General features: G+C 72.3%; 55 protein-coding genes, 2 tRNA genes and 1 pseudogene (1 of these 58 cut by a window edge). 23 read left to right on the top strand and 35 right to left on the bottom strand.

Annotated elements, in window-relative coordinates; genetic code table 11:
- Together QCZ28_RS26290 and QCZ28_RS26285 are read left to right on the top strand one after the other, a co-directional pair.
- Positions 1-3, top strand: partial view of an aminoglycoside adenylyltransferase gene (locus QCZ28_RS26290; RefSeq protein WP_279519141.1) — the end only. The gene continues 534 nt to the left of window position 1, outside the view; the window shows 3 of its 537 coding nt (coding positions 535-537); its start codon lies off the left edge, out of view; the stop codon is at positions 1-3.
- Positions 4-78: 75 nt separating this feature from the next.
- The gene (locus QCZ28_RS26285; RefSeq protein WP_279519140.1) at positions 79-1,044 is read left to right on the top strand and encodes a dienelactone hydrolase family protein; all 966 of its coding nucleotides are present in this window, start codon (positions 79-81) and stop codon (positions 1,042-1,044) included.
- 159 nt (positions 1,045-1,203) lie between these two features.
- Here the strand turns inward: QCZ28_RS26285 and QCZ28_RS26280 are convergent, their stop codons facing one another.
- From QCZ28_RS26280 to QCZ28_RS26270, 3 genes are all read right to left on the bottom strand, one after another.
- A complete protein-coding gene (locus QCZ28_RS26280; protein ID WP_279519139.1) occupies positions 1,204-2,166 on the bottom strand; it encodes a zinc-binding dehydrogenase in 963 nt (320 codons plus the stop codon).
- Positions 2,167-2,305: 139 nt separating this feature from the next.
- On the bottom strand, positions 2,306-3,484 hold the full coding sequence (locus tag QCZ28_RS26275; RefSeq protein WP_279519138.1) for an NADP-dependent malic enzyme: 1,179 nt from the start codon (positions 3,482-3,484) through the stop codon (positions 2,306-2,308).
- 145 nt (positions 3,485-3,629) lie between these two features.
- Positions 3,630-3,980 carry a S26 family signal peptidase gene (locus QCZ28_RS26270; RefSeq protein WP_279519137.1) on the bottom strand — a complete coding sequence of 117 codons (351 nt, stop codon included), beginning with the start codon at positions 3,978-3,980 and terminating at the stop codon, positions 3,630-3,632.
- An 83-nt stretch (positions 3,981-4,063) separates the two neighbouring features.
- Between QCZ28_RS26270 and sodN the strand changes: the two genes are divergently transcribed.
- The 3 genes from sodN to QCZ28_RS26255 are packed head-to-tail and all read left to right on the top strand — an operon-like array spanning position 4,064 to position 5,450.
- Positions 4,064-4,468, top strand: a complete 405-nt coding sequence (gene sodN / locus QCZ28_RS26265; RefSeq protein WP_030490383.1) for a superoxide dismutase, Ni — start codon at positions 4,064-4,066, stop codon at positions 4,466-4,468.
- Positions 4,465-5,010: a GNAT family N-acetyltransferase gene (locus QCZ28_RS26260; protein ID WP_279519136.1), complete on the top strand. Its 546-nt coding sequence runs from the start codon at positions 4,465-4,467 to the stop codon at positions 5,008-5,010. The genes sodN and QCZ28_RS26260 overlap by 4 nt, the downstream gene beginning before the upstream one ends.
- 32 nt (positions 5,011-5,042) lie before the next feature.
- Positions 5,043-5,450 (top strand): ATP-binding protein, encoded by a 408-nt coding sequence (locus QCZ28_RS26255; protein ID WP_030336681.1) that lies wholly within the window; start codon positions 5,043-5,045, stop codon positions 5,448-5,450.
- Positions 5,451-5,472: 22 nt separating this feature from the next.
- Here QCZ28_RS26255 and QCZ28_RS26250 read toward each other — a convergent pair whose 3' ends face one another.
- Positions 5,473-5,862 carry a hypothetical protein gene (locus QCZ28_RS26250; RefSeq protein ID WP_210862675.1) on the bottom strand — a complete coding sequence of 130 codons (390 nt, stop codon included), beginning with the start codon at positions 5,860-5,862 and terminating at the stop codon, positions 5,473-5,475.
- 43 nt (positions 5,863-5,905) lie between these two features.
- On the opposite strand from QCZ28_RS26250, the gene QCZ28_RS26245 reads away from it, so the two are divergent.
- Entirely contained in the window at positions 5,906-6,856 is a 951-nt protein-coding gene (locus tag QCZ28_RS26245) for a diacylglycerol kinase family protein (RefSeq protein ID WP_279519135.1), read from the top strand.
- Positions 6,857-7,303: 447 nt separating this feature from the next.
- Entirely contained in the window at positions 7,304-7,561 is a 258-nt protein-coding gene (locus QCZ28_RS26240) for a WhiB family transcriptional regulator (RefSeq protein ID WP_007072794.1), read from the top strand.
- A gap of 93 nt (positions 7,562-7,654) precedes the next feature.
- Here QCZ28_RS26240 and QCZ28_RS26235 read toward each other — a convergent pair whose 3' ends face one another.
- The 5 genes from QCZ28_RS26235 to QCZ28_RS26215 form a co-directional block, all read right to left on the bottom strand.
- On the bottom strand, positions 7,655-8,548 hold the full coding sequence (locus tag QCZ28_RS26235) for a CbiX/SirB N-terminal domain-containing protein (RefSeq protein ID WP_279519134.1): 894 nt from the start codon (positions 8,546-8,548) through the stop codon (positions 7,655-7,657).
- Complete coding sequence (locus tag QCZ28_RS26230) at positions 8,530-9,297, bottom strand: phosphoadenylyl-sulfate reductase (RefSeq protein WP_030336676.1); 768 nt, start codon at positions 9,295-9,297, stop codon at positions 8,530-8,532. The genes QCZ28_RS26235 and QCZ28_RS26230 overlap by 19 nt, the downstream gene beginning before the upstream one ends.
- Complete coding sequence (locus tag QCZ28_RS26225; protein ID WP_279519133.1) at positions 9,294-9,455, bottom strand: hypothetical protein; 162 nt, start codon at positions 9,453-9,455, stop codon at positions 9,294-9,296. Before QCZ28_RS26225 ends, QCZ28_RS26230 begins: the two co-directional genes overlap by 4 nt.
- Positions 9,452-11,164, bottom strand: coding sequence for a nitrite/sulfite reductase (locus tag QCZ28_RS26220; RefSeq protein WP_279519132.1), 1,713 nt, complete (start codon positions 11,162-11,164; stop codon positions 9,452-9,454). Before QCZ28_RS26220 ends, QCZ28_RS26225 begins: the two co-directional genes overlap by 4 nt.
- Positions 11,165-11,455: 291 nt before the next feature.
- A complete protein-coding gene (locus QCZ28_RS26215; RefSeq protein WP_279519131.1) occupies positions 11,456-12,367 on the bottom strand; it encodes an ArsR family transcriptional regulator in 912 nt (303 codons plus the stop codon).
- A 63-nt stretch (positions 12,368-12,430) separates the two neighbouring features.
- Between QCZ28_RS26215 and QCZ28_RS26210 the strand changes: the two genes are divergently transcribed.
- The gene (locus tag QCZ28_RS26210; RefSeq protein ID WP_279519130.1) at positions 12,431-13,456 is read left to right on the top strand and encodes an aldo/keto reductase family protein; all 1,026 of its coding nucleotides are present in this window, start codon (positions 12,431-12,433) and stop codon (positions 13,454-13,456) included.
- Positions 13,457-13,492: 36 nt separating this feature from the next.
- Positions 13,493-15,043: a glycosyltransferase family 39 protein gene (locus tag QCZ28_RS26205; protein WP_279519129.1), complete on the top strand. Its 1,551-nt coding sequence runs from the start codon at positions 13,493-13,495 to the stop codon at positions 15,041-15,043.
- Positions 15,044-15,192: 149 nt separating this feature from the next.
- On the opposite strand, the gene QCZ28_RS26200 is transcribed toward QCZ28_RS26205, so the two are convergent.
- Positions 15,193-16,785: a PAS domain-containing sensor histidine kinase gene (locus QCZ28_RS26200; protein WP_279519128.1), complete on the bottom strand. Its 1,593-nt coding sequence runs from the start codon at positions 16,783-16,785 to the stop codon at positions 15,193-15,195.
- Positions 16,786-16,810: 25 nt separating this feature from the next.
- Positions 16,811-17,842 (bottom strand): SIS domain-containing protein, encoded by a 1,032-nt coding sequence (locus QCZ28_RS26195; RefSeq protein WP_210858365.1) that lies wholly within the window; start codon positions 17,840-17,842, stop codon positions 16,811-16,813.
- 188 nt (positions 17,843-18,030) lie between these two features.
- Between QCZ28_RS26195 and QCZ28_RS26190 the strand changes: the two genes are divergently transcribed.
- The gene (locus tag QCZ28_RS26190; RefSeq protein ID WP_279519127.1) at positions 18,031-19,872 is read left to right on the top strand and encodes a tetratricopeptide repeat protein; all 1,842 of its coding nucleotides are present in this window, start codon (positions 18,031-18,033) and stop codon (positions 19,870-19,872) included.
- Between the two features lie 27 nt (positions 19,873-19,899).
- Here QCZ28_RS26190 and QCZ28_RS26185 read toward each other — a convergent pair whose 3' ends face one another.
- Entirely contained in the window at positions 19,900-21,489 is a 1,590-nt protein-coding gene (locus QCZ28_RS26185; protein ID WP_279519126.1) for an MDR family MFS transporter, read from the bottom strand.
- Positions 21,490-21,600: 111 nt separating this feature from the next.
- On the opposite strand from QCZ28_RS26185, the gene QCZ28_RS26180 reads away from it, so the two are divergent.
- Positions 21,601-22,179: a helix-turn-helix domain containing protein gene (locus QCZ28_RS26180; protein WP_279519125.1), complete on the top strand. Its 579-nt coding sequence runs from the start codon at positions 21,601-21,603 to the stop codon at positions 22,177-22,179.
- A 22-nt stretch (positions 22,180-22,201) separates the two neighbouring features.
- On the opposite strand, the gene QCZ28_RS26175 is transcribed toward QCZ28_RS26180, so the two are convergent.
- The 8 genes from QCZ28_RS26175 to QCZ28_RS26140 form a co-directional block, all read right to left on the bottom strand.
- Positions 22,202-22,711, bottom strand: coding sequence for a GNAT family N-acetyltransferase (locus QCZ28_RS26175; RefSeq protein ID WP_279519124.1), 510 nt, complete (start codon positions 22,709-22,711; stop codon positions 22,202-22,204).
- A complete protein-coding gene (locus QCZ28_RS26170) occupies positions 22,708-22,929 on the bottom strand; it encodes a biotin/lipoyl-binding carrier protein (protein ID WP_208648903.1) in 222 nt (73 codons plus the stop codon). The genes QCZ28_RS26175 and QCZ28_RS26170 overlap by 4 nt, the downstream gene beginning before the upstream one ends.
- Before the next feature lie 205 nt (positions 22,930-23,134).
- A complete protein-coding gene (locus QCZ28_RS26165; protein ID WP_030336659.1) occupies positions 23,135-23,329 on the bottom strand; it encodes a hypothetical protein in 195 nt (64 codons plus the stop codon).
- 8 nt (positions 23,330-23,337) lie between these two features.
- A complete protein-coding gene (gene rsrA / locus QCZ28_RS26160; protein WP_030336658.1) occupies positions 23,338-23,625 on the bottom strand; it encodes a mycothiol system anti-sigma-R factor in 288 nt (95 codons plus the stop codon).
- 1 nt (position 23,626) lies between these two features.
- A complete protein-coding gene (locus QCZ28_RS26155; protein WP_030336656.1) occupies positions 23,627-24,454 on the bottom strand; it encodes a sigma-70 family RNA polymerase sigma factor in 828 nt (275 codons plus the stop codon).
- 235 nt (positions 24,455-24,689) lie between these two features.
- Positions 24,690-25,307, bottom strand: a complete 618-nt coding sequence (locus QCZ28_RS26150) for an alpha/beta family hydrolase (RefSeq protein ID WP_279519123.1) — start codon at positions 25,305-25,307, stop codon at positions 24,690-24,692.
- 51 nt (positions 25,308-25,358) lie between these two features.
- Positions 25,359-25,751, bottom strand: coding sequence for a WhiB family transcriptional regulator (locus QCZ28_RS26145; RefSeq protein WP_030336652.1), 393 nt, complete (start codon positions 25,749-25,751; stop codon positions 25,359-25,361).
- 196 nt (positions 25,752-25,947) lie between these two features.
- A complete protein-coding gene (locus tag QCZ28_RS26140; protein WP_279519122.1) occupies positions 25,948-26,658 on the bottom strand; it encodes an SOS response-associated peptidase in 711 nt (236 codons plus the stop codon).
- Positions 26,659-26,761: 103 nt separating this feature from the next.
- On the opposite strand from QCZ28_RS26140, the gene aroA reads away from it, so the two are divergent.
- From aroA to QCZ28_RS26120, 4 genes are read left to right on the top strand one after another with little or no spacing between them, the layout of a single operon-like run.
- Positions 26,762-28,063 carry a 3-phosphoshikimate 1-carboxyvinyltransferase gene (aroA, locus tag QCZ28_RS26135; protein ID WP_279519121.1) on the top strand — a complete coding sequence of 434 codons (1,302 nt, stop codon included), beginning with the start codon at positions 26,762-26,764 and terminating at the stop codon, positions 28,061-28,063.
- Positions 28,033-29,193, top strand: a complete 1,161-nt coding sequence (gene rsgA / locus QCZ28_RS26130; protein WP_279519120.1) for a ribosome small subunit-dependent GTPase A — start codon at positions 28,033-28,035, stop codon at positions 29,191-29,193. The genes aroA and rsgA overlap by 31 nt, the downstream gene beginning before the upstream one ends.
- Before the next feature lie 28 nt (positions 29,194-29,221).
- A complete protein-coding gene (gene hisN / locus QCZ28_RS26125; protein WP_279519119.1) occupies positions 29,222-30,040 on the top strand; it encodes a histidinol-phosphatase in 819 nt (272 codons plus the stop codon).
- Between the two features lie 59 nt (positions 30,041-30,099).
- A complete protein-coding gene (locus tag QCZ28_RS26120) occupies positions 30,100-30,954 on the top strand; it encodes a hypothetical protein (RefSeq protein WP_279519168.1) in 855 nt (284 codons plus the stop codon).
- Between the two features lie 174 nt (positions 30,955-31,128).
- On the opposite strand, the gene QCZ28_RS26115 is transcribed toward QCZ28_RS26120, so the two are convergent.
- On the bottom strand, positions 31,129-32,328 hold the full coding sequence (locus tag QCZ28_RS26115) for a glycosyltransferase (protein WP_279519118.1): 1,200 nt from the start codon (positions 32,326-32,328) through the stop codon (positions 31,129-31,131).
- 224 nt (positions 32,329-32,552) lie between these two features.
- Here QCZ28_RS26115 and QCZ28_RS26110 point away from each other — a divergent pair, with 224 nt between their 5' ends.
- The 3 genes from QCZ28_RS26110 to QCZ28_RS26100 all read left to right on the top strand — a co-directional run bounded on the left by QCZ28_RS26110 (position 32,553) and on the right by QCZ28_RS26100 (position 35,102).
- Positions 32,553-33,551, top strand: a complete 999-nt coding sequence (locus QCZ28_RS26110) for an SDR family oxidoreductase (protein WP_279519117.1) — start codon at positions 32,553-32,555, stop codon at positions 33,549-33,551.
- Entirely contained in the window at positions 33,551-34,393 is an 843-nt protein-coding gene (locus tag QCZ28_RS26105; RefSeq protein ID WP_279519116.1) for an ATP-binding protein, read from the top strand. The genes QCZ28_RS26110 and QCZ28_RS26105 overlap by 1 nt, the downstream gene beginning before the upstream one ends.
- Positions 34,394-34,529: 136 nt before the next feature.
- Positions 34,530-35,102 (top strand): DUF5709 domain-containing protein, encoded by a 573-nt coding sequence (locus tag QCZ28_RS26100; protein ID WP_030336635.1) that lies wholly within the window; start codon positions 34,530-34,532, stop codon positions 35,100-35,102.
- Positions 35,103-35,161: 59 nt separating this feature from the next.
- Here the strand turns inward: QCZ28_RS26100 and QCZ28_RS26095 are convergent, their stop codons facing one another.
- Positions 35,162-35,809 carry a response regulator transcription factor gene (locus tag QCZ28_RS26095; RefSeq protein ID WP_279519167.1) on the bottom strand — a complete coding sequence of 216 codons (648 nt, stop codon included), beginning with the start codon at positions 35,807-35,809 and terminating at the stop codon, positions 35,162-35,164.
- 14 nt (positions 35,810-35,823) lie between these two features.
- Complete coding sequence (locus tag QCZ28_RS26090; protein ID WP_279519115.1) at positions 35,824-36,957, bottom strand: DUF5931 domain-containing protein; 1,134 nt, start codon at positions 36,955-36,957, stop codon at positions 35,824-35,826.
- Positions 36,958-37,076: 119 nt separating this feature from the next.
- Between QCZ28_RS26090 and QCZ28_RS26085 the strand changes: the two genes are divergently transcribed.
- Positions 37,077-37,532: an ATP-binding protein gene (locus QCZ28_RS26085; protein ID WP_279519114.1), complete on the top strand. Its 456-nt coding sequence runs from the start codon at positions 37,077-37,079 to the stop codon at positions 37,530-37,532.
- Between the two features lie 157 nt (positions 37,533-37,689).
- Here QCZ28_RS26085 and QCZ28_RS26080 read toward each other — a convergent pair whose 3' ends face one another.
- Entirely contained in the window at positions 37,690-38,628 is a 939-nt protein-coding gene (locus tag QCZ28_RS26080; RefSeq protein ID WP_030336628.1) for a ribose-phosphate pyrophosphokinase, read from the bottom strand.
- A gap of 101 nt (positions 38,629-38,729) precedes the next feature.
- On the opposite strand from QCZ28_RS26080, the gene glpK reads away from it, so the two are divergent.
- Positions 38,730-40,214 carry a glycerol kinase GlpK gene (gene glpK / locus QCZ28_RS26075; RefSeq protein WP_279519113.1) on the top strand — a complete coding sequence of 495 codons (1,485 nt, stop codon included), beginning with the start codon at positions 38,730-38,732 and terminating at the stop codon, positions 40,212-40,214.
- 2 nt (positions 40,215-40,216) lie between these two features.
- Here the strand turns inward: glpK and QCZ28_RS26070 are convergent, their stop codons facing one another.
- The 3 genes from QCZ28_RS26070 to QCZ28_RS26060 all read right to left on the bottom strand — a co-directional run bounded on the left by QCZ28_RS26070 (position 40,217) and on the right by QCZ28_RS26060 (position 42,118).
- A complete protein-coding gene (locus tag QCZ28_RS26070) occupies positions 40,217-40,381 on the bottom strand; it encodes a DUF397 domain-containing protein (protein WP_279519112.1) in 165 nt (54 codons plus the stop codon).
- Between the two features lie 26 nt (positions 40,382-40,407).
- Positions 40,408-41,190 carry a helix-turn-helix transcriptional regulator gene (locus QCZ28_RS26065; RefSeq protein ID WP_279519111.1) on the bottom strand — a complete coding sequence of 261 codons (783 nt, stop codon included), beginning with the start codon at positions 41,188-41,190 and terminating at the stop codon, positions 40,408-40,410.
- Positions 41,191-41,284: 94 nt separating this feature from the next.
- Positions 41,285-42,118, bottom strand: a complete 834-nt coding sequence (locus QCZ28_RS26060; RefSeq protein ID WP_279519110.1) for a phosphoribosylaminoimidazolesuccinocarboxamide synthase — start codon at positions 42,116-42,118, stop codon at positions 41,285-41,287.
- A gap of 138 nt (positions 42,119-42,256) precedes the next feature.
- On the opposite strand from QCZ28_RS26060, the gene QCZ28_RS26055 reads away from it, so the two are divergent.
- Positions 42,257-43,576: an extracellular solute-binding protein gene (locus tag QCZ28_RS26055; protein ID WP_279519109.1), complete on the top strand. Its 1,320-nt coding sequence runs from the start codon at positions 42,257-42,259 to the stop codon at positions 43,574-43,576.
- Between the two features lie 56 nt (positions 43,577-43,632).
- Here the strand turns inward: QCZ28_RS26055 and QCZ28_RS26050 are convergent, their stop codons facing one another.
- Positions 43,633-43,881: a hypothetical protein gene (locus QCZ28_RS26050; protein ID WP_030336617.1), complete on the bottom strand. Its 249-nt coding sequence runs from the start codon at positions 43,879-43,881 to the stop codon at positions 43,633-43,635.
- A gap of 163 nt (positions 43,882-44,044) precedes the next feature.
- Between QCZ28_RS26050 and QCZ28_RS26045 the strand changes: the two genes are divergently transcribed.
- A complete protein-coding gene (locus QCZ28_RS26045) occupies positions 44,045-47,827 on the top strand; it encodes a S8 family serine peptidase (RefSeq protein ID WP_279519108.1) in 3,783 nt (1,260 codons plus the stop codon).
- Positions 47,828-47,945: 118 nt separating this feature from the next.
- Here QCZ28_RS26045 and QCZ28_RS26040 read toward each other — a convergent pair.
- The 6 genes from QCZ28_RS26040 to QCZ28_RS26015 form a co-directional block, all read right to left on the bottom strand.
- Positions 47,946-48,022: transfer RNA gene (locus tag QCZ28_RS26040), tRNA-Met, on the bottom strand.
- 137 nt (positions 48,023-48,159) lie between these two features.
- Positions 48,160-48,233 (bottom strand) — tRNA-Met (locus tag QCZ28_RS26035).
- A gap of 83 nt (positions 48,234-48,316) precedes the next feature.
- Positions 48,317-49,246 carry a hypothetical protein gene (locus tag QCZ28_RS26030; RefSeq protein ID WP_279519107.1) on the bottom strand — a complete coding sequence of 310 codons (930 nt, stop codon included), beginning with the start codon at positions 49,244-49,246 and terminating at the stop codon, positions 48,317-48,319.
- On the bottom strand, positions 49,236-49,745 hold the full coding sequence (locus tag QCZ28_RS26025) for a SigE family RNA polymerase sigma factor (RefSeq protein ID WP_279519106.1): 510 nt from the start codon (positions 49,743-49,745) through the stop codon (positions 49,236-49,238). The genes QCZ28_RS26030 and QCZ28_RS26025 overlap by 11 nt, the downstream gene beginning before the upstream one ends.
- Before the next feature lie 186 nt (positions 49,746-49,931).
- The gene (locus QCZ28_RS26020; protein WP_279519105.1) at positions 49,932-52,916 is read right to left on the bottom strand and encodes a UPF0182 family protein; all 2,985 of its coding nucleotides are present in this window, start codon (positions 52,914-52,916) and stop codon (positions 49,932-49,934) included.
- A 96-nt stretch (positions 52,917-53,012) separates the two neighbouring features.
- Positions 53,013-54,026 (bottom strand): PDZ domain-containing protein, encoded by a 1,014-nt coding sequence (locus QCZ28_RS26015; RefSeq protein ID WP_279519104.1) that lies wholly within the window; start codon positions 54,024-54,026, stop codon positions 53,013-53,015.
- Positions 54,027-54,210: 184 nt separating this feature from the next.
- On the opposite strand from QCZ28_RS26015, the pseudogene QCZ28_RS26010 reads away from it, so the two are divergent.
- A pseudogene (locus QCZ28_RS26010) lies at positions 54,211-55,392 on the top strand (zinc-dependent metalloprotease); the annotation flags it as partial.
- Between the two features lie 364 nt (positions 55,393-55,756).
- On the opposite strand, the gene QCZ28_RS26005 reads toward QCZ28_RS26010, so the two are convergent.
- Positions 55,757-56,365, bottom strand: coding sequence for a hypothetical protein (locus QCZ28_RS26005; RefSeq protein WP_279519103.1), 609 nt, complete (start codon positions 56,363-56,365; stop codon positions 55,757-55,759).
- Positions 56,366-56,425 lie beyond the last annotated feature (60 nt).

Below are 56,425 nucleotides of genomic sequence, written 5' to 3'. Positions count from 1 at the left end.
TGAGCTGTGGGTGAGCGGGCGGGCACACCGTGCCGAAGTTCGCCGGGCAGGTCTGCGGGGCGAGGCACAATCGGATTCATGTCGCGTCGTGTCACCCCCGCCCTGCTGGCCAGCGCCGTGCTCCTGGCCGGTCTGGTCGGCTGCTCGGCGGACGCCCGGAAGGCAGAGAGCCAGCAGGCGCCCGTCGAACCACCGCCCGCCGCCACCCCGACACCGCAGGTACCCGCCGGGAAAGCCCCGCAGCGCGCCTTCGCTGTCGGCGTACGCCAGCTGAAGCTGAACCGGGACGGCCGCGCGCTGCCGACGACGCTCTGGTACCCGGCGGCCGGGCAGTCCGGCGGCGCGGCCAAGCGGTCGGCGACGGCGGCGGAGGGCCGGTTCCCGGTGGTGATGTTCAGTCACGGCCTGGGTGGGCGGCCGGACGACTACGCCACGCTGCTGACCCGCTGGGCGGCGGCCGGTTTCGTGGTTGCCGCGCCGGCGTTCCCGCACACCTCCCGGGGCGCCGACAACAACGTCCTCGACGTGCTCAACCAGCCCGCCGACGTGTCGTACGCGTTGGATCAGGTGTTGGCGTTGGACGGCAAGGCCGGCGACGCGTTGCGCGGCCGGTTGGACGGCGAGCGGGTGGCCGCGGCCGGGCACTCGGCGGGCGGGGTGACCACCATCGGCCTGTTCACCGCGAGCCGGGACGAACGGCTGGACGCGGGAGTGGTGTTCGCCGGCACGGCGCTCGGGGTGGGCACCGCGTTCGCCGGTGCCGCCGCCCCGCAGTTGTTCGTGCACGGTGAGCTGGACGAGGTGGTCGAGTACGCGGCCGGCAAGGCCGCCTACGACAAGGTGCCCTGGCCGAAGGCGATGCTGAGCCTGCCGAAGGGCGACCACGGGCGGGCGCTGCTCAGCGACGGCGCGACGCTGCGGGTCGTCTCGGACACCTCGGTCGAGTTCCTGCGCTGGTCGCTCTACGGCGACCCGGACGCCAAGAAGCGCATCTCCACCGACGCGACGCGCGGCGACATCGCCACCTTCGACGACCACCTCTGACCTCTGCCGCGCCCGCGCCCGCGCCCGCGCCCGCGCCCAAGATCTGCGCAACATCGGGGATGTTGCTGCCTCGGCACGCCGGGATGCAGCAGTTTCCCCGATGTTGCGCGGATCTTGGGGCCGCGCGGGGCGCGCGGCGCGAGCGCGGCGCGGCGGGCGTTAGGCCTCGTGGTCGATGACGACCTTGCCGAAGGCGTCGCCGGAGTGCAGTCGGGCGAAGGCGTCCTCGACCCGGCTGAACGGGATGACGCAGTCGACGACCGGGCGCACCTCGTTGTCGGAGCAGAACGCCAGCAGCTCGTACAGCTCACCGGGCGTGCCCATCGAGGTGCCCAGGATCTCCAACTGCATGGCGAAGACCCGGCGCAGGTTGACCGACGGCTCGTGCCCGGCGGTCGCGCCGGAGACCACGATCCGGGCCATCGGCGCGGCCGACTTCAGCGAGTGGTCGAAGGTGGCCGCGCCGACCGTCTCGATCACCACGTCGACCCGCTCCGGCAGCCGGGCGCCGGGCTCCACGGCGGTGGCGCCGAGGGCGGAGATCCGGTCACGCTTCACAGCGTCGCGGCTGGTCGCGTACACCCGCTTGCCCATCGCGACGGCGAGCGCGACGGCCGCGGTGGCCACCCCACCGCCCGCGCCCTGGACCAGCACGCTGTCGGCGTCCGCGACGCGGCCCTTGGTGGTCAGCATCCGCCACGCGGTCAGCCAGGCCGTGGGCAGGCACGCCGCGTCGGTCGCCGCCATGCCGTCGGGCAGCGGGATCAGATTCGACCGGGGTACGACCACCCGCTCGGCGAGCGTCCCGGCGAAGTGCTCGGAGAGGATGGAGACCCCGCGCGGGTCACCCGGGGTGACGACCACCGGGTAGACGACCACCGGACGCCCCTCCGGGTCCACCCCGACCGCGTCGCAGCCGAGGATCATCGGCAGTTGGGCCTCGGTGAGACCCACCCCGCGCAGCGACCACAGGTCGTGGTGGTTGAGCGAGGTGGCCCGCAACTGCACGGTCACCCAGTCGTCCGCCGGAGTGGTCGGCTCGGGCCGCTCGCCGACGGTGAGCGCGGCGAGCGGGTCGGCGTCGTCGAAACGGGAGGCAAAGGCAGCACGCATGATCGGCACGGTAACAAGCTGAGCGCTCGTTAAGAAGGTGTGCCGCGTAGGCCAGCGGCGCATGCTGCGCCGGAGCGCCCCTGGCCCACGCGGCCCGTAGGCCAGCGGCGCATGCTGCGCCGGAGCACCCCTGGCCCAGGCGTGCGTCCTAGCGGCGGGCGACGCCGTCGCGGCGGGCGGCTTCGGCGACCGCCTCGGCCACGGCCGGCGCGACGCGCGGATCGAGCGGGGACGGCACGATCGCGTCGGCGGTCAGCGACTCGGCCACCACACCGGCGATGGCGTCCGCGGCGGCGACCTTCATCGCCTCGGTGATCCTGGTGGCGCCGGCGTCCAGCGCACCGCGGAACACCCCGGGGAAGGCCAGCACGTTGTTGATCTGGTTGGGGTAGTCACTGCGCCCGGTGGCGACCACCGCGACGTGCCGGGCGGCCACCTCGGGGTGCACCTCGGGGGTGGGGTTCGCCAGGGCGAAGACGATTCCGCCGGGTGCCATCTGAGCCACCGCCGCCTCGGGGATCTGCCCGCCGGAGACCCCGACCAGCACGTCCGCGTCGCGCAGCGCCTCGGTGATGTCGCCGCGCCGGCCGTCGGCGTTGGTGCTCGCCGCCAACTCGGCCTTGGTGCCGGTCAGCTCGGTGCGGTGCCGGCCGATGATCCCCTTGGAGTCACAGACCACCACCTGGTCGGGGTTGACGCCCCCGGCGATCAGCATCTTCGTCACCGCCACGCCGGCCGCGCCCGCGCCGCTCACCGCGACCCGCAGGTCACCCAGCTTGCGGTCGAGCAACGTCGCGGCGTTGCGCAGCGCGGCGAGCACCACGATCGCCGTGCCGTGCTGGTCGTCGTGGAAGACCGGGATGTCCAGGGCCTCGTCGAGTCGACGCTCGATCTCGAAGCAGCGCGGGGCGCTGATGTCCTCCAGGTTGATCCCACCGAACGAGGGTGCCAACGCCCGCACCACCGCGACGATCTCGTCCACGTCCTGGGTGTCCAGGCACACCGGCACCGCGTCCACGCCGCCGAACTGCTTGAACAGCACGGCCTTGCCCTCCATCACCGGCAGCGCGGCCCGGGGGCCGATGTTGCCCAGCCCGAGCACCGCCGAGCCGTCGGTGACCACCGCGACCGTGTGCGACACCCAGGTGTAGTCGTCGACCAGGGCCGGGTCGGCGGCGATCGCCTCACACACCCGGGCCACCCCCGGGGTGTACGCCAGGGAGAGGTCCTCCCGGCTGGTGAGCGGCACGGTCGAGGTGACGGCCATCTTGCCGCCCCGGTGCAGTTGGAAGACGGGATCAGCGGGGTCCACGGTGGACGAAGACATGGTGGTGACTCCAGGATCTGTCGAGCAGATGTGAGGCGGCCGGCCCCGCCGCGAGGTGGGCGGCGGGCGGTGGCACGCGGTGCGGGGGGTCACCCGGGCACTTTCCGAGCATAGTGTCGACACCACCCCTCGGATGTGAGCAGGGTCATAACTGCCGACGAGCCACCCGCCCCGGGCGCGGCCAGTAGCGGGCCACCACCCGTCCGCGCACGTCGGCCACCCCGTACGCCCGGGAGTCGTCGGTGATCAGGTCGTTGTCGCCCCGCAGCCACCAGCCGCCGTCCTGCGGCCGGACCGCACGCTTCACCACCAGCAGATCGGGCCGGGTCCGGAAGACCGCGACCACCACGTCACCGGCCCGGATCGGGCGGCCACCGACGCGGACCAGCACCGCGTCGCCGTGCCGCAGCGTCGGGGCCATGGACGGGCCGGTCACCAGAACGGCGGTCAGCGGCCTCCGCAGCCGGGGCGCCTCAACCGGATGATCGGCGGTCACTGGTTTCACCTCAACCGGTTGGGGGAGCATCTCCAGGAGTAATGTCGCCTTTGATCATCGCAAACTTCCCATGGAGGATCCCGATGCGACTTCCGCGCATCCTTGCGCCCCGCGTCACCGCGAGCGCTCACTGCGACCTGCCGTGCGGTGTCTACGACCCGGCCCAGGCCCGGATCGAGGCCGAGTCGGTCAAAATGATCTGCGAGAAGTACCAGTCGAACACCGACCCGGAGTTCCGCACCCGCGCCGTCATCATCAAGGAGCAGCGCGCCGAGCTGGTCAAGCACCACCTCTGGGTGCTCTGGACCGACTACTTCAAGCCGCCGCACTTCGAGAAGTACCCGAACCTGCACAGCCTGTTCAACGAGGCCACCAAGCTCGCCGGCGCCGGTGGCGTCAAGGGCAGCCTCGACCCGGCCACCGCCGACAAGCTGCTCGCGAAGATCGACGAGATCTCGAAGATCTTCTGGGAGACCAAGAAGGCGTGACCTCTCCGGTCATCCCGACGATCCGGCCGGCACGTCCCGAGGACGTGCCGGCCGTCGTCGCCATGGTGCACGAGCTGGCCGAGTACGAACGCGCGCCGGAGCAGTGCCACCTCACCGCCGAGCAGTTGACCTCGGCCCTGTTCGGTCCCGGCCCGACGTCGCAAGAGCCGAGCGCTCCGGCGCTCTTCGGCCACGTCGCGGTGGATGAGCAGGACCAGCCGGTCGGCTTCGCGCTGTGGTTCCTCAACTTCTCCACCTGGGCCGGCGTGCACGGCATCTACCTGGAGGACCTCTACGTCCGGCCGGCCGCCCGGGGCACCGGCGCCGGTCGACTGCTGCTCGCCACGCTGGCCGACATCTGCGTACGACGCGGCTACCGGCGGCTGGAGTGGTGGATGATCGACTGGAACCCGGCCGCCGGTTTCTACGCCTCGATCGGCGCCGAGCATTTGAGCGAGTGGGTTCCCTACCGGCTCAGCGGCGACGCGCTCCGCCAGCTGGCCGATCACGTCACCACCGCCGGCACGCGTACGGGCGACTGACCGGGTAGAGTCCCCGACCGGGGGGATGAGGCGTGACTCAACTGACTGGCCAGCCAGCGACCGACGACGACGTGGTGCACCTCACGGTGCCCGCCGACGGCGGTTACCTCGGCGTCCTTCGCACCGCCACCGCCGGTCTCGCGGCCCGGTTGCAGTTCGCGCTCGACGAGATCGAGGATCTGCGGATCGCTGTCGACGAGGCGTGCGCCATGCTGCTCGCCATCGCCACCCGCGACGCCGAGTTGGAGTGCCGCTTCGCGGTCACCGAGGACGCGCTCACCGTCGAGGTGACGGTGCCGACCGTGCGCGGTGCCACCCTGCCCGCCGAGTCGTCCTTCGCCTGGAAGGTGCTCACCGCGTTGACCACGTCGGCGTCCGCCACGTCGGCCGACGGCCGGGCCACGATCGCGCTGCTCACCCGCCGCTCCGGCGGCTACTGACCGGCCCGGCCCACCCCGGCGGTCACTGGAAGCCGAGGGCGCGGGTCGTCGGAGGGCAGACCAGCAGCCAGCCCACGCCCAGGCCGAGCGCCATCAGCGGCACGCCCAGCCAGCCCAGCCCCGCCTGGATCATGAACCAGCCGATCGGCAGCAGCATCAGCTGAAGCACGATGGCGGGGGCGCGTGCGCCCGCCTGACGGCGCAGCAGCGCGCGTCCCAGCGCCCACAGCACGACGGCCGCGCCGATGGCGAACCCGGTCACCAGCAACGCCGCCAGCAGGTCGGTGCGGGTGGCGGTGAGGTCGGCCCAGATCAGCCAGACGGCGATCAGCCCGACGACTGCTGCCTCTGCCCACAGCAGCCGGACCGCCCAGCGGAGCGTGACGGGGATCGGGTCCGAGTCGATGGTCACGCGCGCCACGATACCCGGGCTGCCGGCAGGTACAGTGCCGCCCATGCGGGCCGTCCTGGTGGTCAATCCGAAGGCCACCACCACCAGCGAACGCAGCCGGGACGTGCTTGTCCGGGCGCTGCGCAGCGAAGTCGATCTGAACGTGCGCTACACCCGTCGGCGCGGGCACGCCGTGGCGCTCGCCCGGGAGGCAGCCGCGGAGGGGGTCGACCTGGTCGTCACCCTGGGTGGCGACGGCACGGTGAACGAGGTAGTGAACGGCCTGATGACGGCCGAGCCGCCGACCCGCGCCGGTGACGCGCCGATGGCGGAGCGACTGCCCGCGCTGGCCACCGTGCCCGGTGGTTCGACGAACGTGTTCGCCCGCGCGGTGGGGCTGCCCCGGGAGTGGCCGGAGGCGACCAGCATGATCCTCGAGGGGTTGCGGCTGGGTCGCAGCCGGACGGTGGGTCTGGGCCGCGCCGACGACCGCTACTTCACCTTCTGCGCCGGGTTCGGTCTGGACGCCGCGGTGATCCACCGGGTGGAGCAGGCCCGGCGCAAGGGGCGGGTGTCCACGCCGTCGCTCTACCTGCGTTCGATCATGAACCAGTACTTCCTCGCCTCGGACCGGCGGCACCCGGCGATCGTTTTGGAGCGCCCGGGCGAGCCGGCGGAGGCCGAGCTGGCCACCGTCATCATCCAGAACACTGCCCCGTGGACGTACCTGGGCGACCGGGAGGTCAACCCGAACCCGGAGGCGTCGTTCGATCTCGGGCTGGATGTGCTGGCGTTGCGTCAGCTCCGGGTGGCTAGCACAACACGGACAGTGACGCAGTTCCTGTCCCGGCAACCGAATCCGCGGGGTCGGCAGGTGTTACGACTCCATGACACGGCGGAGTTCACGCTGGTCTCCAGCCGCCCACAGGCGTTCCAGCTGGACGGGGACTATCTCGGCGAGCGGGAGAAAGTCAGATTCACCTCCGTTCCGGCCGCACTGAGAGTAATCTGCTAGGTCTCGGGTACCACAGTTGGTCGACACGGTGGCCACAGCCGATCGGCCGGGTCGCCGCCACACCGAGGGGCAGGTGCCGGAAATGTCAGCAATGTCACGCGGACTGTACTATATTGATCCTCGACTGTGGCACGCCGGGTAACCAGGAAAGCGCGGAAACCCGGACAAACGGGTTGTGGGCTTGCTCACCGCCCGGAGTTTTTCCGAGCGTCACCCTTGACATCACGACTGTTCGTGAAAGTATTCACAAGCGAACTTGAGTTACCGGGACATTGCCTGGATATGCTCGTCAGGTTGAGCTGTTCCAGCAGGTCCCCGGCACTAACTGCCTGCTCACGCACTGCCGAATGGACGAACGCTAACTGTCACCTCGGCACTGCGGATGCATATAGGGAAAGCACGACAAGCAATATTTGCCACCCATCCAGAATGAGGAGTGTTGCCGCCATGGACTGGCGTCACCATGCTGTCTGCCGCGACGAGGACCCGGAGCTGTTCTTCCCGATTGGGACGTCCGGACCGGCTCTCCTGCAGGTCGAGCAGGCCAAGGCCGTCTGCAGGCGCTGCTCCGTGACCGACCAGTGCCTGCAGTGGGCACTCGAGTCTGGTCAGGACGCCGGCGTCTGGGGCGGAATGAGCGAGGAGGAGCGGCGCGCTGTCAAGCGGCGCGGCGGCCTCCGGGTGCTGCGCGCTCACTCCGCCTGATCCCCAACGACACAGCTGTACGCCCCGGTGGGTCCGCCCACCGGGGCGTTCCGCTGTCCGGCACCGGATCAGCCCGTCGACGCCAGCACAAGCTCAGCCCGTCGACGCCGGCGCGGGCCGATCGTCGACCCGGCGTAGCACCAACTCGACCAACTCCGGCGCATCGGTCAACGGCGCGGCAACCGCCACCGCACCCGCCGCCCCGGCCGCCTCGGCCACCGCGTCGTGGAACAACCCCGGCGCCAGGAAGTACGCGGACACCGCGACCCGGCGCGCGCCGGACGCCCGCAACCGGGACACCGCCACGCCGGCCGCCGGTGGAGCCGCCGACGCGTACGCCACCCGGCAGGGCACCCCGAACTCCACGCCGAGCGCATCGGCCACCCGGCCCACCGAGCGACGCGCCCGCGCGTCCCGGGTGCCCGCCGCAGCCAGCACCAACGCGTCGAACCGACCCCGACGCGACGCGGTCGAGCCGCCCCGACGCGACGCGTCCAAGCCGCCCCGACGCGACGCGTCCAAGCCGCCCCGACGCGACGCGTTCAAACCATCCGGCCACGTCTCACCCAACCGACGGCACAGCCCGGCCAGCAGCGCCGGATCGGGGGTGTCGTCCGCCGGGCCGAGCACGTCGGTCACCCGTACCGCCAGTGGCGGCCCGGACCGGGTCGCCGCGGCGACCGCCGCGGGAATGTCCACCCGATGGTGGTACGCGGCGGTCAGCAGCAGTGGCACCAGCACCGCCCGACGGTGACCGGCCACGGCCAGTTGACGCAGCACCTCGGTCGGCCCCGGCTCGGTGTGGTCCAGCCAGCTCGCCCACACCGGTGTGCCGGGCCGGGCCGCCGACACCGCCCGAGCCAACGCCCGGGTGGCATCGGCCGCTCGCGGATCACGGCTGCCGTGCGCGACGAGCACCACCGGGTCCGCCCCGCCGGCCGCACCGGTCACTGTCGTGCCCGGCGAGGTCAGACGTGCAGCCCGCACTCGGTCTTCTCGAACATCGCCCACCGGCCGGCCCGCGCGTCCTCGCCGGCCTTCGTACGGCGGGTGCACGGCCAGCAGCCGATCGACCCGTACCCCTGCTTGAAGAGCTCGTTGACCGGCACGTTGAACCGGGCGATGTAGGCGTCCACGTCCCGCTGCGACCAGGCCGCGATCGGGTTCACCTTGACCTTGCCGCGGCGCGCGTCGAAGGTCACCACCGGGGTGTTGGCCCGGGTCGGCGACTCGTCCCGACGCAGACCGGCGGCCCAGGCGTCGTACCCGCTCAGCGCCCGCTCCAGCGGCTCGACCTTGCGCAGCTGGCAGCAGTCGTCCGGTGACTTGTTGAACAGTCGCGGACCGTACTGGCCGTCCTGCTGACCGACGGTGAGCCGGGGCCGGATCGACCGGACGTTCACCGGTAGCGTCCGGGCCACCTCGTCACGGACCCGCAGCGTCTCGGGGAAGTGCAGGCCGGTGTCGAGGAAGACCACGTCCACCCCGGGGGCCACCCGGGACACCAGGTGCGCCAGCACGGCGTCGGCCATCGAGCTGGTCACGCAGAACCGCTCGCCGAAGGTCTGCGCCGCCCAGCGGGCGATCTCCAGTGCCGGGGCGCCCTCCAGGTCCCGAGCGGCCTGCTCGGCCAGGGCCCGCAGCTCGTCCGGGCTGCGCCCGCTCGGGTCGGCCGGTGCCGAGGCGCCCGGGCCCACCAGGCGCAGGCTCGTGGCCGAGACGAGACCCGCGCTCACCGGGTCACCGTCCGGCTGAGCAGCCCGATGAACTTCACCGAGAAGACCCGGGTGCAGGCGTGGCACTCCCAGGCGCCATGCCCCGCCTCGTGCGGCCGCAGGTCCTCCTCGCCGCAGTACGGGCAGTGCAGAGGTGCCGCTCGGTTCTCGCTGCTCACCGCAGTTCCTCCTCGTCGACTCTGATCACCCAGTTGGCGAACGTCTCGCCCTCGCTGCGACCGGCCAGGTAGCGCAGGGCCAGCCGTTCCACGTACTCCGGAAGCTCGTCGGCGGTGGTCTTCAGGCCGCGCAGCTTGCGGCCGAACCCGGCGGTCTGCCCCTGCGCCATGCCCAGCCCGCCACCCAGGTGCACCTGGAAACCCTCGACCTGCCGGCCGTCCGGGCCGACCACCAGTTGGCCCTTCAGCCCGATGTCGGCCACCTGGGTGCGGGCACACGCGTTCGGGCAGCCGTTGATGTGGATCGAGATGTCCGCGTCGAAGTCGCGCAGCCGCTGCTCCAGCCGGGCCACCAACTCCTCGCCACGGGCCTTCGTCTCGACGATGGCGAGCTTGCAGTACTCGATGCCGGTGCACGCCATCGTGCCGCGCCGCCAAGCCGACGGCCGGGCCTCCAGACCGATCCCGCGCAGCGCGTCGACGAGCGACTCCGTCCGCTCCGACGGCACGTCGAGCACCAGCAGCTTCTGGTACGGGGTGAGCCGCACCCGGTCGCTGCCGTGCGCCTCGACCACGTCGGCGAGCTGGCTGAGCTGCGCGCCGGAAACCCGCCCGACCACGGGGGCGGCGCCCACGTAGTGCCGCCCGTCGGCCTGCTCGTGCACGCCCACGTGGTCGATCGGCTTCGACGGCAGGACCGGCGCTGGGCCGTCGAGCAGCGTACGACCGAGGTAGTCCTTCTCCAGCACCTCGCGGAAGCGCTCCACGCCCCAGTCGGCCACCAGGAACTTCAGCCGGGCCCGGTTGCGCAGTCGGCGGTAGCCGTAGTCGCGGAAGATCCCGACGACACCTGCCCACACGTCCGGTACCTCGGCCAGCGGCACCCAGACGCCGAGCCGTTGGGCGAGCATCGGGTTGGTGGAGAGGCCACCGCCGACCCAGACGTCGAAGCCGGGGCCGTGCTCGGGGTGGTCGACACCGAGGAACGCGATGTCGTTCGACTCGTACGGGGTGTCCACCAGCCAGGAGATCGACGTCTTGAACTTGCGGGGCAGGTTGGAGAACTGCTTGTCACCGACGTACCGGGAGACGATCTCGTCGATCGCCGGGGTCGGGTCGAGCAGTTCGTCGCGGGCCACCCCGGCGACCGGGCTGCCCAGCACGATCCGCGGGCAGTCGCCGCACGCCTCGGTGGTCTGCAGGCCGACCGACTCCAGCCGGCGCCAGATCTCCGGCATGTCCTCGACCCGGATCCAGTGGTACTGGATGTTCTGCCGGTCGGTGATGTCGGCGGTGTCCCGGGCGAACTCCCGGGAGATGTCCGCGATCACCCGCAGCTGGGCCAGGCTGAGCTGACCGCCGTCGATGCGGACCCGGAGCATGAAGAACTCGTCCTCCAGCTCGTGCGGCTCCAGCACGGCGGTGCGCCCGCCGTCGATGCCCGCCTTGCGCTGGGTGTAGAGGCCCCACCAGCGGAACCGGCCGCGCAGGTCCTGCGGGTCGATGGAGGCGAAGCCGCGGTGCGCGTAGATGGTTTCGATGCGGGCTCGAACGTTGAGTGGGTCGTCGTCCTTCTTGATCCGCTCGTTGGGGTTGAGCGGCTCACGGTGGCCGAGCGCCCACTGACCCTCACCCCGTGGCCGGCGCGGCGCTCGGGTCGGACGAGCCGTCGGGTCCTCGGAACGGGCCGGGATGCTGCTGACCGCCATCGCGGCGTCCTCCGTTGTCTGCTGTGCCTCGGGGCACGCGGGGCGCGGCGGCCGGCCCGGCGAAGCGGGCGGGACAACGGTGTCTTCAGACAGCCGGCGCGAGCGCGCCCGAGACGGATTGGTCGGGCGTCGTCAGTAGGCCGGACAGATCGCGCTGCGCACGCGGCCGTAATCGACGTGGCGACGTGCCACGAAGCGGCGGACGACTGCGGCGGTCATGGGCTCATGCTGCCACACCCCATGGGGGCCGGCCAATGTCCGCGTGCTGGATCCCACATCACGGGCCGGAGGTCAGCCGACCAGTTGGTCACCGAGGACAGTTCGGGCATAACGCACCACCCGTCCCTGGCGTACGCCGACGATCAGGCCGTTGTCCCGCAGCGTGGTGAGGTGGTGCGACGCGGTCGCCGGCGCGAGACCCAGCATCGCGGCCAACTCACCGGTGCTCAGCGGCGCGTCGAGCAGGGCGAGCGCCGCCGCCCGCGTACCGCCGAGCAGGGCGCCCAGCGCGGCGCTGGGCGGCGGCGCGGCCCACAGGTCACCGAGCCCGGCGGGCGGATAGCAGAGGGCCGGCCCGGCGTCACCTTCCCAGATCGCGTGCACCGTCGGCCCGGAGAAGGAGGTGGGCAGCAGCGTCCACGGGCGTCCGTCCAGACCGGCCGGCCTGGTCGTGCCGACGGCGACCCGCAGGGCAGCGCCGTCCCAGCGGATCAACGGGTGCAGCTCGCGGAGCAGGATGCGTCCACCCTGCTCGGCGGCGAGCAGCGTCCGCCGCCGGATGTCGGCCAGTGCGAGGGCCCGCAGTCGGGGCCAGTCCGGTGCGATCAGCAGTGTGAAGTACCGGTGCAGCTGCGCGACCAGCTCGTCAGTGGTCAGCCGGGGTGCGCCGGCCCGGTCCAGTTGCCGGCGTACCAGGGACGGGTCGGTGCCGGCGACCGCCCGCAGCTCGGCGGCCAGGTTCGGTGCCGCCCCGATCGGGGTGAGGAAATCCGGCACGTAACCGTTGGACGACCTGAGCACCGCCAGCAGCGGCTCCAGGCCGGCGTCCGGCAGCAGCCGCTCCGCGCGTTCCCGCCACGGGCGGTGCATCCAGTACTTCGTCGGCTTGCGCAACGCCCAGGAGCTGGCCACCAGCTCGGCCAGCGGCGAGTGCACGAACCGGACCCGGCTCAGGTCGTCGGGCGAGAACCGAACCTCGATCACCCACGGATTCGACCACGGTCGAACGGTTCGGCGACAGCGCGGGGCGGCCCGAGGATCCTCGGTATGGAGCACAGGCAACTGGGCCGCTCGGGCCTGCGCGTCAGCGCGGTCGCGTACGGCAACTGGGTCACCCACGGCAACCAGCTCGACGACGACGCGGCGGCGGCGTGCGTGGCCGCCGCCCTGGACGCGGGCATCACCACGTTCGACACCGCCGACCGGTACGCCAACGGGCGGGCCGAGGAGGCGTTGGGCAAGGCGCTGAGCGGCGTCCGGCGCAGCTCGATCGAGCTGTGCACGAAGGTGTGCCTGCCGGTCGGGCCGGGGGCCAACGACGCCGGGCTGTCCCGCAAACACATCATCGAGGGCTGCCACGCCTCGCTGAACCGGCTGGGCACCGACTACGTCGACCTCTACCAGGCGCACCGGTACGACGACAGCGTGCCGCTGGAGGAGACGATGCTCGCCTTCGCCGACCTGGTCCGCCAGGGCAAGGTGCTCTACGTCGGCGCCTCCGAGTGGACCGCCCCGCAGCTGCGCGAGGGCCTGCGGCTCGCCGCCGAGCTGCGCATCCCGTTCATCGCCAACCAGCCGCAGTACTCGATGCTGTGGCGGGTGGTGGAGGCCGAGGTGTCGCCCGCCTGCGCGGACCTCGGCCTGGGCCAGCTCGCCTGGTCACCACTCGCGATGGGCGTGCTGACCGGTCGGTACGAACCTGGCCGACGTCCGCCCGCCGGCTCCCGGGCCACCGACGGCTTCGGTGGCTCGTTCATCGCCCGCTACTCCTCGGATCTGCTGCTCTCCCGGGTACGCCAGCTCCGACCGGTCGCCGAGGCGGCCGGCTGCACGATGGCCCAGCTGGCGGTGGCGTGGGTGCTGGCCCGTCCGACCGTGGCGAGCGCGATCGTCGGCGCGTCCCGGCCGGAGCAGCTCGCCGAGACGGCCAAGGCGGCCACGGTACGGCTCGACGACGAGCTGATCGCCCGCATCGACGCCGTGCTCGACGAACTCGTGGAGCGTGATCCGGCGAAGACCGCCCGACCGAACGACGTGATGTCCGCCTGGCGCCCGTCCCCTGCCGCTGGGTGACGCCCACGGGGAGGGTGGCCGTGGCAGGCTCGAACCGTGGGGCAATTGTCCGAGAGGTCGGCCGGCACGGCGTGGGAGCGGCTGCGCCGCCTGCCGGTCTGGCTTCCCCCGGCGCTGCTGACCCTGGCGGTGACAGTGACCGGGCTGGGCTCCGCCCAGCTCTGGCGCGACGAGTTGGCGACGTGGAGCGCGGCCACCCGTTCACCCACCGACCTGGCCCGGCTGGCCGGCACCATCGACGCCGCCACCGGGCCGTACTACCTGCTGATGCACGGGTGGACCACCGTCGTCGGCGACGCCACGATCGCCCTGCGGCTACCGGCGGTGCTGGCGATGACGGTGGCGGCCGGGCTGCTCGCCGTGCTCGGCGCGCGGCTCGTCGACCGGCGCGCCGGCCTCTTCGCCGGGCTGCTGTTCGCGGTGCTTCCCGGCACCTCCCGCTACGGGCAGGAGGCCCGGCCGTACGCGCTGGCCACCATGCTCGCCGTGCTCGCCACACTGCTGCTGGTGACCGCGTTGCGCCGGCCGAGCTGGGCCCGTTGGGCCGGTTACGCCACCGCCGTCGCCGCGCTCGGGCTCATCCATCTGATCGCGCTCACCCTGCTCGCCGCCCACGCGCTGGTCGTCCTCATCGCCTGGTGGCGCGGCCCGGCTGCGGCCGGCATCGCCGCCCCAGCCAGCGCCGCCCCAGCCGCAGCCGCAGCCGGCAGCGTCGCCCCGCGCCTCGACGTCGAGCGGGACCGGCGGGTGTGGCGGTGGCTGGTCGCCGTGCTGCCGGCCGCGCTGTTGGTCACCCCGTTGCTGGTGAAGGCCCGGACCCAGCAGTCCCGGCAGTTGAACTGGGTCCACCTGGTCCGGCCGGACGACCTGAGCGCGCTGCCCGGCGGCGCGGCCCAGAGCAGTGTGGTGGGTGGCCTGCTGGTCGGGGTCGCCGCGCTGGGCGCGGCCCGGCTCGGGCGGCGCGCGGTGCTGCCGGTCAGCGCGGTGCTGCTGCCCGTACTGCTGCTCTTCGCCGCCGGCGCGGTCGTGCCGCTGTGGGTGCCCCGGTACCTGGTCTTCGTGGTGCCCTTCGCCTGCCTGTTGGCGGGGGCGGCGCTCGCCGCCGTGACCGCGCCGGGCGCGCTGGTGGTGGTGGTCCTGGCCGGGCTGCTCGGCCTGCCCGACCAGGCGGCGCTGCGACGCACCCACGAGTGGCCGCGCAGCGCCCCGGTGGACTACGCGGGGGCGGCGCGGGTGATCGCGGACGGTCAACGACCGGGGGACGCGGTGGTCTACTCGCCCCGGCACAGCTGGCTCTTCCTCGACCTCGGCATCGAATACCACCTCGCCGACCCACCACGCGACGTGCTGGTCACCGAGGACGAGGCACGCCGCGGCGATCTGTGGGCCGCCGAGTGCCCCCAGCCGGCACAGTGCCTGGCCGGTACGACACGGGTGTGGCTCGTCGTCTCCGGCCGGCACGCCGACCCGCTGGCCACCGTGCCCGACGCCAAGGGCGACGCGCTCCGCGCGGACTTCACCGTCGCGCAGGTCTGGCAGCGCCCCGGCCTGACCGTCGCTCTGCTGACCACCCGCTCCGACCGCTGACCCGACCCCGGGGCGACGGCCGGCGACCGGGCCCACCCACCTCGATGCGCCTGATGCCTCTCAGTCATCCTGATGACTGAGAGGCATCACGCCCATCCCGACATCCGCTCCCGCTGCGGACCCCGCCCCATCGGAGGCGGCAGGGCGGGTCAGGGTTGGGAGCGTCCCTCCGGGGCGCTGCGGGCCAGCGGGATGACCAGCACCGCCTCGGTGCCGCCGTTGGCACCGGCCCGCAGTTCGATGGTGCCGCGCAGCTCCCCGGTGATCAGCGCGCGGACGATCTGGAGGCCGAGCCGGCTGCCGTGTTCGGCGTCGAAGTCCGGCGGTAGACCGCGGCCGTTGTCGGTCACCGAGACGTGCAGCATCTTGCGGAACCGGTGCGCGGAGACCACCACCTCGGGCCGCAGCGACGGGTCGACCTCGGGGGCGGCGACCGGCACCATGCCGGACGCGGCGGGCACCGGGACCTCGTCCGCCTCGTCGGCCGGCGGGAAGCCGTGCTCGACGGCGTTGAGCAGCAGTTCGTTGAGGACCATCACCAGCGAGGTGGCGATCTCCGCCGGCAGCACGCCGAAGCTGCCCCGCCGCCGCATGCCGACGCTCACCTCGGTCGCCGCGACCTCGGTCGCCGCACTGGCCACCCGGTCGACGATGCCGTCGAACTCGACCGCCTCGTCGCTGGACATGGAGAGCGTCTCGTGCACCAGGGCGATCGAGGCGACCCGTCGGACCGATTCCTCAAGCGCGACCCGGGCCTCCGGCATCGCCACCCGGCGGGCCTGCAACCGCAGCAGCGCAGCCACCGTCTGGAGGTTGTTCTTCACCCGATGGTGGATCTCCCGGATGGTGGCGTCCTTGGTGATCAGTGCCCGGTCCCGGCGGCGAACCTCGGTGATGTCCCGGACCAGCACCAGCGCCCCGATCGGCACCCCGGCCGGCATCAGCGGCAGCGCCCTGGTGAGCATCGTGGCACCCCGTGCGTCGATCTCCCGGCGGGGCGGCGCCTCACCGCGCAGCGCGGCCAGGATCCCGTTCGACGCCTCGGTGCCGTCCAGCGGGTCGCCGGCCAGCCGGCGGTGCAGCGCGGCCAGATCCTCGCCCACCAGGTGCGCGGCGTAGCCCAGTCGGCGGTACGCGGACTGCGCGTTCGGGCTGGCGTAGGTGACCTTGCCGCCGGCGTCGAGCCGGACCAGGCCGTCGCCGACCCGGGGCGCCGAGGTGGTCTCGCCCGGATGCCGTGGCGGCGGGAACGTGCCGTCCGCGATCATCTGCGCCAGGTCGTCGGCGGTGGTGAGGTAGTTCAGCTCCAGCTGGCTGGGCGTACGCGCGGTGGAGAGGTTGGTGTCCCGCCCCACCACGGCGATCACCTCGCCGGCCTCCCCCTCGGCGGTACGCAGCCGAACCGGGATCGCCTCGTGTCGGGCCGGCACGTCGCCGTACCAGACCGGGTCGCCCTCCCGCCAGATCCGACCCTGGGAGTACGCCACCCCCAGGTGGGCCACCTCCGGCCCGCCGACGATCCGACCCACCTGGTCGTCCTGGTACGCGGTCGGCGCGGTGGTCGGACGGACCTGGGCGACGCAGAGGAACGTGCCCTCGGTGTCGACAGGCACCCAGAGCAGCAGGTCAGCGAAGGAGAGATCGGAGAGCAGCTGCCAGTCGCCGGCGATCCGGTGCAGGTGGTCGATGTCGGCCGGACGGAGATGGGTGTGCTCCTCGGCGAGGTCGCGCAGCGTGGACACGGTGACCAGGGTGCCACGCCACGCCTCACATCGTCGCGGTGACCTTCTTCAACCCGCGCGGCGCGTCCGGATCCTCACCCCGGGTGAGCGCCAGGGCCAGCGCCAGCCGCTGCATCGGCAGGATGTCCAGCAGTGGGGCGTACCGCTCGTCGACCTCGGGAACGGCCAGCCGGGTGGCGCCCGGCACGTCGGCGGAGCCGACCACCACGACGTCGGCGCGGCGTTCGCCGAGGCGGGGCAGCACCTCCCCCATCGACCGACCGCCGGGGCCGGAGCCGACCACGGCGAGCACCGGGACCTCCGGGTCGGTCATCGCGAGCGGGCCGTGCAGCAGGTCGGCACCGGAGAAGGCGAGCGCCGGCAGGTACGAGGTCTCCATCAGCTTCAGCGCGGCCTCCCGGGCGGTCGGGTAGGCGTAGCCGCGGCCGGTGGTGACCAACTGGCGGGCGAACCGGTAGCGCGGGGCGAGCTGGGCCGGGGTGTCGTCGGCCAGGGTGCGGGCAGCCAGCTCGGGCAGCGCGTCGAGCGCTTCCCGTTCGGCGGTCGGCAGCACCCCGTCGCCGGCCCGGACCCCCTCCACCAGCATCAACAGGGCGAGCAGCTCGGCGGTGTACGTCTTGGTGGCGGCCACCGCCCGCTCGTGCCCGGCGGCGATGTCGACGCTCAGCTCGGCCACGTCGACCAGCGGCGAGTCGGGGGCGTTGGTCACCGCGAGGGTCAGCGCGCCGGAGGCGCGGGCGGCGCGCAGCACCTCGGCCAGGTCGGGTGAGCCACCGCTCTGGCTGACCCCGACGACCAGCGCGTCGGACAGGTCGGGGCGGGCCCCGAACAGGGTGACGACGCTGGGCGAGGCGAGCCCGGCGGGCAGGCCGAGCCGGATCTCGGTCAGGTAGGCCCCGTAGAGCGCCGCGTGGTCGGAGGTGCCCCGCGCGGTGAAGACCACGTGCCGTGGCCGACGTTCGGCGATGACCGCCGCGACCCGGGCGATCTCCGCGGCGTTGGCCGCGGAGAGCAGGCGCGCGTAGCCAGCCGGCTGCTCGTCGATGTCGGCGGCCATTCCAGCCCCTGCACGTGTCACGGAACCCCTCCTCTGCGCGATTGCCGCGCGATTCTTGCTCAGTCTTGCACTTTTAACCGTAACTCAGCAATCGAACGAGCAGGACTGCGCAGCTGATCACCAGTTGATCTCAATATCAACTAAGCTTCACCCCGCCGCACCCGGACTAGCTGCCACGAGAGGACGACGTGCCTGAGGGAACGGACGATCCCGCGCTCTCCGTGACGGAGGAGCTGGCGCTGGCCCGGCTGGCCCTTGACGAGGGCGACCTGCACCACGCCGCCGGCCACCTCGCCGGTGCGTTGGCGCAGGCCCCCACCCTTCCGGAGGTGCACGAGACGCTGGCCCGGCTCGCCGCGACGAGCGGCGGCGGCCTCGACCTCTTCCCGATCAACCACCACACCTTCGTGGGCGCGGTGGTCGCCCGCGCGCACCTCCTGGCCACCGCCGGCCGCCCCGCCGAAGGGCTGGAGCTGCTGGCCGCGGCGACGGCCTACGCACCCGGCACCGAGTGGGCCGGCGTGCCCTGGGTGACCGCGCCCGAACTGGCCGAACGACTGGACCCGGAGCACATCGCCCGCGTCCTCATGCAGATCTGCGCCGCGCTGCCCGACCCCGTCCCCCGCATCGGCCGGGCCCCGCTGTCCCCGTACCTCGCCCTCGCGCGCAACGCGGCCACCGTGCACCCCGAACACGGTCTGCTGCTGGGGGCGGCGTCCGCGCTGGCCCGACGCCTCGGCGAGGCCGAGCTGGCGGTCCGCTGGGCCACCCGAGGGGTACGCGCCCAACCCTCGAAGATGGGCGAGGTGTGGCTCGGGTACGCGTACCGCAGCTCGGGCCGGACCCGCGACGGCCTCGCGGCCCTCGGTCGGGCCGTCGAGCTGGACCCCGACGACCTGGCGATCTACGCGGACATCGCCGGCACCCTGGCCGAGATCGGCCGACTGGACGAGGCGCTGGAGTGGACCGAGCGGGCGCTGGCGCGCGATCCGTCGTTCGACTGCGCGGTGCACACCGCCCACCGCCTGCGGCACCTGCGCGACGGCGACCTCGCCCATCTGGTCGCGCTCGCCGACTTCGTGCGGGACCACCCGGACGACAGCCACGAGCACGGCGACCTGGCCCAGTGCTGCCGGGGCCGGCCCTGGCTCGGCCAGCTCACCCCGGCCGGTGGGCCGCTGGTCGACGCGATGCGCCAGGCGGTCGCCGACGACGACAACGGCCTCGGCGGTGCCGTACGCCTACCCGCCGCCGCCCCGCCCAGCGCGGTCGGAACGGCGATCGCCACCGCCCCCGGGCTGCGGATCGAGGTCGTCGGCGCGCCGGAGCCCGACCCGCGCGAACCCCGACGGGCGTCAGCGCAACGGTTGTGGCACTACGCGGACGCCGTCCCCACGCCCGCGCTGGCGGCGCCCTCGGCGGCTGCTGTCGAACGGATCGGGCAGATCGCCCACCCGGCGTGGGCACACCCACCGGCGGCGTACGACGCGGCGGTGGGCCTGGCCGGCCTTGAGCTGGCCGACCTGCTCGGCCTGCTGGTGCACCCGCCGGCCGCGCCGGCCAACGCGGTGGGTCGGCTGCTCGCCGCTCACGACCCGTCGGTCTGGGTCCGTGGCGTGCAGGTGTGGGCCTGCCTGGGGCTGCTGCACCACCGCACCGACGAGCCGTGGGAGGGCTCGACCCGACGCCGGGTGCTCCTCGACCTGGTCTGGGGCGTCGAGGACTGGGTCACCGAGGCGGCGCTGTTCGCCCTCGTCACCGCGGCCTGGGTCGACCCTTCGGTCCGGCCGGACGTGGCCCGGGTGGTGGCGGAGCGGTTGGCCGACGTGGCCGACGTGGCGCGGACCCGACCGGTCCCGATCGCCGCGTCGCTGGCGCACCTGGCACTGGCCGCCCCACAGCTGGACCCGGCGACCGCTGCGCTGGCCACCGACCTGCTGAACACCCACTCCCCCCGGCTCCCCCGCCCCCGCAACCCCCTACGCCGCCTCTGGCAACGCCTGAGCAGGGGCGCGCCGCGCCGACCGTGAGGTCGACGCGGCGCTTGTCGCGGTTGGTCAGGCGACCGGGGCAGCCTTGCCTAGGGCTACCTCGGCGTTCTCCTCCGGGGTGGCCTGTGGCGGGGCCTCGTTCGCGGTGCGCAGCGGGATCTCCTTGATGAACCAGGCGAGCACCGGGATCACGATGGTGAACAGGACCGCCCAGAGGAAGACGTGCGAGATGGCGTCGGAGAGACCGCCGAGCACCGCCTCGCGGGCCTGGGCGGGCAACTCCCTGAGCTTCGCCAGGTCCATCCCGGCCCCGGCCTCGCCGCCACCGAAGGCCCTACCGCCCTCCGAGCCGGCCAGCCGGCTGGCGAAGATCGCGCCGAACAGCGAGATGCCGAACGAGCCGCCGATCGACCGGAAGAAGGTGGCCGCGCCGCTGGCCGCGCCGAGGTCCTTCTGCTCCACGCTGTTCTGCGCGATCAGCATCGACGTCTGCATGAGGAAGCCCATGCCGACGCCGAGCACGATCATGTACAGCGAGGACATCAGCTTGCTGGTGTCGGTGTCGAGCATGGACAGCAGCGCCATGCCCCCGGTCATCACCACACCACCGATGATCGGGTACGCCCGGTACCTGCCGTTGCGGGTGATCGCCCGGCCGATGACCAGCGAGACGACCAGCATGCCGAACATCAGGGGCAGCAGCAGCAGACCACTGTTGGTCGCCGACGCCCCCTGCACGGTCTGCTGGTACAGCGGCAGGAAGTTCATCGCGCCGAACATCGCGAAGCCGAGCAGGAACCCGATCACCGAGATCAGCGCGAAGTTGCGGTTGGCGAAGAGCGCCAACGGCAGGATCGGCTCCTGGACCCGGCGTTCCACGAGGCCGAACACGACCAGTGCGACGACGGCCAACACGGCCAGGCCGAGGATCTGCGGCGAGGTCCAGTCGTACTCGTTGCCACCCCAGGTGGTGATGAGCACGATCGCGGTGATGCCGACCGAGAGCAGCCCGGCGCCGAGCCAGTCGATCCGGTGCTCGGTGCGGTACTTCGGCAGGTGCATGGTGGTGATCAGCACGAGCAGCGCGACACCGCCCAGCGGCAGGTTCACGTAGAACGCCCAGCGCCAGGAGAGGTGGTCGGTGATGAAGCCGCCGACCAGCGGGCCGGCGACCATGGCGATGGCCATGATGCCGGCGATCATGCCCTGGTAGCGCCCGCGCTCGCGGGGCGGGACCAGGTCACCGATGATCGCCATCACGCCGACCATGAGGCCACCGGCGCCGAGGCCCTGCACGGCCCGGAAGGCGATGAGCTGGACCATGCCGTCCTGCGGGCCGCCGAACATGCCGGAGCCGGCCATGCCGCAGAGGGCGGAGCCGACCAGGAAGATGACGACCGAGGTCAGGAAGACCGACTTGCGGCCGTAGAGGTCACCGAGCTTGCCCCAGATCGGGGTGGAGACGGTGGTGCCCAGGACGTACGCGGTAACCACCCAGGTGAAGTGGTTGAGCCCGCCGAACTCGCCGACGATCCGCGGCAACGCGGTGCTGACGATCATGTTGTCGAGCATCGCGAGCATCATCGCGATCATCAGCCCGAACAGCACGACCCTGATGTTGTTGGGTCGTGTGCCGACCTGGGTTGCCTGAGTCATGGATAAGCTCCCCCCGAGGATTGCCATACTTACTTGCCGCCCGGCTAGTCACCTTACTAGCCGCACGGTAAGTTGGGTACGGGCATCGGTCAAGCACATTAGGGGGCGTGGGTGAGCGAGAGCACAGGCGGCGGAACGCGGGAACGGATCAAGGCCGTCGCGCTCGAACTCTTCACCGAGCAGGGGTACGAGAAGACCTCGCTCCGGGAGATCGCCGAGCGCCTCAACGTCACCAAGGCCGCGCTCTACTACCACTTCAAGAGCAAGGACGACATCGTCGCCAGCTTCGTCGAGGACCGGCTGGAGCGGATGGACGCGCTGACCGCCTGGGCCGCCACCCAGCCCGCGACCCTGGCCACCCGACGCGAGCTGATCTCCCGGTACGCCGACACGATGTTCGACGGCGCCCAGCCGTCGGTGATGCGCTTCTTCGAGCAGAACCAGACCGCGCTCAAGAGCCTCTCCTCCGGTCAGAAGATGCGCGGTCGGATGTTGGAGCTGGCCGACGCGCTCTGCCGGGGCGACGACTCTCCCGCCGCCCAGCTTCGCGCCGCGCTGTCCCTGTTCGCGGTGCACACCAGCTGGTTCGCGGTACGCGCGCCGCACATCAGCGACGACGAACGTCGCAAGCTCGCGCTGGAGGTGGCCGACGAGCTGCTGGCCGCCATCGGCACCCAGCCCGACGCCTGACCCGGGCCCGCCCGGCAGCGGCTCAGCCGCGCGTCAGGCTCAGTCGCAGACCGAGCAGGTCCACGCCCGGCACCGGCGACCAGTCCTTCTCCGGCGCGCGGACGAACCCGCGCCGCGAGTAGAGCCGGTGCGCCGGAGCGGCCATCCCGGCCCGGACGCAGATCACCACCGCCGTGCAACCCAACCCGGTAGCCCGGTCGACACACGCCTCGACCAACACGGCACCGACGCCACGACCCTGCGCGCCCGGGTCGACGGCGAGCATCCGGAACTCCGCCTCGCCCGGCCCGGACAGCTCCGCGAACGGGGTGCCCGGCAGCACGAACGTGACCGAGCCGAGCACCGCCCCGGTCAGCTCGTCGACAGCGACCAGCACCTCGCCGCTGGCGGCCCGGGTCGCCACGTCGGCCAGCACCTCGCCGTACCCGTGCTCGCCCTTGAGCTGACCGTCCGCCTCGTACGCGGCAACGGTCAGCCGGGCCACCGCTGGGAAGTCGGCGGGCTCGGCCGGACGGACCAGCAGCCCGGTCAAGCGATCACCGCGATCAGGTCACCGTCCTGCACGACGTCGCCCTCGTGCACGGCGAGCTGCTGGAGCACACCGTCGGACTCGGCGACGACCGGGATCTCCATCTTCATCGACTCGAGGATCACCAGGGTGTCACCCTCGGCCACCGTGTCACCCGCCGTGGCGACGACCTTCCAGACGTTGGCCACCATCTCGGCGCGGATCTCCTCGGCCATGTCCAGGCCCTCCCTCTTCGCGACGTGCCTGCCGACGTATCCAATCATGCGTCGACCGGTGGTGGGCGCGCAGCGGCACAGCCGGGACGGCACTCCCGCCCTGGGGGAGGCGGCGGGTGCCGACCGCACTACCATCAGCGGGTCGGACCCGACGCCGGACCGCCGGTGGCCGCATCCGCGCCGAGGTCGTGCGCAGGACGGATCCGACCCATCACGAGGAGGTCAGCATGGCGAAGAAGTCCCGGAAGAAGAAGGCTCGTAAGAAGAGCGCCGCGAACCACGGCAAGCGTCCCAACTCCTGAACGGGTCGACGGGCCCACTGCCCGTCGTCGCTCAGCCGGCCGAGGCCGGACACACCGGTGGCCCGGGTCGACATCGACCCGGGCCACCGGTCTTGCCAGCTCATGCCGACGCTCAGTCGGCCAGCTCACGGGAATCGCTGGTCTCGAACACCACCAGCTCGGTGAGCTTGACCCGCAGCCGCTCACGCAGCTCGTCCGGCGCGGTCTCGTTGCCACAGCAACGCGCCACCAGCGCCCGCACCTCCTGCTCCAGCCCGTACTCGCGCAGGCAGGGCCCGCACTCGTCCAGGTGGTGCCGGATCAGCGAGCGGCGCTCGTCGGCGCACTCCAGATCCAGGTAGAGATACACCTCCGCGAGGACTTCGCGGCAGTCCGTCTCGTGCGGCTCCCCACAGCTCACGTCACACCTCCCGGCCGGCAGCGGCGGCGGTCGAACCCTTCGCCGAGCGGGCCGCACTGAAGCCCCGCTCCCCCGCGTAGCGCTCGAGCAGCTTGCGCAGATTACGACGGCCACGGTGCAGACGCGACATCACGGTGCCGATCGGCGTACCCATGATGTCGGCGACCTCCTTGTAGGAGAAGCCCTCGACATCGGTGAGGTAGACGGCCAGGCGGAACTCCTCCGGCAACTGCTGGAGGGCCTCCTTGACGTCACTGTCCGGCAGCCGGTCCAGTGCCTCCGTCTCGGCGGAGCGCAACCCGCTGGAGGTGTGCGACTCGGCCTCGGCGAGCTGCCAGTCGGTGATCTCCTCCGTGGGCGCCTGGATCGGCTGGCGCTGCCGCTTGCGGTAGGAGTTGATGTAGGTGTTGGTCAGGATCCGGTACAGCCAGGCCTTCAGGTTCGTGCCCTGCTCGAACTGGTGGAAGGCCGCGTACGCCTTCAGGTAGGTCTCCTGGACCAGGTCCTCGGCATCCGCCGGGTTGCGCGTCATTCGCAGCCCAGCAGCGTAGAGCTGATCGACGAATGGCATCGCGTCCCGCTCGAATCGGGCCCTGCGCTCGTCCGTCTTCTCGGTGGTCAACCGCACATCCCCTCGCGTCGGATGCTTTCCCGCCGAGGATACGCGCACGGACCTACCCACAGATTCACTTCCGGCTGGTGTGCCCGTGCTCACCGCACCCACCCCGCCCGGTCCCGCCGTGGCGGGCCACTGCGGGCCGTCCAGCAGCCGCTTCAACTGCCGGGCGTCCCGTTCATCCTGTTCCAGGCTTCGTGTCTCGGTTGGCACCGGTCACCCCCCTCGCAGAAAAGTCGTCCGGGGGTAGTAACGCGAGATGACCACTGGGGCATTCCGGCCGGCTCTCCCCGTTCCTGGTCCCGGCCCCGACGGCGGCCGGCGCTGGGACCAGGAAGGGCCTGGGAGGACTGGTGTCACCGGCCCGGATCGGGCCGGCGGCACCATCGGATGCAACGACCCGTGCCCGGCACCGGAAACGGTCGCCCCGGCGAGCCGACGCGACCGGTCAGCCGGCCGCCCAGCCCTGGGCGGACAGCCAGTCGCGCACGGCGGCGGCGGTGCCGGCCGGATCCCGGCGCAGATCGTGCGTCTCACCGGGACGGCTCACCACCTGCACCGCCGGCCCCGGCTCCGGCGTCCCGAACGGGTCCCGGTCACCGTTGACGACAAGCGTCGGCAGACCGGTGTCCAGTTCGGCGGCCCGTGAGCGTTCCGGCCGGCCGGGCGGGTGCAGCGGAAAGGCCAGGGCGACCACGCCCACCGCGCCCACCGCGCGGGCCGTCCGGCAGGCCACCCGCGCGCCACTGGAACGCCCACCGACCACCACCGTCGGCACGTCGGCGTGCCGGTCACGCAGCACGCCGAGCACCGCCACCCAGGCTTCGTCGAGGTGACCGGCCGGCGCCGGCGCCCGTCGACCGGCGACCCGGTACGGCTGGGTCACCCGGACCACCGCCAGGCCGGCCGCGACCGACGCGTCCCGGACCGCGAGCAGGTCGGGCGCGTCGACGCTGCCGCCCGCACCGTGCCCGAGGACGAGCAGGGCGGTGGCCGGTCGGGCCGGCAGGTCGGTGTCGATCCGCGCCGGACCGCGCGGGGTGTCGATGTCGTCGCTGGGTGGCACCGCACCATTCTGCGCCGCCGGACCGGCGACGGGCGCGAACCCGGCCGCCGATCAGCTCAGCGGGACCAGGGCGAGCAGGCGGTCGCGCACCGGCGGGCCGGCGTCGTCGATGGCGTCCGGGTCGGGGTCGACCTCGCCGCGCCAGGCGACGAGCATCGCCCGTCGTTCCCGGGGCGTGGTGCCGCCCCAGACGCCGTGGCAGTCGCCGACGTCGAGGGCCCAGGCCAGGCAGGACCCCTGTACGTCACAACTGCGGCACAGCGCGACGGCGGCGTCCGCCGGTTCGTTCGGTGCCGGAAAGAAGGTCTCCGGATCGACGCTCTGGCAGGTGCCCCTGGTACGCCACGCGTCGTCCTGTCGCCGTTCCCGCACTGCCCGCAGCAGTCGCGGATCTCGCCGCGCCGCCGCCACCTCGTGCGGACGCGGCATACGTGCCCGTGTCATCCGCCCACCTCCCCCGTGGGACCGGCAAGATCGGTGGACGTCGTCCGCCCCGTGCGAATCGATGTCCACTACCGGCGCTGTGTTCTATCGCACTTCGCAACATCGGGACAAGGGTCTGCCGGGAACCTGACTGAACAGTCGGGAGACGAATCACGCGGAACCCTGGCAAATCGGCGGCCGACGATGCGCGACAGCGTCAGAAGAGGGTCAACTCCTGCGGCGTCACCGTCGGCGCCACCGACACCCGGGCGGTCAGGTGCGGCCCGTCGTTGCGGACGTCTCCCACCGCCGCGCCCACCGGGCGGATCTCCAACCCCGCCAACTGCTCCGCCGACGCCGGGCTCAGCAGCCGTTGCGGCTCGTCCGTCGGGGCCAACCACGACGACCAACGCTCCGCCGGCAGCAGCACCGGCATCCGGTCGTGCACCTCGGCCAGGTCGCCGAGCGCCGCGGTCGTCAGCACGCTGAAGGTGAGCCGGGTCTCGGCGTCGGACTCCCAGACCGACCAGATGCCGGCCAGGGCCAGCACCGAACCGTCCCGGGGGGTCATGAAGTACGCCTGGCGGCCACCATCGGGCAGCCGGACCCACTCGTACCAGCCGTCGGCCGGGATCAGGCAGCGGCGACGGGCGAAGGAGCCCGCGTACGCCCGGCTGGTGGCCACCGTCTCCGCCCGCGCGTTGATCATGCGGGCGGCCCCCGAGGCGGACCGGGACCAGTGCGGCAACAGACCCCAGCGGCCGACGCAGAGGCTGCGGTGCCCCTCCGGGCTGAGCCGGACCAGCGGCACCGGGTCGGTGGGCGCGACGTTGTGGTCGGCGCGGACCTGGCCGTCGGAGTCGTCGGACGACTCGAACAGCGCGCTCAGCTCGCCGGCGCTCCGGGTCGTCGCGTACCTGCCGCACATGGGGCACACGCTAACGCGTCGGGGGCGCTGTCGGCTGTCCCGACAACCGGGAGTACGAGCGCCGGGTGCCGCTGACCCCCCGACGACACGGCAGAATGTAACCGTGGGGAACCTGACAGCGACCCGGCCGCCGCAGCCGTGGACCGCACCGACCGCATCCGACCCGGTGGCAGCGACCTTGCGCCTGCCCGGTTCCAAATCGATGACGGCCCGCGCCCTGGTGCTCAGCGCGCTGGCGGCCGGCCCGTCGACGCTGGCCCGGCCGCTGCGGGCCCGGGACACCGAGTTGATGGCCGCCGGCCTGCGGGCGATGGGCGCGCACGTGTCGATCAGCGACGACGAGCGCTGGCTGGTCCGCCCGCACCCGCTGGTCGGCCCCGCCCACGTCGACGTCGGGCTGGCCGGCACCGTGATGCGGTTCGTGCCACCGGTGGCGGGCCTGGCCGACGGGCAGGTCAGCTTCGACGGCGACCCGTACGTCCGCACCCGGCCGCTGGGCCCGCTGGTCGACGCGCTGCGCTCGCTGGGCGTCCGGATCGACGTCACCGGCACCGGCAGCCTCCCGCTGACCGTGCGCGGCACCGGCCGGGTCACCGGGGGCGAGGTGGTGATCGACGCGTCCGCATCCAGCCAGCTCGTCTCCGGGCTGTTGCTGGCCGCCCCGCGCTTCGACCGGGGCGTCGTGGTGCGCCACGTCGGCCCGCCGGTGCCGTCCGCGCCGCACCTGCGGATGACGGTGCAGATGCTGCGGGCCGCCGGCGCGGCCGTCGACGACAGCACCCCCGATGTCTGGACCGTCGAGCCCGGCCCGCTCACCGGGCGCGGCTGGGACATCGAGCCGGATTTGTCCGGCGCCGTGCCGTTCTTCGCCGCCGCCCTGGTCACCGGCGGTGAGGTGACCCTGCAGGGCTGGCCGCACAGCAGCGCCCAGCCGGTCGAGCAGCTCCGCTCGCTGCTGCAACGGATGGGCGGCGAGGTCAGCCTCTCCACCGACGGGCTGACGGTGCGCGGCACCGGCGTGGTGCACGGTCTGACCGCCGACCTGTCCGACGTCGGCGAGCTGACCCTGGTGCTGACCGCGCTGGCCCTGCTGGCCGACTCACCGTCGGTCTTCACCGGTGTCGGCCACATCCGGGGCCACGAGACCGACCGGCTCGCCGCGCTCACGCGGGAGTTCGGCGGGCTCGGCGCGGACATCACCGAGACCCCCGACGGGTTGGAGATCCGGCCCCGTCCGCTGCGCGGCGGGCTCTTCCACACCTACCACGACCACCGGATGGCTCACGCCGCCGCGGTGGCCGGGCTCGCCGTTCCGGGCATCGAGGTCGACGACGTGGGGTGTACCTCCAAGACGATGCCCGAGTTCCCGGCACTATGGTCAGCGATGGTGACCGGCAAGAGCTGACGCGACGGAGGAAGGTCCTGGCGACCAAACGGCGGGAGTACGACGAGGACGACGTACGGGTCCGGCCCGGTAAGTCGTCGCGCCCGCGTACGCGCACCCGCCCGCGGCACGCCGACGCGGTCGACGGGTTCGTCATCGCCGTCGACCGGGGGCGCTACACCTGCGTGCTGTCCGGGGCGGAGCGGGGCGTGGTCGGCGCCGAGCTGCCCACTGTCACCGCGATGCGGGCCCGCGAGCTGGGCCGCAAGTCGGTGGTGGTGGGTGACCGGGTCAGCCTGGTCGGCGACACGTCCGGCGCGGAGGGCGCACTCGCCCGCATCGTCCGGATCGCCGAGCGCCGTTCGGTGCTGCGGCGCACCGCCGACGACGACGAGACCACCGCCGAGGGCCGGCTGGAACGGGTGGTGGTGGCCAACGCCGACCAGTTGGTGATCGTGAGCGCGTTGGCCGACCCGCCGCCGCGTACCGGGTTCATCGACCGTTGCCTGGTGGCCGCGTACGACGCGGACGTCGAGCCGCTGCTCTGCCTCACCAAGGCCGACCTGGCCGGGCCGGAGGAGGTGCTCGGCTACTACACCGAGTTGGAGCTGCCGTACGTGCTCAACCGCCCCGACTCCGACCTCGACGCGCTCCGCGCGCTGTTGAGCGGCAAGGTGTCGGTGCTGGTCGGGCACTCCGGGGTGGGCAAGTCGACGCTGGTCAACCGGCTGGTGCCGGACGCGCTGCGCGCGGTCGGCGTGGTCAGCGCGATCGGCCGGGGCCGGCACACCTCGACCAGCGCGGTGGCGCTGCGGCTGCCACCGGTGCCCGGGGTCGACACCGACCCGGGTTGGATCATCGACACCCCCGGGATCCGCAGCTTCGGGTTGGCGCACGTTTCGGCCGACAGCCTGCTGCACGGCTTTCCGGACCTGGTCGAGGGCACCGTCGACTGCCCACCGAACTGCCCGCACACGGCCGACGAGGCCGAGTGTGGGCTGGACGCCTGGGTGGCCGCCGGTAAGGCCGACCCGCGCCGGCTGGCCTCGTACCGCCGGTTGCTCGCCTCCCGTGCCGGCGAGGGTGACTCGCGTGGCGACAGTGACCAGCGCGGGCCGGGCGAGGGTGACCGGCGCGGGCCCGACGAGTGACCCGACGGGCGTGGGCTAGGTTGCCGGGATGACCGGGTACGCCGACGACCTCGCCCTCGCCCACCTGCTCGCCGACCGGGCCGACGCCATCGCCACGGCCCGGTTCCGCGCGCTCGACCTGCGCGTCGAGGCGAAGCCCGACCTGACGCCGGTCTCCGACGCGGACACCGCCGTGGAGCGGGAGATCCGCGCCGTGCTGGCCGAGCACCGTCCGGCCGACGGGCTGCTCGGTGAGGAGTACGGCGCACAGCCGTCCGCCGACGCGAACGGCCGCCGGTGGATCATCGACCCGATCGACGGCACCAAGAACTTCGTCCGGGGCGTGCCGATCTGGGCCACCCTGATCGCGCTCTACGACGGAGACCGGCCGGCGGTCGGCGTGGTGTCCGCACCGGCGCTCGGACGCCGCTGGTGGGCGAGCGCGGGCGCGGGCACGTACGCCGGGACGAACCTCGCGGCGGGCGAGCGGATCGGTGTGTCCGCGGTGCGCGGGGTCGCGGACGCCAGCTTCTGCTACTCCTCGCTGGACGGGTGGGAGCGGGCCGGCCGGCTCGACGCGGTGCTCGACCTGATGCGGGACAGCTGGCGCAGCCGGGCGTACGGCGACTTCTACGGCTACATGCTGTTGGCCGAGGGGGCACTGGACGTGATGGCCGAGCCGGAGCTGTCGCTGTGGGACGTGGCGGCGCTGGTGCCGATCATCACGGAGGCGGGTGGCACGGTCACTGATCTGGCCGGTCGACCGGCCCCGACGGGCGACCCGGGCACCGACAGCAGCGTGGTGGCCACCAACGGTGTGCTGCACGCCGACATCCTCACCCGCCTCGATCGACCAGCCGCGCGCTGACCCCCGGCAACCTCTATCCTCGCCAGGTGGTCTCCTCCGGCTGGTGCTTCCTCGCGGCGATGATCGTCGCGTACGGCTTCGCCAACCTGCTCCAGTCGGTGGCGGCGGCCCGCACCACGGTCCACCACACCTTCGATCCGGGCCTGCTGCTGCGCCTCGCCGGGCACCGGACGTACCTGGTCGGCCTGGGCTGTCAGATCGGCGGCTTCGTGCTCGCCTTCCTGGCCCGACGGGACCTGCCGCTGTTCCTCGTGCAGGCCAGCGTGGCCGCCGGGCTCGGGGTGACCGCCATCCTCGGGGTGCTGGTGTTGAAGTGGCGGTTGCCGGCGGCGGAGGTGGTGCTGCTGGCGTTGCTCTTCGCGGGGATCACCGCGCTGGTGCTGTCCGCCCGGCCGGCACCGTCGAAGCAGCTCGGCACCGCCGGTTCGATAGCCCTGCTGGTGGCGCTCGGCGTGATCGCGGTGCTCGGGGTCTTCGCCGTACGGCTGCACGGGGCACCGGGTTCGGTGGCCCTCGGCTCCCTGGCCGGGCTGGCGTTCAGCTCGGCCGCTGTCGCCGCCCGACCGCTGGCGTCCACGCCGTCCGCCGAGGCGTTCCTCGTCAACCCGCTGTTCTACCTGCTGATCGCCCACTCGATCGTCGGTCAGCTGCTGCTCGGTCTGGCCATGCAGCGCGGCTCGACGACCGCCGCGGTCGCCGCGATGGACGCCGCCGGGGCGGTGCCGGCCGCGATCGTCGGCCTGCTGCTGCTCAACGACAAGATCTGGCCGGGGCGGGAGTGGCTGGCTGCGGCCGGCTTCCTGGTCACCCTGGCCGCGGTGATCGGCCTGACCCGGTACGCGCAGCCGCAGCAGCACCCCTCGGTGACCCCCGGGCGGGACCGCGCGATGGTCGCCGCGACCCGCCCAGGCTGATACAAGCCCCGCGCCGCACCCCATGCCCCGCCCCGCGCCCTCAGATCCACGCAACTTCCCCGAAGTTGCTGCCTCCGGCGTGTGGGAGGCAGCAACATCCCCGATGTTGCACGGATCATGGCGACGAGCATTCCGGGCGGGACCGCGCGACGGTCGTCGCGATCCGCGGCTGACTCAGGCCTCGACCGGCTTGCGCCGGCTCACCACCCGCTCGTAGAGACGCTCCAACGCACCGGCGGTCCGCTCCCAGGTGTAGCTGCTGCGCACCCGGTCCACCGCGGCGTGTCCGTACGCGAACCGGCCGGCGTTGTCGGCGAGCAGCCGGCGCAGCGACACGCCGAGCGCGCGTACGTCACCGGGAGGCACCAGGCGGCCGGTGACCTCGTCGACGACGGCGTCCGCCAGGCCGCCCATCGCGTAGCCGATCACCGGCACCCCGCAGGCCATCGCCTCCAGCGAGACCCGGCCGGCCGAGGAGTAGTGCGGCGTGCAGGCGACCACGTCCGCCGACCGGTACCAGGTGGCCATCTGGTCGTGCGGCACCGCCCCGACGAGCCGTACCTGGTCGACGACGCCGATCTGTTCGGCCAGCTCGCGCAGCCGGCGCGCCTCGGTGTGGTTGGCCAACTGGTCGGCCGGCGGCCCACCGGCGATCACCAACTCGGCGTCGCCGACCAGCCGCATCGCCCGGATCAGGTCCTCCTGGCCGTGCCCGGCGGCGAGCGAGCCCACCGAGAGGATGCGGGGCCGCTGTTCGCGTGGCGCGGCCTCGCCGTCGGGATGGAACAGGTCGATGTCGACGCCGGCCGGCACCAACGCGACCGAGCTGCGTTGCAGACCCATCCGGGTCAGCTCGTCGACCTCGTCGTTGGACTGGGCCACGGCGATGTCGACGGCCCGGGTCAGCGCGCGTTCCAGCGTGATCCGCTGCCCCGGCCCGTCGTAGTGACCGCCCAGGTGACGCAACTGCTCGACGCCGAGCGAGTGGAACGTCTGCACCACCGGGATGTCGGTCTCCCGAACGGCGTGTGCGGCGGCCAGACCGCCGACCCAGTAGTGCCCGTGCACCACCTCGGGCCGCCAGGCGCCGGACCACTCGTCGGCCAGCCAGCGGCCGACCTCCGTCACGTACGGGATCAGCTCGGCGGTGGGTAGTGCGGTGGGCGGGCCGGCGGGCACGTGGTGCACCTGGTAGCCGTCGACGTCCATCGTCGCCGGCAGCGCCGGGTCGTCCCGGCGGACGTAGAGCCGGACGTCATGGCCCCGCTCGGTCAGTTCCGCGGCGACCCTGGCGATGTGCTGTCGAGTGCCGACCGGTGGGCCGTCGGCGTGGCGGTACGAGCTGGCGTGCGCGCAGACGAGGCCGACGCGCATGGGTCACCTCCCTGCGATCTTTCCTCGGCGGTGGTCCTCCCGGTCAGAGCGTCCCATTAACCCCGCGACGCTGAGTCGAAACCTGGCAGATCAGGAAGAGTCCGCCCGACTGCCACCGACACTTGCGCCACGGCAATCACACGCGGCACACGACCGCACGATTCGACGGTGATCGACAACCTGTCGCTGGTGTGACCAGGTCCGGCCGGGGGTACCGCTCAGGAATGCCGCTGACCCGCAGTCTCGACGATTCGACCGTGGTGATCACCGGCGCGTCCAGCGGGATCGGCACGGCGACCGCCTACGCACTGGCCCGCCGGGGTGCCGCCGTCGTGCTGGCCGCCCGCAGTGAGCCGGCCCTGCGACAGGTCGCGCAGCGCTGCCGGGAGCTGGGCGGTCAGGCGCTCGTCGTACCGACCGACGTGACCGATTTGGAATCGGTGCGGCGGCTGGCCGAACAGGCGGTGGCCGAGTTCGGTCGGATCGACGCCTGGGTGAACAACGCCGCGGTCAGCGCGGTGGGTCTGTTCGACGAGATCCCGGTCGCCGAGTTCCGTCGGGTGCTGGAGGTCAACCTGCTCGGGGCGGTGCACGGCATCAAGGCGGCGCTGCCCTACCTCGGCGCCGCCGGTGGCGGTGTGCTGGTCAACAACGCCTCGGTGCTGGCCGAGGTGGCCATGCCGTACCAGTCGGCGTACAACGCCACCAAGCACGGCATCCGAGGGTTGGCCGACACCGTCCGCCAGGAGCTGCGGGTCACCGGTCGGGGGCACATCTCCGTCTGCACCGTGCTGCCGGCCACCATCGACACCCCGTTCTTCCGGCACACCGGCAACCACAGCGGGCGGGAGCTGGTGCCGCCGCCGCCGATCTACCCGCCGGAGGTGGTCGCCGAGACCATCGTCCGGCTGCTGCGCCGGCCGCGCCGCGAGGCGTACGCCGGTGGCGCGGCCCGGTTGATCGGCCTGCAGTGGCGGCTGGCGCCCGCGCTGGTGGAGCGCACCCTCGGCTGGTACGCGCACCGCACCCAGTTCGGGCCGGGCGCCCGCGTGGACAGCAGCGGCAACGTGTTCCACGCCGACGCTCAGGCGCGCCAGGACGGCGGTTGGAACGGTCGACGCCGGCAGTTGGTGCGGATGACCGCCGCGTTCGGTCTGGCAGCCGCCGGCACCGCCGTCGGCACCCTGGCGGCCATCAACCGCCGCTCCCGGTCGGACCGCTGATGGCGGACGTCGAGCGTCAGAATGCGCCGACCGTCACCGGCGCGCACAATGGGGCGATCATGGCGAGCTGTCTCGTGGAAGTCGACGAGTCGTCGGCGGTGGTCCGGTTGACCGGTGTGCTCGACGCCGCCGGAGCCGAGGCGGTACGCAGCGCCCTGCTCACCCGCCTCGCGGACCGGCCCGGCCCGGTGGTGGCCGACGTGACCGGTCTGCGGTTCGTCGAGCCGGCCGGTCGGGGCGTCTTCGCCGACATCCGCCGGGAGGTCGCCGACTGGCCCGCCGCGGATCTGCTGCTGTGTGACCCGACGGCCGCCGGGCCCGCCCACCCGGGCTCCGCAGCCGCCGGGACCGCCCACCCGGGCTCACCGGCTGCCCACCCGGATTCGGCGCTCGACGGCGTGCCGGCCTGGCCGACGCTCGACGGCGCGCTGGCCGCCATCGCGGCCACCCCACTCGCGGCGGTGCTCACCGCCGAACTCGCCCCGGCGGTGGGAGCCGCCCGGCAGGCCCGCGAGCTGGTCAACACCGGCTGCGAGCGCTGGGGCATGCCGACACTCGCCGACCCGGCGTGCATCGCGGTCACCGAGATGGTCAACAACGTGGTGGCGCACGCAAAGACGCCGATGACGGTTCGGCTGGCACCCCAGGAGACCACCCTGCACCTGGCGGTGCGCGACCACTCCCCGCGTCGGCCGACGTTCGCCGGGATATCCCCGCCGACCCGGGCCGGCGGCCGGGGCCTGCTGCTGATCGACACGGTGACCCGTCGCTGGGGCAGCAGCGCCGTAGGGGACGGCAAGGTCGTCTGGTGCGTGCTGCACCCGGACGACGAGGCCGTCTGACCCAGCTGATCGCGGCGCACCTCGCCGGCCGGTCCGCGCTGCCGGCCCCGGGCTTTCGCCGTCGACGCCCGGTTCGGTGCCGTTTCGCCGAAGGGTCACCCGGTTACGGCGGGAGGGCAGCGGGTAGTGATCAGACATGCGCGACAACGAGTACCCGACCCCCGTGTCCGACACCGAGGCGCAAGGGCTGCCCGACACCGCCGATGACGACTCGACCGCCAACGACGACGTCTTCACCGGGCGCGAGGCGGACGGCCCCGACCCGGCCCAGCTGCCCGGCGACCGGACGCCGGTGGCGGTGGACCGGTTCGGAACGACAGCTGAGGAGCAGCTCGACGGTGAGTCGTTGGACTACAAGCTCGACCGTGAGGTCTACGAGCGCCCGGCGGACGATCCGCTGGCCGGCACGATCGACCCGAAGATCGCCTTCGAGGCGGACAATCTGGAAGCCGCGGCGGAGGCCCAGCTGGACGCCGACGTGATGGATCCGGGGCCCACCTCGGACCCGAACTCGCCGGTCTCGCTCTATGACCACGGTCAGCTCGGCACGGTGGCCGACGCCACGGTGGGCCGACTGGTGGAACCGGACGAGGGGTCGCACACCGACCAGGAGACCGACTCGGTGGCGTACGACGCCGGATCGGCCGGCGGCGGGGCGACCGCCGAGGAGTTGGCCATCCACGAGACGGAGCCACCGCGCTCGGTCTGACGTCCGCCCGGTCTGACGTCCGCCCGGTCTGACGTCCGTCCGTTCAGTCGTCCGTCCGTTCAGTCGTCCAGGCCGCGTTCGATGGCGTACCGGGTCAGCTCGACCCGGTTGTGCAGTTGCAGCTTGCCCAGGGTGTTCTGCACGTGGTTCTGCACGGTGCGGTGCGACAGGCCGAGCCGCTGGGCGATCTGCTTGTACGACATCCCCTTCGCCACCAGCCGCAGCACCTCCGTCTCCCGTTCGGTGAGCTGGGGCGTCGCGGGTTCCGCAGCGCCGGCGCTCCCCCGCCCCGGTCCGGCGGCCAGCCGGCGGTACTCGCCGAGCACCAGTCCGGCCAGGCCGGGGGTGAAAACCGCCTCGCCGGCCGCGGTGCGGTGCACCGCCTCCAGGAACTCGGCGGGCGCTGTCGACTTCACCAGGTAGCCGGTGGCTCCGGCCTTGACCGCGTCCAGCACGCTCTGCTGCTCGCCGCTGGCGCTGAGCATCAGCACCCGTACGGTGGGCAGCGCCGCGCGCAACCCCAGGATCACCTCGACGCCGGAGATGTCCGGCAGTTGCAGGTCGAGGACGACGACGTCGGGCCGGGCGGCGGCGGCCACCCGAACGGCCTGTCGCCCCTCCCCGCTGGTCGCCACCACCAGGAAGCCGGCCTCGGTCAGGTCGCGGGCCACCCCCTCCCGCCACATCGGATGGTCGTCCACCACCATCACCCGGATCTGGTTCACCGCGGGGACCTCGGCACGCTCAGCTCGATCTCGGTGCCCGCCTCGGGTGCGGACACGATCCGCACCGTCCCGCCCAGGTCGGTCACCCGGCCCCGGATCGACTGGGTCACCCCGAGTCGCCCCTGGGCGGCCGCCTCGGCCAGCCGGCCGTCCGGGATGCCCGGCCCCTCGTCACGGATCGACACGGTCACCGTCTCCCCCTCGTCCTCGATCAGCACCCAGGCCCGCCCACCGGCGTGCCGTCCCACGTTGTCCAGGGCCGCACCGGTCGCCGCCGCCAACTCGCCGGCCACCCGCCGGGGCAGCGGCACCGGGGTGGCCGGGGCGGAGAGCGCTACCGCCGCCGAGGCGTACCGGCCGAGCAGGGTCCGCAGGTCCACCGCCTCGCCCCCCTCCGGCAGGCTCGCGGCGGTCGGGCTGGCACCGGTGATCAGCGCCCGCAGGGCGGCCTCCTGCTCACCGGCCAGCCGGGCCAGCTCGCCGGCCTCCCCGGGCAGGTCGGCGCCGCGCCGCTGGACCAGCGCCAGCACCTGCAGGACCGAGTCGTGGATGCCCCGGGCCAGCCGTTCGCGCTCCCGCGTGGCGGCCTCCAGCTCGACCGCGCGTTGCAGCCGCTCCTCGGCGCTCGCCGCCAGCCGGGCCACGTGCCCGACCACCACTCCGGCGAGCAGCATCAGGATCACCCCGGTGAACGAGGACTGACCGATCCGCTCCCGGGTGGCCAGGTCCGCGCCGGCGACGATCAGCGCGGCGACAGTGCCCCGCCGCCGGCCGCCGGAGACGGCCCAGGCCAGCACCGGGCCGGCCATCCAGGCCACCCCGAGGGTGGGTACGCCGTGGGTCAGCGCCATCCGGCCGACCACCCACGGGGTGGCCAGCACGATGGCCACCACCACAGCGAGGTCGGCCAGCAGCAGCGGCCAGCGCCGCCAGGCCGGTCGGGCGTACCCGACAGCGGTCGCCCCGGTCCAGGCGATCATCAGCAGGATCAGGGCGCCGACGGCGTACGGGTGGGCGTACCGGTCGGCGTCGCGCACCGCAAGCGCGCAGACGTACGCCAGGGAGGCCAGCCTGAACACGGTGAGGGCACGCCACAGCGGCACCTCGAATCCACCCGGCGGCGACGGCATGGCGGTCAGGATGCCACAACGGTCCGGCCGCACGGCGAGCAGCGAGTGCGGTTCGGGAAACCCTGACGTACGGTGGAAAAGCCGCGAAATACTTCGAGATGCGCCGCCGGGACGGGCCCATGACGAACGCAGATCCGCACGCACCGCGTACGGTTGTGCCCATCGAACCTGCCCTCCTGATCGCCGATGCCTTTGACCAGGCTCAGGTGACCGAGATTCGACACTCGGTCGCCTCCTGCGCGCATGCCTCCGGCCTGCGCGGCCAGCGGCTGGACGACTTCGTGCTCGCGATCAACGAACTGATCACCAATGCGGTGCGCCACGGCGGCGGGCGCGGCTGGTTGCGGCTCTGGCAGGAGGCGGGGGTGCTGGTCTGCGAGATCGCCGACCACGGGCACGGGATCAGCCCGCAGCGACTGGGCGACCGCACTCGGCCGGCAGCGGACACCGCCGGCGGCTGGGGGCTCTGGTTGGCCCGAGAGCTGACCGACGCGATGGAGGTGGCCACCGGCACCGCCGGCACCACAGTCCGCATCACCACCGGCCTACCAACCCAGAACCCCACCCCGCACTAACCCAGCCCACCCGCCCTCTCTCCACCCCACCCCACCCCGTCGATCATGGAGTTGTGGTGGGTGACAAAGTCCCTGGATGACACGAAAACGGGCACCATAACTCCATGATCGCGCGGCGGCGCAGGCCACGCGGGGGTGCCTCGGGTGCGAGTTGGGGTCAGGCGAAGAGGGCGGAGACGGATTCTCCGTTGTGGATTCGGCGCGTCGCCTCGGCCAGGGCGGGGGCTACCGACAGGACCCGCAACTTGGGGACCCGCTTGGCGTCCGGGATGGGCACCGTGTTGGTGCAGACGATCTCCAGGACGCCGTCCTGGTCGCTGAGCCGCTGCAAGGCGTCGCCGGAGAAGAGACCGTGCGTGCAGGCGAGCCGGATCGACCGGACCTTCAGGCCGCGCAGATGCTCCATCAACTCGACCACCGTGCTGCCCTTGGCGATCTCGTCGTCCAGCACGATGACGTCCCGGTCGGTCACGTCACCGATCACCGCGCTGATCTTGACCAGGTCGTCGCTGAACCGCTGCTTCGCCCCGGCCGCGACCGGTGTGCCGAGCAGCCGGGCGAAGGCCGCGGCCTCCTTGGCGTTGCCCAGGTCGGGCGAGACGACCACGGTGTTGCTGAGGTCGTAGCGCCGGAAGTGGGTGGCCAGCTCGCGCAGCGCGTGCAGATGATCCACCGGGACACTGAAGAAGCCGTGCACCTGCGGCGAGTGCAGGGTCATCGCGAGCACGCGGTCCGCCCCGGCCGAGGTGAGCAGGTCGGCGACGAGCCGCGCGCCGATCGAGATCCGCGGCGCGTCCTTCTTGTCCGAGCGGGCGTACGCGTAGTGCGGCAGCACCACGGTGATCCGACCGGCGGAGGCGCCCCGGGCCGCGTCGATCATCAGCAGCAGCTCGACCAGGTGCTCCTGCACCGGCGGCACCAGCGGCTGGATCAGGAAGACGTCCCGCTCCCGGCAGTTGGCCTGCAACTGGACTTCCAGGCAGTCGTTGGCGAACCGGGAGACCCGCACCGGGTGCAGCGGCACCCCCAGGTGAGCGCAGATCTCGGCAGCCAGGTCGGGATGGGCGGTTCCACTGAAAACGGCGATGTCGCGCACGTTCGCACATCGTAGGGGACGCGGACGGCAGCCGACGGCGGCGGGCCGGAACCCACAGCGACGCCTGTCGCGCCACGCCGCCGTCCGGGTACGGTGCTGCGGTGACCCCCCAGTACGTCGCCGCCATCGACCAGGGCACCACCTCCTCGCGGTGCATCGTCTTCGACCGGGCCGGGGACATCGTCGCCGTGGCCCAGCGCGAGCACCGGCAGGTCTTCCCCCGACCGGGTTGGGTGGAGCACGACGCCGAGGAGATCTGGGACAACGTCCAGCAGGTGGTCGCCGAGGCGCTGCGGGCCGCCGGGACCGACGCGTCCGGCCTGGCCGCCGTCGGCATCACCAACCAGCGGGAGACCACCGTCGTCTGGGACCGGGCCACCGGCCGCCCGGTGGCCAACGCCATCGTCTGGCAGGACACCCGGACCGGGCCGCTGCTGCGCGAGCTCTCTTCGGCGTACGGCGAGGAGCGGTTCCGGACCCGCACCGGCCTGCCGCTGGCCACCTACTTCGCCGGGCCGAAGCTGCGCTGGCTGCTCGACGAGGTCGACTGCCTGCGCGAGCGCGCCGAGCGCGGCGAGGTGCTCTTCGGCACCATGGACAGCTGGCTGATCTGGAAGCTGACCGGCGCGCACGTCACCGACGTGACGAACGCCAGCCGGACCATGCTGATGGACCTCACGACGCTCGACTGGGACCCGGAGCTGCTGGACGCCATGGGCGTGCCGGCGGCGATGCTCCCGGAGATCCGCTGCTCCGCCGAGGTGTACGGCTCGGCGACCGGCGTGCTCGACGGGGTGCCGGTGGCCAGTGCGCTCGGCGACCAGCAGGCCGCCCTGTTCGGGCAGACCTGCTTCCAGCCGGGCGAGGCGAAGTGCACCTACGGCACCGGCAGTTTCCTGCTGCTCAACACCGGTGCCAGCCTGGTTCCGTCGACCCACGGCCTCCTCACCACCGTCGCCTACCGGATCAAGGACCAACCACCGGCGTACGCCCTGGAAGGTGCCATCGCGGTCACCGGCTCACTGGTGCAGTGGCTGCGGGACAACCTGGGGTTGATCTCCGCGGCGGCCGAGGTGGAGGAGCTGGCCCGCACCGTCGACGACAACGGCGGCTGTTACGTGGTGCCGGCGTTCTCCGGGCTGTTCGCCCCGCACTGGCGCAGCGACGCCCGCGGGGTGATCGCCGGCCTGACCGGCTACATCACCAAGGGGCACCTGGCGCGGGCGGTGCTGGAGGCGTCGGCGTGGCAGACCCGCGAGGTGGTCGACGCGATGAACGCCGACTCGGATGTGGCGCTGCGCCGGCTGCGGGTGGACGGCGGCATGACCGCCAACGGGCTGCTCATGCAGTTCCTCGCCGACGTCCTCGACGTGCCGGTGGTCCGGTCCCGGATCACCGAGACCACCTGCCTGGGAGCCGCGTACGCGGCGGGTCTGGCGGTCGGCTTCTGGCCGGACCTGGCCACCCTGCGGGCACAGTGGCGCTCCGACGCGCAGTGGGAGTCGACGATGACGCCGGAGCTGCGCGATCAGGAGCTGCGCCAGTGGCGCAAGGCCGTGCAGCGCACCCTGGACTGGGTGGACTGACCTCAGCGGTCGGTGCGGACCTGTGCCACGAACGCGCGCCAGGCCTCCGGCGCGAAGGTGAGGACGGCGCCGGCGCGGTCGGTGGAGTCACGGACCAGCACCTGCTCTGGCAGGTTGTCGGCCACCTCGACGCAGGTGTCACCGCCGTTGCCGGACCGGGTCGACACGCGCCACCGAGGGGTGGGGGCGGAGTTCACAGCTCGTTCACCAACTTTCCGATCAGCTCGACGGACACGCCCGCCGGCAGGGCCTCGCCCAGCAGCGTGTCCCACATCGTCCTGATGGTATCAACGGTGTCGGTCCGGTCGACGATCTGACCGAAGACCCCGTCGACGTAGGCCACCTCGTCGCCGTCGGGCAAATTGGCCAGCACGAAGCCGCCGGCCAGCCCGGCGTGCGCGCCCACGCCGGCGGGGATCACGTAAAGCCGGATGTGGGGCAGGGCGGCCAGCTCGACCAGCCGTGCCAACTGGGCGAGCTGGACGTCGCGATCACCGACCACGCGGCGCAGCGCGGCCTCGTCCACGATCGCGGTGAACCGCTTCGGGGCCGGGCCGGTCAGCAGCTCCTGCCGGGCCAGCCGGCCGGCGACCAACTGGGCGACCCGCTCCGGGGTGTGGGTGCCCTGGGCGCTGAGCACCGCGTGCGCGTACGCCTCGGTCTGGAGCAGGCCCGGCACCAGCGACGGTTGAACGGTGCGGAGGGCGACCGCCTCGGCCTCGATCGCCGGCCACGGCGCGAACCAGGCCGGCGACTGCTGCCGGGCCGCCACCGCCAGCAACTCGGCCAACAGCCCGCCGGTGTCCAGCGCCGTGTCCGCCGCCTCGGCGAACTGCGGGGTTGGTCGGCGCCGCCCGGTCTCGATCGCCGCGATGGTGGACGGACTCCACCTGATCAGCTCCGCCAGCGCCTCCTGCGAGACGCCCGCACCGGCCCGGGCCGCCTTGAGCGCCCTGATCCACATGTCGCCGTTCATCCGACCGCCCCAGACTCCACGAAGAGTGACGGGTCCATCCTCGACGGTGACGCCGGTCAGGTCCAGCAGGTGCGGCGAAAGCGCGGTGTCCCGGTCACTCCCAGCGGTTGCCGGTGAGCTTCTCGTAGACGTCGACGTAGCGGGCCCGGGTCGCCTCGACCACCTCGGCCGGCACGTCCGGGGCGGGGGGCTGCTTGTCCCAGCCGCTGCCGGTGGCCCAGTCCCGCACGTACTGCTTGTCGTAGGAGAACTGCACCCGGCCCGGCTGGTACGACTCGGCCGGCCAGAACCGCGACGAGTCGGAGGTGAGCAGCTCGTCGGCGAGGACCAGCGTGCCGTCCGGCGCCCAGCCCAGCTCGATCTTGGTGTCGGCGATCAGGATGCCCCGGTCGGCGGCCAGTTCGGCACCGCGCCGGTAGATGTCGAGGGTGATCTGCCGCAGCCGCTCGGCGGTGGCCGCGCCCACCTTGTCCACCACGTCGTCGTACGTGATCGGCTCGTCATGCTCGCCCGCCGGCGCCTTGCTCGACGGCGTGAAGATCGGCTCAGGCAGGATCGACGCCTCGCCGAGCCCTCGCGGCAGTGGTACGCCGGAGACCGCGCCGGTGCGCTCGTACTCCCGCAGGCCGCCACCGGTCAGGTAACCGCGGGCGACGCACTCGACCGGGACCATGTCCAGCCGCTGGCAGCGGATGGCCCGCCCGGCGAACTCGGCGGGCACGTCGGTGGCCGAGATGACGTGGTTCGGCACCAGGTCGGCGAGCTGCTCGAACCACCAGAGCGAGAGCGCGGTGAGTAGGCGACCCTTGTCCGGGATCGGCGTCGGCAGCGCCACGTCGTAGATCGAGATGCGATCCGAGGCCACCAGGATCAGGTCGTCGCCGTCGGCGTAGACGTCCCGGACCTTGCCCGAGTGCAGAAGTTCCACGCGCCCTAGTACACCACGCGACGGTGGCAGGCCCAGATTCGACCACCCGGCCGAGGGTGACCGGACGGACGTTGACACCCTCGTGCGCTGCCTGCGTGAATGGTCCGACCGCCACCCCCGTAGGTCCAGGAGAGCCCCGTGCCCGTTGTTCGACCCCCGCTCGACCGCCTCGGCGCCGACCCGGGCCGGCGCCGACTGCTCAGCGCGCTGCTCGGTGCACCTTTGCTCGCGTCCGGCGGGTTGGCGGGTTGCAGCGACGGAGCCGCCACCTCGACCCAGGACGGGCCCGTCGAGCTGTCGATCTTCTGGTGGGGTGACGCCAACCGGGCCGCGCTCACCGAGAAGGCGCTCCAGCTCTACTCGACCCGCAACCCCCGGGTCACCTTCCGGGTCACCTGGCAGGGCGCCGACGGCTACTACGACAGGTTGGCCACCCAGGCGGGCGGCGGGAACGTACCGGACCTGATCCAGATCGACGACGCCATGCTGACGGAGTACACCCGACGTCAGGTCATCCTCGACCTCACCGACCGGCACCTGGATCTTCGGGGCCTGCCGGAGGGCCTGATCCGCTACGGCACGGTGGAGGGGCGGACGATGGCGGTGGCCGCCGGGCAGACCCACGCCGTCGTGGTGTTCAACCGGGACCTGCTGCGGGAGCTGCAGGTGCCGGAGCCACGCGCCGGGATGTCCTGGGCCGACTACATCTCCTGGGCCACCGAGGTCACCGAGGTCAGCGACCGGCGGGTGGCCGGCACCATGGACGGGTCGGGCGACTACCGGGCGCTCTGGCTCTGGCTGCGGGCGCAGGGCGGCGAGTTCTACCGGGGCAACCAGCTCGGCTTCGGCGCGGACGAGCTGATCGCGTGGTTCGAGCTGTGGCAGCGGGCTCGCCGGGCACGGGCCACGCCGAGCGCGGCGCTGGTCGAGCAGGCCGACAGCGGCGAGCCGGCCCGACAGCTGGTGGTGAGCGGGGCGACCGCCGCGTCCTTCGCCTGGTCGCACCAGCTACCGGAGCTGCAACGACTCACCGAGGCCGAGTTGGGCATCGTCGGCTTCCCCGGCCCGCCGGGCGCCCAGTGGGCACGGGCGTCGATGTACTGGGCGGCGTTCCGGGGCACCCGCCACCCGGACACGGTCGCCGACGTGATCAACTTCTTGACCAACAACGGCGAGGTCGGTGCCGTCCTCGGTCACGAGCGTGGGCTCAACGCCAGTTCCGCGGTGCGCCGCTATGCCGAGGGCAGCATCACCGACGCGGCCCAGCGACGTGCCGCCGCGTTCGGCACCAGCATCGCCGACCTGCTCGGGCCGGCGCCGGCGCCGCCGCCGAAGGGGCACGCCAAGGTGCGCACCCTGCTGGTCACCGCCGCCGAGCGCATCCGGGTCAAGCGCGACGGCACCCGCGAGGCCACCGCCCGCTTCCTGTCCCAGGCCATCGCGGCCCTGGCCGTGTGAACACCGGCGGCCGGCCCGGGACCGGCCGCCGGTGACCGTCGGCGCCGCCGACCCGGTCAGCGCGGCGGGCCACCCCGGCGGTTGCGCATCAGACGCAGCACCAGGAACACGACGATCGCGACCACCACCAGGCAGCAGAGCAGCGGCAGCACCCCGAACCCGCTGCGGCCACGCCGCCGGGCGGCCTCCACCACGAGTTCGCCGGTGCCCGTGGAGGCCCAGGCCGCCACGGGCACGAAGACCGCCAGTACGACCGCACCGAAGACCGCGCTCAGGCGGCCCCACCACTTACCGAATGAAGACATGTGCCCATCCTCGCCGAAGGGCGCAACCTCGGCACGTTGGTCCACACGGAATCCCCGGGAGCGGAATGTCCGGAACGCTCCGGCTGGCGCGCAACGCGTTCGCAACGCCCCGGCAAAGATGATGATCTTTACATGAATGTCTTGAGGTGATCGGATTCGCCTCATGGTCAACTCTGTAGACAGTGCGCGGATCTCTCGCACCCGAAGATCTGCGGCGGCAGCGGTCGGCGTCACCCTCGTCGCCGCTCTCCTCACCCCCACTGCGGCGCACGGCGCCCCGCCGCCCCCACCGTCACCGCCGACGAAACCCGCTCCGAGCGGTGCCGCGGACCGCACCCCCGTCACGGTCACGCTGATCACCGGCGACCGGGTGACGGTGACCCCGGGCCGACCCGGTGCGACCCCCTCGGTGGACGTCAAGCGCGCACCGGGCGCCACCGGCTCCGTACGCATCTCCACCGAGGGCCGGGACACCTACGTCTACCCGGACGAGGCGGTGCCCTACCTCGCCACCGGCCGGCTCGACAAGCAGCTGTTCGACGTCACCCAGCTCATCGCCCAGGGCTACGACGACGCGCGGAGCGCCGAACTCCCCCTGATCGTCACCCGTACGACAGGGTCGGCGAAGCTCAGGACCGCCACCACGCTGCCGGGCACGCAGACCACGCAACAGCTTCCCTCCGTGCGGGGTGAGGCGATCCGCACCCGCCGGTCACAGGCCGCGGACTTCTGGTCGGCCCTCACCGACGGGCAGTCACCGACCGCCCGCAGCGCTGCCACCCCGGCACCCTCCTTCACCGCCGGCATCGACAAGGTGTGGCTCGACGGCAAGGCGACGGCCAGCCTGGCCGACACCACCGCCCAGGTCGGCGCTCCGGCGGCGTGGGCCGCGGGTGGCACCGGCGACGGGGTCCGCGTCGCCGTCCTGGACAGCGGAGTGGACACCACCCACCCGGACCTGGCCGACCGGGTGGTGGCCTCCCGGAGCTTCATCCCCGGCCAGGACGTGATCGACCGGAACGGGCACGGCACCCACACCGCCTCCACAGTGGCCGGGACGGGCGCAGCCTCCGGCGGCCGGGAACGGGGGGTGGCCCCCGACGCCGACCTGGTGATCGGCAAGGTCCTCGACGAGTACGGCAGCGGATCCATCTCGGGGATCATCGCGGGCATGGAGTGGGCGGCGCGGGCCGAGCACGCCAAAGTGATCAACATGAGCCTCGGCGTGAGCGCGTGGCACACCCAGGACGACCCGCTGAGCCAGGCCGTCAACCAGCTGACCGCCGAGACGGGTGCGCTCTTCGTCGTGGCCGCCGGCAACAGCGGACCAGATCCGTACACCCTCGGTGCCCCAGGCACCGCGGACGCCGCGCTGACCATCGGCGCGGTGGACACCTCCGACCACCTGGCGGGCTTCTCCAGCGTCGGGCCCCGGATGAACGACGAGGCGCTCAAGCCCGACATGACCGCTCCCGGTGTCGACGTGCTGGCGGCCCGCTCGCAGCACATCTCCTGGGGTGAGGGCTACTACTACGTCGACAGCGGCACCTCGATGGCGGCGCCCCACGTCGCCGGGGCGGCCGCGCTGCTGGCCCAGAAGCACCCGACCTGGAGTGCGCGGCAGATCAAGGACGCGCTGATGAGCACCAGCGTCCGCACGCCCGACTACGACGCCTACCAGGCCGGCAGCGGTCGGTTGAACGTCGCCGCCGCCTACCACCAGGACCAGGTCATCGCGACCGGGTCGGTGGACGCCGGACTCGTCGGCTGGTCGCCGGGCAGCACCCCACAGCCGATCAGGCGGACCATCACCTACACCAACACCACGGACAGCCCCATCACTCTGGCGCTCTCCGTCGACCAGGGCGCCGCCCCCGCACGGACGTTCACGGCGACCGCCGAGGGCCTCACGGTGCCCGCCCGGGCGAGCGCGACCGCCGACGTCGTGGTGGCCCCGGCCGGCCTCCCCGCCGGCAGGTACTCTGCCCAGGTCACGGCCCGGTTCGCGACCGGCGAGGTGCACACTGCCGTCGGGCTCGCCGTGGAGTCCGAGAAGCACGACCTCACCATCCACCTGAAGGACCGCGCCGGGCGACCCATGAGCGGTGAGGTCGAGGTCGTCAACGCCGACACCGGTTCGGCCTTCATGTGGGTGCCGGACGGAAAGCTCACCGCCCGCCTCGCGCCCGGCTCGTACACCGTCGTCGCGGCGGCGGACGTGGAGGGTCTGCACGGGCCCCGCTCCCTCGGCCTCGCGATGCTGACCGCTCCCGAGGTCGACCTGAGCACCGATCGGGTGGTGGAACTCGACGCCGCGCGGGCCCGCCAGGTGAAGGTGGCGACACCCCAACCGACCGCCGTCGTCAACAACCGCATCGACGTCTACCGGTCCTTCACCGAGAGCGAGCCGACACCCACCGACTGGAACGCCCTGCGCGAGACGTTCTGGCCGGGCGCCGGCTACGACAGCCTGTGGGCCCTGCCGACCGGGAACAAGGTGCGAAAGGGCAGCTTCGTCTTCACCACCCGGATCCGCGCCGAGCAGACGCCGCTGGCCATCAGCTACCCCGGCCAGCAGCTCAACGACCCGCTCGCGCAGCCCGGTTCCCCGCCGCTGCCCGACGGCACCTCACGCCTGGACGCCGTCTTCGCGGGTGCCGGCGGCACCGCCGACTACGCCGGCCTCGCCGCCCGCGGCAAGGCCGTGGTCGTGCGCGGCAACGAATCGGTGACCCCCACGGATCAGGCGGCGGCCGCGCACACCGCCGGCGCGGCCATGCTCGTCGTGGTCAACGACCGCGCGGGCCGCAAGAGCGACTGGTACGGCAACCCCGACGCCGTGACGACCGGACCGATCCCGGTGGCCTCGGTGACCATGGACGAGGGCGAGGCGTTGATCCAGAAGATCGGCGCTGCCGGCCGCAAGCCGCTCCGGCTGGTCGTCGTCGCCCACCCCAGGGCGACCTACCTGTACGACCTGGTGGACTACCACCGTGGCGCGGTGCCGAAGGACCCGTCCGCCAAGACCGACCCGAGCAACCTCGCCCGGATCGATCTCACCTTCTCCCCGCCCCCGGGCAAGCAGTCCAGCGAGACGCGGGTGGACTTCCCACCGTACGAGTACGCCGCGGCACGCCCGTTCCCGTTCGAGCCGGTCGCGCCGGGGCCGCGTACCGACTGGGTCTCCGCGGGTGGCGGCGTCAGGTGGATGCAGTACGCCGACGTCGCCAACTGGGCGCGGTCCAACACGGAGGCCATCGCCTACCGGCCGGGCAGCGTGCAGAAGGACCGCTGGTTCGGGCCCATCACCCGGCCACGGCTGCTCAGCACCGAGATCCCGTTCCGGGGCGAGACCGCCATGAGCGCCTACATCCAGGGGTTCGGCGACGCGGGTGCCGCACACAGCGGCGGGGCCAGCATGTCGCAGATCGCCACGTTCTATCAGGGCGACAAACAGCTGACCCAGTTCAACGGCTGGCCGGAGGTCGGCGCGGGTGACCTGTCGCCGGAGAAGCTGCCGTACCGACTGGTCGTCGAGACCACGGGCAAGCCCGAGTTCAGCCCGTACTCGACCGCCACGCACACCGAGTGGAGCTTCGTCTCCGGCGGCAGCACGCAGGTGCAGGCCATCCCGCTGGTCCAACTGGACTACGGAACGGACGTGGACCTCGCGGGTCGGGCGAAGCGCCGAACGGACCTCACGGTCAGCCCCGTGGTGGTGGGCAGCACCGCGGCCCGGGACGCCGTGTCGTCGCTCCGACTGGAGATCTCGTACGACGACGGGGCGACCTGGCAGCGGCAGGACCTGCGGGAGAAGAAGGGCGCCTGGCAGGCATCCCTGAACGCGCCGCAGCGGGCCGACTTCGTGTCGATCCGGGTCACCGCCACGCAGCGCAACGGTGGCGGCGTCACCCAGACCGTCACCCGGGCCTTCGGCCTGCGGTAACACCCGCCGGGGGCCGGTGCCTGCACGGTGCCGGCCCCTCCCGGGAGCGCTCGGGTCGCAGCGGCACCACACAAGTCCGGCCCCCACACTGTGGGGGCCGGACTCATATCACTTTCAGTGGTAGCGGGGACAGGATTTGAACCTGCGACCTCTGGGTTATGAGCCCAGCGAGCTACCGAGCTGCTCCACCCCGCGTCGACTGGTTAAGACTATCCCATCCGTCCCAGTCATGATCAGTGGGGGTCACCAACCGCCGCGGCCCCGGCACCCCCGCAACGTCGAAGCCCGCCCCCGGTGACCCGGAGGCGGGCTTCGAACTGCTGTTTCTCTCGTAGCGGGGACAGGATTTGAACCTGCGACCTCTGGGTTATGAGCCCAGCGAGCTACCGAGCTGCTCCACCCCGCGTCGGCTCGATAACCGTAGCGCACCACCCCCGGGCCCCGCAAAACGACATCCGAATCCGCCGGCTGGCCGCCGGCCCACCCCGGTCAGCCGAGCCACCTCCGGATGGCGGTGACCGCGCGTCGACTGTCCGCGTCGACCTGCGCCCGCTGGCTGGAGGTGTTCTCCCAGCCCTGCTCCCAGAGGATGGTCACCACGTCGCCGACCCGGATCGCCCGGACCAACCGAACGTCCTGCACACCGGTCGGGTCGCCGTTGACGTCCTGACCCGCACTACGCATCTCGAACAGCACCGACTCGTCGCCGAAACCGCTGTCCGGGAGCAGTCGCTGCCGGCTCCGCACCGCCGTGTCGCCGCCCGGCAGCTTCTGCTCGGGGCAGTCCCGCACGGCCTGCCGCAACTCGTCCAGCACGTCGTCGGCGCGCCCGGCCCGGTAGATCGTGATCGAGTGCGTGTAGGTGCCGTCCGGGACGTACCCCTTGGGGGTCTGCGGCAGCTTGTAGATCAGCAGCCGGGTGCGGCGGTGTACGACCGCCTCGCTCCCGATGTCCGCGCCGCACAGGGCCGGCAGCACGGCCTCGTCGCGGAACTGCGGCGCGATGCCGGTCTGGTTGGCCGACGGGACCGCATAGAACGCCCGATCCGGGATGCTGGTCGGCGGCCTGGGCGGCTGCGTGCCGGTACCACCCGGAGCCGTCGACGTCGTGCCCGGGGAGCGGCCGGGGGTCGTCGGCGAGACGGGCGGCGATGACGGAGCGCCGGTCACGCTCGCAGACGGCGACGCCAACGGCGTCGGCGTGTCGGCCGGTACGGCTACTGACGTCGGCGGCCGGGTGACCACCTGGGCACCGATCACCGCGCCCACCACCATCAGCGCCACGGCCAGGGTTCCCCCGGCCGCACGGAACCGGGCCTGACGGTCCGCGTGGTGCCGCAGCACCTCGGGAACGCCCAGATCGGCAGCGTCAGCGTCGGCGGCGAGGGACCGGTACAGCTCGGACAGTTCACGCGACATCGGTGGCCTCCAGTTCCACGACAGCCAGATCGGGCAACAACGCGGCGAGTCGGGCCCGGCCGCGGGACAACCACGACTTCACAGTGCCGACGGGCACGTCGATCTCGTGGGCGATCTCCTCGACCGGCATGTCGAACAGGTAGTGCAGCGCCAACGCCCGCCGGTGGGTCGCCGGCACCTGACGCAGCGCCCGGACCAGCAGCACGCTGTCCTCGTTGGGCGGCGACACCGTCGGCGGTGGCCCGGCCAACCGCAACGCGCCGCGCAGACTCCGCAGCCGCCGCCAGCGATCAGTCGCCAGCCGGGACACCACCAGCCGCAGCCACGCCTCCGGCGCCGGATGCGACGACAGCCGCCCCCACTGCCGCCAGGCCCGGGCGTACGCCTCCTGCACCAGGTCCTGCGCCTCGGTGTGATCGCCGATCACCGCATAGCCGTACCGCATCATCCGCCGTGCGGTGCTGCGGTAGAAGTCATCGAAGCTCTGCGCATCTCTCACCACTGCTCCCCCTCATCCACCCCGTTGCAAATGAGGACGGCGGACCGGTGCCGCCGGTTGCGGCCCGTCCGCGCCTGTCAGCGAGGTGACAGCCGGGCACAGCTCCGGACGCGGCGGAGCCCCCGCCGTCCGGACCGGTGCGGTCCGACGACGAGGGCTCCGAGACGTACCTGCGGGCGTGCCGGGTCAGCCGCCGGCACTCGGGCTGGCACCAGACCCACCAGCTGCCTGCTGCGCCTGCTGGAACGCGGTGAGCGCCTCGTCGAGGGCCTTCAGCGCCCGCCCGTACCGCTCGAAGTCGCCCGACGCCTGCGCGGCCCGGACCTCGGTGATCGCGGTCTGCACCCGGTCCGCGGCGGCGGCCAGGTCACCGGCCGGCGGTGGGGTGCCGGCGCTCGGGGTCGGCGTCGGCGCCGCCGTCCCCGAAGGAGTCGGCGTCGGAGTCGGTGTCGTCGGGTTGCCCCCGGTCGTCGGCGGCGGCGACGTGCCCTGCCCGGCCTTCTTACCCTGCTCGACCAGCTGCTTGATGCCGTCGTTGATGTTGTCGGCGAGCGCCACGAACGAGCCACCGTCACCGTACGAGAGCAGCACCTTCTGCAACAGCGGGTACGCGTCCTGCTGGTTGCTCTTCACGTAGACCGGCTCGACGTAGAGCATCCCGTCGGCGAAGGGCAGCGAGAGCAGGTTGCCGTACTGCACCTGCGCCTGATTGCTGGAGAGCAGGTTCAGCTGCTGACGGATGTTCGCGTTGTTCGTCATCTGCTGGTGCACCTGCACCGGGCCGGAGATCCGGGTCTGATCCGGCAACTCCAGCACCTCCAGCCGGGGCTGCCCGTCGACGTACGACCCGGAGATCAGCGCGGCGAGGTTCTGCCGGCCGTTCGGGGTGACCGCCGAGGTGAGCTGGAACCGGGGGCTCTCCTGCCCCGGGAACTGGGTGAAGAGGTAGTACGGCGGCTGCTTCTGACCGCTGTCCGGGGCGTCCGGCACGTTGGGCACCTGCCAGAAGTCCTGCGCGGAGTAGAAGTCGCCCGGGTTGGTCACGTGGAACTTGGTGAGCAGGTTGCGCTGCACCTTGAACATGTCCGCCGGGTAGCGCAGGTGCTCACTCAGCTCGACCGGGATCTCCGCCTTCGGCAGCACCAGGTCACCGCCGAACGCCTTGTTCCACGCCTTCAGCACCGGGTCGGTGTCGTCGTACTCGTAGAGCTTCACCGTGCCGTCGTACGCGTCGACAGTGGCCTTCACCGAGTTACGCATGTAGTTGACGTCCTCCCGGGCCAGCTGGAAGGTGCCCCGGTTGGTCAACTCGTCGGTGGTCTCGGTCTGGAGGTTGACCCTCTCCGCGTACGGGTAGGAGGCCGCCGTGGTGTAACCGTCGACGATCCACTGCACCCGACCGTCGACCACCGCCGGGTACGGGTCGCCGTCCAGGGTGAGGAACGGCGCGACCTTCTCCACCCGGTCGCGCGGGTTACGCACGTACAGCAGCTTGGAGTCCTTGTTGACCGCCTCCGAGAGCAGGAAGTTCGACTCCTGCTCCTTGATGGCGTACAGCAGTCGCCGGGTGAAGGAACCGATCTTCACGCCGCCCTCGCCGGTGTAGGTGTAGGACTCGCCGCCGCCCTCACCGACCGGCCGGTCGAACTCGGCCTTCTTGTTCGGGTCGGACTGCCCGACGATGGCGTAGTCGTCCGCCTCCATCCGCTCGCCGTAGTAGATGCGCGGCTGCTTGGCCGGGATCTGCTCGGTCTGCGAGGAACACGCCTCCTGGGTCTTCTCGCCCAGGAAGCCGGAGACGAAGAACGGCTGCCCACCGCAGACCACCTGGTTGGCCGGTGCGGCCACCAGCCCGTACCCGTGGGTGTAGACGGTGTGCCGGTTGATCCAGGTGTTCTGCTGGTCGGTCAGCTCGCCGTAGTTGATCTCCCGGACGCCGACCACGTAATCGGAGACATTCCCGTTCACCCCGTACCGGTCGATGTCCAGCTTCGGACCGAAGTCGTAGAAGCCACGCACCTGCTGGAGCTGGGTGTACGTCTCGCTGACCAGCTGCGGGTCGAGCAGCCGCACGTTCGACACCACCGACGTGTCGGTGGCCAGGTTCCCCGGTGGGGTGAGGTTGTTCGCCGCGTACGGGGTCGTCTCGGTGGCCGCCAACCCGAACGCCGCCCGCGTCGCGTCGATGCTGCGCTGGATGTACGGCGCTTCCTTGTCCTTGGCGCTGGGCTTGACCTCGAACGTCTGCACCGCCCAGGGGTAGATGCCGCCGATGGCCACCGCGGACACGCCGAGCAGCGCCAGCGAGATGCCCGGCCAGACCAGGTTCCGCATCCAGGCGTTGGAGAACACGATGATCGCGATCGCCACCACGATCGAGATGTAGGCGAGGATCTCCTTCGCCGGCAGCAACGCGTTGACGTCGGCGTAGCCCGCGCCGTACAACTTGGCGCCCTCGTTGTACTCCAGCAGCATCGCCCGCCGGTCCAGCACGTACGCGACCGCCTTCAACAGCACGAAGACCGCGACCAGGGAACTCAGGTGGGCGCGGGCCGCGTTGCTCATCCGGTCGCCGACGCCCTGCAGGCGGACGCCGCCGAAGAGGTAGTGCACCGCCAGCGCGCCGATCACGGCCAGCACCACAGCGGTGAAGGCGACCCCGAGCAGGTACCGCCAGAACGGCAACTGGAACACGTAGAAGCCGATGTCGACCCCGAACTCCGGGTCCTTGATGCCGAAGTCACCGCCGTTGCGGAAGAGCAGCCACTGGTTCCACCGGTTCTGCGCCGAGAGGCCGGCGAAGAGCCCGACCACCGCGGCGGTCAGCGAGATCCAGGTGCCCAGCCGTGGGGTGAGCACCATCCGGTAGCGCTCCAGGGTCGCCTGCTCCACCGAGTGCGGACGCAGTCGCGGGCGCAGCCGGTAGGCCAGCCACAGGTTGCCGCCGACGATCACCGCCATGCCGAGGCCGATGGCGAGGAACAGCACCAGCCGGGTGAGCAGGACACCGGTGAAGACCTCGGTGTAGTTGACCTCGTCGAACCAGAGCCAGTCGGTCCACGCCTGCACACCCCAGCCGAGCAGGGTGAAGAGCACGAACACCCCGACCAGGACGGCGATCGTGACGCGCCCGCGCCGGCTCATCCTCGGAAGGGGGCTGCTGCTACGCATGACCACTGTTGGCTCCGCACGCTCGATATGATCGGCTCCGACCAGGCACCCAGAGTACGGGGTGTTCCTGAGCGTGTCGGGGCACGGTCACACCCGTCAGCAACGCGTCGGCTGGCCACCCGCTCGCAACGTCTCCAGAGCGGTCATCGCCTCGTCCAACGAGCCCACCCGCAACAGCGGCAGATCGGGCTGCGGATTGCGGACCGCCTCGGCACAGTTGTCCGCCGGTACCAGGAAGACCTTGGCCCCGGCACGCTTGGCGCCGACCAGCTTCTGGGCGATACCGCCGATCGGGCCGACGGCGCCCTCGTCGTCGATGGTGCCGGTGCCGGCGATGACCTGACCGCCGGTCAGGTCGGCCGGGGTCAGCTTGTCCACGATCCCCAGGGCGAACATCAGACCGGCGCTCGGCCCACCGATGTCGCCCAGGTCGATGCCGAGCGTGAACGGATGCGGCTGCTGCTGATCGATCTCGACACCGATCCGCGGTCGGCCGTCCTGCTCCTGACTGGTCACCGTCGCGGTGGCCGGCACCCCGTCACGGGTGTAGCCGATGGTCAACGCCGTGCCCGCCGGCTTCGCCCGGACCAGCTCGGTGACCTTCGCGGCCACCGGCACCGGCTGGCCGTCGACCGAGGTGATCAGGTCGCCCGCCTTCAACGCCCCGGCCGACGGGCCGTCCCCGGCCACCGTCTTGATCACCACCTGCACCGGGAAGCCCAACTTCCGCAGCGCGGCGGTCTCCGCGCTGGTCTGTGACGCCTTGAAGTCCTCGGCGTTGCGCTGCTCGACCTGCTCCGTCGACTCCCCCGGCGGGTAGACCAGCTCGCGCGGCACCACCGCCTCGTCATCGGAGAACCAGCCCGCGATCGCCCCACGCAACCGCACCGTGGGCTGCACCCCCACCGTGGTCAGCCGCAACTGGCCCGCCGAGGTCGAGGTCTCCCGACCGGAGACCTGGATGACCTCCTTACCGTCGGCCGTCCCGAGGGTGTTGACGGTCGGACCCGGGCCCAGCACCACGTACGGAATCGGCACCCGGAGCACCCCGATGCTCAACAGGGCGGTGAACAGGGCACCGAGCAGGACCGTCAGGCCACGACGTCTCATGCCGCAGAGCGTACCGACCGGGCCCGGGTCACCCGGCGGATGCGCCGCGCGACTTCGCCCTCAGCGCAACGCCAGCGGCGGCGACCTGGGGCGCGGTCCGCGTACCGTAGATGTCGTGCCTGATATTCCGTTCGGTTTCGCGCTCCCGGGTGGGCAGCCACCAGACCCCAACGATCCCGCGCAGATGCAGCAGTTCATGTCGCAGTTGCAGCACCTGCTCTCCGCGCCGGGCAGCGGGCCGGTCAACTGGGACCTGGCCCGGCAGGTTGCGGCCAGCCAGCTCGCGGCCGCCGGCGACCCGGCGGTGTCGATGTACGAACGCAACGCGGTCGAGGAGGCGCTGCGCCTGGCCGACCTGTGGTTGGAGCCCGCCTCGGCGTGGCCCTCCGGCATCCAGAACCCCGTTGCGTGGAACCGCAACGAGTGGATCTTCAAGACGCTGGACGTGTGGCGCAAGCTGTGCGACCCCGTCGCCAGCCGGATGGTCGGCGCGATGGGCGACCTGGTGCCACCGGAGGCGCGCGCCCAGCTCGGCCCGATGCAGTCGATGGTGGCCTCCCTCGGTGGCGCGCTCTTCGGCGGCCAGTTGGGCCAGGCCCTCGGTTCGCTCGCCGCGGAGGTGCTCTCCGCCGGCGACATCGGGCTGCCGCTCGGCCCGGCCGGCACGGCCGCGCTGATCCCGGCCAACATCCGGGCGTACGGCGAGGGCCTGGAGCTGCCCGAGGACGAGGTCCGCCTCTACGTGGCGCTGCGCGAGGCCGCCCACCAGCGGCTGTTCCAGCACGTCCCGTGGCTGCGTGGTCACGTGCTCAGCGCCGTCGAGATGTACGCCTCGGGCATCCGGGTCAACCGGGAGGCGATCGAGGAGGCGATGGGCCGGGTCGACCCGACCGACCCCGAGTCGATGCAGGCGATCGCCCTGGAGGGCATCTTCACCCCGGAGGACACCCCGGCGCAGAAGGCCTCACTGGCTCGCCTGGAAACCGCGCTCGCCCTGGTCGAGGGGTGGGTGTGCCACGTCGTCGACAGCGCCGCCAGCGACCGGCTGCCCAACGTCGTCCGGTTGGGCGAGGCGTTCCGCCGTCGCCGGGCCGCCGGCGGTCCCGCCGAGCAGACCTTCGCCGCGCTGGTCGGCCTGGAGCTGCGTCCCCGCCGGCTGCGCGAGGCCGCGGCGCTCTGGGCGGCGCTCACCCAGCACCGTGGCATCGAGGGCCGCGACGCGGTCTGGGGCCACCCGGACCTGCTCCCGTCGGACGACGACTTCGCCGACCCGGTCGCCTTCGCGATGAACGACATGGACCTCAGCGAGCTGGACAACTTCGACTTCACCGCCCCCGGCGGGGTTGAGGAGAAGGCCCCCGGTCAGCCGGGCCCCTCGGGCCAGTCAGGACCTTCGGATCAGTCCGGTCCGTCGGGGCAGTCCGGTCCGTCGGGGCAGTCCGGTCCGTCGGACGAGACCGACGGCGAGGGTGACGCCAAGTCCTGACGTCCGCGCGTCGACGGCCTGCGCCCCGGGGTTCCCGCATGATCGACAGCGGGGGCCCCGGGCGCGTGTTCAGCAGGTCAGCGGATCCGGCCGGACCGTGAGGGCCGACCGGACCGTGAGGGCCGACCGGACCGTGAGGGCCGACCGGACCGTGAGGGCCGACCGGACCGTGAGGGCCGACCGGACCGGGGGGCAGGCCGGACCGGGGGGCAGGCCGGATCGGGGGGCAGGCCAGGCTGACGGTTCAGGCGGGTCGGGTCGACCCGGAGAGCAGTGCGCGGGTCGCTTCCCAACCCTCGAAGGCCGGGTCCAGCGTGGCCAGGTCGGCCGGGCCCCGCAGTCGTCGCCACCCGGCGGTGACCGCCACGTCACCCGGGCGCGGAGCATTGGCGCGCGCCTCAGCCGGCGTCGCCGTGCCCAGCTCCAGCGTCGGCAGCCATTCCGGCGCCGGCAGTCGTACCGCGACCCCGAGCAGACCCGGGCCGCCTCCCTCGACCGGAGCCACCGCGACCGGTCGGGTGGTGAGTGGGCGCAGCAGCTTGCCGACGGTCAGGGCGGGCAGGTCAGGCACGTCGCTGACCAGCACCGCCGCCTGGTCGTAGCCCTCCAACGCGGCGAACACGGCGTTCGGCGTCGGCTCGGCAACCTCGTACACCGCAGTACCGGGCCACACCAGCGCGTCGGCCAGAGCCCGGTCGGACGGGGTCACCGCTACCGCGACCTCCACCTCGTTGAGCGTGGCCAGCAGGTCGATGACGTCCTCCGCGAGAGCCGCTCGCCATTCCGCCAGGTCAACGCCCGGCGGCGACCAGTGCACCGGCCCGAGTAACGCCACCACCACCCGTCGCGCCATCCCCCGACCCTAGCGCCCCACCCCGTACCCCCACCCCACCCGGCGCGGCGCGGCCCGGCG

The sequence above is a fragment of the Micromonospora sp. DH14 genome, from assembly GCF_029809455.1.
GTDB lineage: Bacteria > Actinomycetota > Actinomycetes > Mycobacteriales > Micromonosporaceae > Micromonospora > Micromonospora parva.
The sequence above is the reverse complement of the archived record's forward strand: the minus strand, read 5'-3'. Positions and strand labels throughout refer to the sequence as shown.

Bases quoted from the DNA above. Each gene is read 5' to 3' on its own strand.
- QCZ28_RS26285 (WP_279519140.1), top strand. From the start codon at position 79: ATGTCGCGTCGTGTCACCCCCGCCCTGCTGGCCAGCGCCGTGCTCCTG.
- QCZ28_RS26275 (WP_279519138.1), bottom strand. From the start codon at position 3,484: ATGTCTTCGTCCACCGTGGACCCCGCTGATCCCGTCTTCCAACTGCAC.
- sodN (WP_030490383.1), top strand. From the start codon at position 4,064: ATGCGACTTCCGCGCATCCTTGCGCCCCGCGTCACCGCGAGCGCTCAC.
- QCZ28_RS26245 (WP_279519135.1), top strand. From the start codon at position 5,906: ATGCGGGCCGTCCTGGTGGTCAATCCGAAGGCCACCACCACCAGCGAA.
- QCZ28_RS26240 (WP_007072794.1), top strand. From the start codon at position 7,304: ATGGACTGGCGTCACCATGCTGTCTGCCGCGACGAGGACCCGGAGCTG.
- QCZ28_RS26220 (WP_279519132.1), bottom strand. From the start codon at position 11,164: ATGGCGGTCAGCAGCATCCCGGCCCGTTCCGAGGACCCGACGGCTCGT.
- QCZ28_RS26210 (WP_279519130.1), top strand. From the start codon at position 12,431: ATGGAGCACAGGCAACTGGGCCGCTCGGGCCTGCGCGTCAGCGCGGTC.
- QCZ28_RS26195 (WP_210858365.1), bottom strand. From the start codon at position 17,842: ATGGCCGCCGACATCGACGAGCAGCCGGCTGGCTACGCGCGCCTGCTC.
- QCZ28_RS26185 (WP_279519126.1), bottom strand. From the start codon at position 21,489: ATGACTCAGGCAACCCAGGTCGGCACACGACCCAACAACATCAGGGTC.
- QCZ28_RS26165 (WP_030336659.1), bottom strand. From the start codon at position 23,329: ATGAGCTGGCAAGACCGGTGGCCCGGGTCGATGTCGACCCGGGCCACC.
- QCZ28_RS26145 (WP_030336652.1), bottom strand. From the start codon at position 25,751: ATGACACGGGCACGTATGCCGCGTCCGCACGAGGTGGCGGCGGCGCGG.
- QCZ28_RS26140 (WP_279519122.1), bottom strand. From the start codon at position 26,658: ATGTGCGGCAGGTACGCGACGACCCGGAGCGCCGGCGAGCTGAGCGCG.
- rsgA (WP_279519120.1), top strand. From the start codon at position 28,033: ATGGTCAGCGATGGTGACCGGCAAGAGCTGACGCGACGGAGGAAGGTC.
- hisN (WP_279519119.1), top strand. From the start codon at position 29,222: ATGACCGGGTACGCCGACGACCTCGCCCTCGCCCACCTGCTCGCCGAC.
- QCZ28_RS26120 (WP_279519168.1), top strand. From the start codon at position 30,100: ATGATCGTCGCGTACGGCTTCGCCAACCTGCTCCAGTCGGTGGCGGCG.
- QCZ28_RS26115 (WP_279519118.1), bottom strand. From the start codon at position 32,328: ATGCGCGTCGGCCTCGTCTGCGCGCACGCCAGCTCGTACCGCCACGCC.
- QCZ28_RS26110 (WP_279519117.1), top strand. From the start codon at position 32,553: ATGCCGCTGACCCGCAGTCTCGACGATTCGACCGTGGTGATCACCGGC.
- QCZ28_RS26105 (WP_279519116.1), top strand. From the start codon at position 33,551: ATGGCGGACGTCGAGCGTCAGAATGCGCCGACCGTCACCGGCGCGCAC.
- QCZ28_RS26100 (WP_030336635.1), top strand. From the start codon at position 34,530: ATGCGCGACAACGAGTACCCGACCCCCGTGTCCGACACCGAGGCGCAA.
- QCZ28_RS26095 (WP_279519167.1), bottom strand. From the start codon at position 35,809: ATGGTGGTGGACGACCATCCGATGTGGCGGGAGGGGGTGGCCCGCGAC.
- QCZ28_RS26090 (WP_279519115.1), bottom strand. From the start codon at position 36,957: ATGCCGTCGCCGCCGGGTGGATTCGAGGTGCCGCTGTGGCGTGCCCTC.
- QCZ28_RS26085 (WP_279519114.1), top strand. From the start codon at position 37,077: ATGACGAACGCAGATCCGCACGCACCGCGTACGGTTGTGCCCATCGAA.
- QCZ28_RS26065 (WP_279519111.1), bottom strand. From the start codon at position 41,190: ATGAACGGCGACATGTGGATCAGGGCGCTCAAGGCGGCCCGGGCCGGT.
- QCZ28_RS26050 (WP_030336617.1), bottom strand. From the start codon at position 43,881: ATGTCTTCATTCGGTAAGTGGTGGGGCCGCCTGAGCGCGGTCTTCGGT.
- QCZ28_RS26045 (WP_279519108.1), top strand. From the start codon at position 44,045: ATGGTCAACTCTGTAGACAGTGCGCGGATCTCTCGCACCCGAAGATCT.
- QCZ28_RS26030 (WP_279519107.1), bottom strand. From the start codon at position 49,246: ATGTCGCGTGAACTGTCCGAGCTGTACCGGTCCCTCGCCGCCGACGCT.
- QCZ28_RS26020 (WP_279519105.1), bottom strand. From the start codon at position 52,916: ATGCGTAGCAGCAGCCCCCTTCCGAGGATGAGCCGGCGCGGGCGCGTC.
- QCZ28_RS26015 (WP_279519104.1), bottom strand. From the start codon at position 54,026: ATGAGACGTCGTGGCCTGACGGTCCTGCTCGGTGCCCTGTTCACCGCC.
- QCZ28_RS26005 (WP_279519103.1), bottom strand. From the start codon at position 56,365: ATGGCGCGACGGGTGGTGGTGGCGTTACTCGGGCCGGTGCACTGGTCG.